This window comes from Nostoc commune NIES-4072, assembly GCF_003113895.1.
GTDB lineage: Bacteria > Cyanobacteriota > Cyanobacteriia > Cyanobacteriales > Nostocaceae > Nostoc > Nostoc commune.
In genome coordinates this window covers 6,118,586-6,176,256 of sequence record NZ_BDUD01000001.1, presented here as the reverse complement: position 1 = coordinate 6,176,256, position 57,671 = coordinate 6,118,586, and the positions used below count along the sequence as shown (strand labels likewise).

At 41.9% G+C, this 57,671-nt stretch carries 46 protein-coding genes and 2 pseudogenes (2 of these 48 running past the window's edge); 29 read left to right on the top strand and 19 right to left on the bottom strand.

Going from position 1 to position 57,671, the window contains the following annotated elements; all coding sequences use genetic code 11:
- From plsX to fabD, 3 genes are all read left to right on the top strand, one after another.
- On the top strand, positions 1-681 hold the 3' portion of the coding sequence (gene plsX / locus CDC33_RS27460; protein ID WP_109011612.1) for a phosphate acyltransferase PlsX. It extends 342 nt beyond the left edge of the window; only the last 681 of its 1,023 coding nucleotides appear in the window; the start codon falls outside the window, past its left edge; the stop codon is at positions 679-681.
- A gap of 162 nt (positions 682-843) precedes the next feature.
- A complete protein-coding gene (locus tag CDC33_RS27455; RefSeq protein ID WP_109011611.1) occupies positions 844-1,836 on the top strand; it encodes a beta-ketoacyl-ACP synthase 3 in 993 nt (330 codons plus the stop codon).
- A gap of 204 nt (positions 1,837-2,040) precedes the next feature.
- A complete protein-coding gene (fabD, locus tag CDC33_RS27445) occupies positions 2,041-2,922 on the top strand; it encodes an ACP S-malonyltransferase (protein WP_109011609.1) in 882 nt (293 codons plus the stop codon).
- Between the two features lie 178 nt (positions 2,923-3,100).
- Here the strand turns inward: fabD and CDC33_RS27440 are convergent.
- From CDC33_RS27440 to CDC33_RS27430, 3 genes and pseudogenes are all read right to left on the bottom strand, one after another.
- A pseudogene (locus CDC33_RS27440) lies at positions 3,101-3,451 on the bottom strand (sensor histidine kinase); the annotation flags it as partial.
- 199 nt (positions 3,452-3,650) lie between these two features.
- Entirely contained in the window at positions 3,651-9,056 is a 5,406-nt protein-coding gene (locus CDC33_RS27435) for a trifunctional serine/threonine-protein kinase/ATP-binding protein/sensor histidine kinase (protein WP_109011607.1), read from the bottom strand.
- A 105-nt stretch (positions 9,057-9,161) separates the two neighbouring features.
- Positions 9,162-14,570 carry a trifunctional serine/threonine-protein kinase/ATP-binding protein/sensor histidine kinase gene (locus tag CDC33_RS27430; protein ID WP_109011606.1) on the bottom strand — a complete coding sequence of 1,803 codons (5,409 nt, stop codon included), beginning with the start codon at positions 14,568-14,570 and terminating at the stop codon, positions 9,162-9,164.
- Positions 14,571-14,703: 133 nt separating this feature from the next.
- On the opposite strand from CDC33_RS27430, the gene CDC33_RS27425 reads away from it, so the two are divergent.
- The 5 genes from CDC33_RS27425 (at position 14,704) to CDC33_RS27405 (ending at position 20,265) form a co-directional block, all read left to right on the top strand.
- Positions 14,704-15,342 (top strand): lysophospholipid acyltransferase family protein, encoded by a 639-nt coding sequence (locus CDC33_RS27425; protein ID WP_109011605.1) that lies wholly within the window; start codon positions 14,704-14,706, stop codon positions 15,340-15,342.
- Positions 15,343-15,499: 157 nt separating this feature from the next.
- Positions 15,500-16,537, top strand: coding sequence for an AI-2E family transporter (locus CDC33_RS27420; RefSeq protein WP_109011604.1), 1,038 nt, complete (start codon positions 15,500-15,502; stop codon positions 16,535-16,537).
- A gap of 133 nt (positions 16,538-16,670) precedes the next feature.
- The gene (locus CDC33_RS27415; RefSeq protein ID WP_109011603.1) at positions 16,671-16,967 is read left to right on the top strand and encodes a DUF2288 domain-containing protein; all 297 of its coding nucleotides are present in this window, start codon (positions 16,671-16,673) and stop codon (positions 16,965-16,967) included.
- A gap of 194 nt (positions 16,968-17,161) precedes the next feature.
- Entirely contained in the window at positions 17,162-19,600 is a 2,439-nt protein-coding gene (locus CDC33_RS27410; RefSeq protein ID WP_109011602.1) for an endonuclease MutS2, read from the top strand.
- Positions 19,601-19,614: 14 nt separating this feature from the next.
- A complete protein-coding gene (locus CDC33_RS27405) occupies positions 19,615-20,265 on the top strand; it encodes a Uma2 family endonuclease (RefSeq protein ID WP_109011601.1) in 651 nt (216 codons plus the stop codon).
- Positions 20,266-20,436: 171 nt separating this feature from the next.
- Here the strand turns inward: CDC33_RS27405 and CDC33_RS27400 are convergent, their stop codons facing one another.
- A complete protein-coding gene (locus CDC33_RS27400; protein ID WP_109011600.1) occupies positions 20,437-21,366 on the bottom strand; it encodes a molybdate ABC transporter substrate-binding protein in 930 nt (309 codons plus the stop codon).
- Positions 21,367-22,098: 732 nt separating this feature from the next.
- Between CDC33_RS27400 and CDC33_RS27395 the strand changes: the two genes are divergently transcribed.
- The 3 genes from CDC33_RS27395 to CDC33_RS27385 all read left to right on the top strand — a co-directional run bounded on the left by CDC33_RS27395 (position 22,099) and on the right by CDC33_RS27385 (position 25,409).
- The gene (locus tag CDC33_RS27395) at positions 22,099-22,704 is read left to right on the top strand and encodes a DUF3038 domain-containing protein (RefSeq protein WP_012406938.1); all 606 of its coding nucleotides are present in this window, start codon (positions 22,099-22,101) and stop codon (positions 22,702-22,704) included.
- Positions 22,705-22,943: 239 nt separating this feature from the next.
- On the top strand, positions 22,944-24,542 hold the full coding sequence (locus CDC33_RS27390; RefSeq protein WP_109012727.1) for a DUF4335 domain-containing protein: 1,599 nt from the start codon (positions 22,944-22,946) through the stop codon (positions 24,540-24,542).
- A 582-nt stretch (positions 24,543-25,124) separates the two neighbouring features.
- On the top strand, positions 25,125-25,409 hold the full coding sequence (locus CDC33_RS27385) for a YiaA/YiaB family inner membrane protein (protein ID WP_109011599.1): 285 nt from the start codon (positions 25,125-25,127) through the stop codon (positions 25,407-25,409).
- Positions 25,410-25,706: 297 nt separating this feature from the next.
- Here CDC33_RS27385 and CDC33_RS27380 read toward each other — a convergent pair whose 3' ends face one another.
- From CDC33_RS27380 to CDC33_RS27360, 5 genes are all read right to left on the bottom strand, one after another.
- Positions 25,707-26,168, bottom strand: coding sequence for a ferredoxin (locus CDC33_RS27380; protein ID WP_109011598.1), 462 nt, complete (start codon positions 26,166-26,168; stop codon positions 25,707-25,709).
- Positions 26,168-26,554 carry a DUF1257 domain-containing protein gene (locus CDC33_RS27375; protein ID WP_109011597.1) on the bottom strand — a complete coding sequence of 129 codons (387 nt, stop codon included), beginning with the start codon at positions 26,552-26,554 and terminating at the stop codon, positions 26,168-26,170. The genes CDC33_RS27380 and CDC33_RS27375 overlap by 1 nt, the downstream gene beginning before the upstream one ends.
- Before the next feature lie 39 nt (positions 26,555-26,593).
- Positions 26,594-26,803 carry a DUF2997 domain-containing protein gene (locus CDC33_RS27370; RefSeq protein ID WP_012406943.1) on the bottom strand — a complete coding sequence of 70 codons (210 nt, stop codon included), beginning with the start codon at positions 26,801-26,803 and terminating at the stop codon, positions 26,594-26,596.
- 500 nt (positions 26,804-27,303) lie between these two features.
- Positions 27,304-27,552 (bottom strand): DUF4926 domain-containing protein, encoded by a 249-nt coding sequence (locus tag CDC33_RS27365; protein WP_109011596.1) that lies wholly within the window; start codon positions 27,550-27,552, stop codon positions 27,304-27,306.
- A 19-nt stretch (positions 27,553-27,571) separates the two neighbouring features.
- Positions 27,572-27,919: a DUF6883 domain-containing protein gene (locus tag CDC33_RS27360; protein ID WP_100900128.1), complete on the bottom strand. Its 348-nt coding sequence runs from the start codon at positions 27,917-27,919 to the stop codon at positions 27,572-27,574.
- Positions 27,920-28,345: 426 nt separating this feature from the next.
- Between CDC33_RS27360 and bioU the strand changes: the two genes are divergently transcribed.
- Positions 28,346-29,368, top strand: coding sequence for a (S)-8-amino-7-oxononanoate synthase BioU (bioU, locus tag CDC33_RS27355; RefSeq protein ID WP_109011595.1), 1,023 nt, complete (start codon positions 28,346-28,348; stop codon positions 29,366-29,368).
- A 128-nt stretch (positions 29,369-29,496) separates the two neighbouring features.
- On the opposite strand, the gene CDC33_RS27350 is transcribed toward bioU, so the two are convergent.
- The 5 genes and pseudogenes from CDC33_RS27350 to CDC33_RS39150 form a co-directional block, all read right to left on the bottom strand.
- Positions 29,497-30,057 carry a hypothetical protein gene (locus CDC33_RS27350; RefSeq protein WP_109011594.1) on the bottom strand — a complete coding sequence of 187 codons (561 nt, stop codon included), beginning with the start codon at positions 30,055-30,057 and terminating at the stop codon, positions 29,497-29,499.
- 131 nt (positions 30,058-30,188) lie between these two features.
- Positions 30,189-31,412 carry a type II secretion system F family protein gene (locus tag CDC33_RS27345; protein ID WP_109011593.1) on the bottom strand — a complete coding sequence of 408 codons (1,224 nt, stop codon included), beginning with the start codon at positions 31,410-31,412 and terminating at the stop codon, positions 30,189-30,191.
- A 104-nt stretch (positions 31,413-31,516) separates the two neighbouring features.
- Positions 31,517-32,647 (bottom strand): annotated as a pseudogene (locus CDC33_RS27340) (type IV pilus twitching motility protein PilT); the annotation flags it as partial.
- 121 nt (positions 32,648-32,768) lie between these two features.
- Positions 32,769-34,772: a GspE/PulE family protein gene (locus tag CDC33_RS27335; RefSeq protein ID WP_109011591.1), complete on the bottom strand. Its 2,004-nt coding sequence runs from the start codon at positions 34,770-34,772 to the stop codon at positions 32,769-32,771.
- Positions 34,773-35,120: 348 nt separating this feature from the next.
- Positions 35,121-35,267: a hypothetical protein gene (locus CDC33_RS39150; RefSeq protein ID WP_181374148.1), complete on the bottom strand. Its 147-nt coding sequence runs from the start codon at positions 35,265-35,267 to the stop codon at positions 35,121-35,123.
- Positions 35,268-35,532: 265 nt separating this feature from the next.
- On the opposite strand from CDC33_RS39150, the gene grpE reads away from it, so the two are divergent.
- The 10 genes from grpE to CDC33_RS27290 all read left to right on the top strand — a co-directional run bounded on the left by grpE (position 35,533) and on the right by CDC33_RS27290 (position 45,573).
- Entirely contained in the window at positions 35,533-36,282 is a 750-nt protein-coding gene (gene grpE / locus CDC33_RS27330) for a nucleotide exchange factor GrpE (protein WP_109011590.1), read from the top strand.
- Between the two features lie 227 nt (positions 36,283-36,509).
- The gene (dnaK, locus tag CDC33_RS27325) at positions 36,510-38,468 is read left to right on the top strand and encodes a molecular chaperone DnaK (protein ID WP_109011589.1); all 1,959 of its coding nucleotides are present in this window, start codon (positions 36,510-36,512) and stop codon (positions 38,466-38,468) included.
- 656 nt (positions 38,469-39,124) lie between these two features.
- Positions 39,125-40,252, top strand: coding sequence for a molecular chaperone DnaJ (gene dnaJ, locus CDC33_RS27320; protein ID WP_109011588.1), 1,128 nt, complete (start codon positions 39,125-39,127; stop codon positions 40,250-40,252).
- A complete protein-coding gene (locus CDC33_RS27315) occupies positions 40,252-40,509 on the top strand; it encodes a sulfurtransferase TusA family protein (RefSeq protein ID WP_100900138.1) in 258 nt (85 codons plus the stop codon). Before dnaJ ends, CDC33_RS27315 begins: the two co-directional genes overlap by 1 nt.
- The gene (gene rsgA / locus CDC33_RS27310; RefSeq protein WP_109011587.1) at positions 40,506-41,630 is read left to right on the top strand and encodes a small ribosomal subunit biogenesis GTPase RsgA; all 1,125 of its coding nucleotides are present in this window, start codon (positions 40,506-40,508) and stop codon (positions 41,628-41,630) included. Before CDC33_RS27315 ends, rsgA begins: the two co-directional genes overlap by 4 nt.
- 91 nt (positions 41,631-41,721) lie before the next feature.
- The gene (locus CDC33_RS27305) at positions 41,722-42,462 is read left to right on the top strand and encodes a Uma2 family endonuclease (RefSeq protein WP_109011586.1); all 741 of its coding nucleotides are present in this window, start codon (positions 41,722-41,724) and stop codon (positions 42,460-42,462) included.
- Between the two features lie 44 nt (positions 42,463-42,506).
- Positions 42,507-43,076, top strand: coding sequence for a Uma2 family endonuclease (locus CDC33_RS27300; protein WP_109011585.1), 570 nt, complete (start codon positions 42,507-42,509; stop codon positions 43,074-43,076).
- Between the two features lie 465 nt (positions 43,077-43,541).
- Positions 43,542-45,131: a glycoside hydrolase family 57 protein gene (locus CDC33_RS27295; protein WP_109011584.1), complete on the top strand. Its 1,590-nt coding sequence runs from the start codon at positions 43,542-43,544 to the stop codon at positions 45,129-45,131.
- Positions 45,132-45,200: 69 nt separating this feature from the next.
- Positions 45,201-45,392: a DUF6888 family protein gene (locus CDC33_RS39145; RefSeq protein WP_439956642.1), complete on the top strand. Its 192-nt coding sequence runs from the start codon at positions 45,201-45,203 to the stop codon at positions 45,390-45,392.
- The gene (locus CDC33_RS27290) at positions 45,376-45,573 is read left to right on the top strand and encodes a DUF6887 family protein (protein ID WP_109011583.1); all 198 of its coding nucleotides are present in this window, start codon (positions 45,376-45,378) and stop codon (positions 45,571-45,573) included. The genes CDC33_RS39145 and CDC33_RS27290 overlap by 17 nt, the downstream gene beginning before the upstream one ends.
- Positions 45,574-45,655: 82 nt before the next feature.
- Here CDC33_RS27290 and CDC33_RS27285 read toward each other — a convergent pair whose 3' ends face one another.
- Positions 45,656-46,363, bottom strand: a complete 708-nt coding sequence (locus CDC33_RS27285) for a Uma2 family endonuclease (protein ID WP_109011582.1) — start codon at positions 46,361-46,363, stop codon at positions 45,656-45,658.
- On the opposite strand from CDC33_RS27285, the gene CDC33_RS27280 reads away from it, so the two are divergent.
- Entirely contained in the window at positions 46,362-47,093 is a 732-nt protein-coding gene (locus CDC33_RS27280; RefSeq protein WP_109011581.1) for a hypothetical protein, read from the top strand. The genes CDC33_RS27285 and CDC33_RS27280 overlap by 2 nt on opposite strands.
- 232 nt (positions 47,094-47,325) lie before the next feature.
- Here the strand turns inward: CDC33_RS27280 and petA are convergent, their stop codons facing one another.
- Genes petA through petC form a run of 3 tightly spaced genes read right to left on the bottom strand, consistent with a single transcriptional unit; the run spans position 47,326 to position 49,083 of the window.
- Positions 47,326-48,327 (bottom strand): cytochrome f, encoded by a 1,002-nt coding sequence (gene petA / locus CDC33_RS27275; RefSeq protein ID WP_109011580.1) that lies wholly within the window; start codon positions 48,325-48,327, stop codon positions 47,326-47,328.
- 30 nt (positions 48,328-48,357) lie between these two features.
- Positions 48,358-48,519, bottom strand: a complete 162-nt coding sequence (locus tag CDC33_RS37955; protein ID WP_146195863.1) for a histidine kinase — start codon at positions 48,517-48,519, stop codon at positions 48,358-48,360.
- A 24-nt stretch (positions 48,520-48,543) separates the two neighbouring features.
- On the bottom strand, positions 48,544-49,083 hold the full coding sequence (petC, locus tag CDC33_RS27270; protein ID WP_109011579.1) for a cytochrome b6-f complex iron-sulfur subunit: 540 nt from the start codon (positions 49,081-49,083) through the stop codon (positions 48,544-48,546).
- A 228-nt stretch (positions 49,084-49,311) separates the two neighbouring features.
- Here petC and CDC33_RS27265 point away from each other — a divergent pair, with 228 nt between their 5' ends.
- Together CDC33_RS27265 and CDC33_RS27260 are read left to right on the top strand one after the other, a co-directional pair.
- A complete protein-coding gene (locus CDC33_RS27265) occupies positions 49,312-49,620 on the top strand; it encodes a DUF3067 family protein (RefSeq protein WP_109011578.1) in 309 nt (102 codons plus the stop codon).
- Between the two features lie 99 nt (positions 49,621-49,719).
- On the top strand, positions 49,720-50,334 hold the full coding sequence (locus CDC33_RS27260) for a hypothetical protein (protein WP_109011577.1): 615 nt from the start codon (positions 49,720-49,722) through the stop codon (positions 50,332-50,334).
- A 28-nt stretch (positions 50,335-50,362) separates the two neighbouring features.
- Here CDC33_RS27260 and tatC read toward each other — a convergent pair whose 3' ends face one another.
- Positions 50,363-51,157: a twin-arginine translocase subunit TatC gene (gene tatC / locus CDC33_RS27255; protein ID WP_109011576.1), complete on the bottom strand. Its 795-nt coding sequence runs from the start codon at positions 51,155-51,157 to the stop codon at positions 50,363-50,365.
- Between the two features lie 406 nt (positions 51,158-51,563).
- Here tatC and CDC33_RS27250 point away from each other — a divergent pair, with 406 nt between their 5' ends.
- From CDC33_RS27250 to CDC33_RS27235, 4 genes are all read left to right on the top strand, one after another.
- Positions 51,564-51,794, top strand: coding sequence for a hypothetical protein (locus tag CDC33_RS27250; protein WP_109011575.1), 231 nt, complete (start codon positions 51,564-51,566; stop codon positions 51,792-51,794).
- A gap of 169 nt (positions 51,795-51,963) precedes the next feature.
- The gene (locus CDC33_RS27245) at positions 51,964-52,821 is read left to right on the top strand and encodes an SDR family NAD(P)-dependent oxidoreductase (protein WP_109011574.1); all 858 of its coding nucleotides are present in this window, start codon (positions 51,964-51,966) and stop codon (positions 52,819-52,821) included.
- Positions 52,822-53,408: 587 nt separating this feature from the next.
- Complete coding sequence (locus CDC33_RS27240; protein WP_109011573.1) at positions 53,409-54,746, top strand: P-loop NTPase fold protein; 1,338 nt, start codon at positions 53,409-53,411, stop codon at positions 54,744-54,746.
- A protein-coding gene (locus CDC33_RS27235) for a WD40 domain-containing protein (RefSeq protein WP_109011572.1) crosses the window boundary here: on the top strand, positions 54,716-57,671 show its 5' portion. Its footprint extends 2,174 nt past the window's final position; 2,956 of the gene's 5,130 nt are visible here — the first part of the coding sequence; the start codon lies at positions 54,716-54,718; the stop codon falls past the right edge of the window. The genes CDC33_RS27240 and CDC33_RS27235 overlap by 31 nt, the downstream gene beginning before the upstream one ends.

Here is a 57,671-nt window from a genome sequence, read left to right as displayed (position 1 = left end):
TTGCTCCGCTTAGGACGATTGCCAGGAATTGACCGCCCAGCCATAGGGACTGTTTTCCCCACGATTATTGCTGGTAAGCCAGTGTTAGTACTTGATGTCGGCGCGAATGTAGATTGCCGTCCGAAGTTTTTAGAGCAGTTTGCCGTCATGGGATCGGCTTACAGTCAATATGTTTTAGGTACAACTGAACCGAAGGTAGGTTTGCTGAATATCGGTGAAGAAGACTCTAAAGGCAATGATGCATCTGTCCGCGCTCACCAACTACTACGCGAAAATTCTCAAATTAATTTTATTGGCAATGCCGAAGGGCGTGATGTGCTTTCCGGTCGCTTTGATGTGATTGTCTGCGATGGCTTTGTGGGCAATGTATTATTAAAATTTGCCGAAGCCGTCGGAGAAGTGATTCTGCAAATTCTGCGGGAAGAATTACCTCAAGGATTACACGGTCAAATCGGTTCAGCACTCTTAAAACCAAACCTGAAGCGGATTAAGCAGCGCATGGATCACGCAGAACACGGTGGCGCTTTACTGCTAGGCGTGGCCGGAGTCTGTTTTATCGGTCACGGTAGCTCACAAGCTCCTTCAATTTTTAATGCAATTCGCATGGCAAAAGAAGCTGTTGACAACCAGGTGCTACAACGCATTCAGTCCCAATATATCCTAGAGCGCGAAAGCGGTTAGTCATTGGTCATAAGTCATAAGTCATAAGTCATTAGTCATTGGTCATTAGTCATTTGCAAAGGACAAAGGACAACTGGCAAAGGACAAATGACCAATGACAACTGATAAAAGACAACTGATAAAAGACAAGAGACAAAAAGCTGATAGCTTGGGAGATTAGGAGTGCAAAATTTAGGCGTAGCAATTACCGGAAGTGGCTCGGCAGTGCCAGCAACTTCCCTACATAACCAGACATTGAGTGAAGTAGTTGAAACATCAGATGAGTGGATAACTACAAGAACTGGAATTCGTCAACGGCGATTAGCCCTGCCATCTGAGTCCTTGAGTGTGCTAGCTACTGCCGCCAGCAGTCAGGCGATCGCAGCTTCGGGAATTAAACCAGAAGACCTAGACCTAATTCTGCTAGCAACTTCCACCCCTGATGATTTATTTGGTAGTGCTTGTCAAGTACAGGCGCAATTGGGAGCCACCAATGCAGTAGCTTTTGACTTGACAGCAGCCTGCTCTGGCTTTGTATTTGGTCTCGTTACAGCAGCCCAATACATTAGAACAGGTGTTTATAAAAACGTACTGTTGATTGGGGCAGATATCCTCTCTCGCTGGGTAGATTGGGAAGATCGGCGCACTTGCGTATTGTTTGGTGATGGTGCAGGGGCAGTAGTATTGCAAGCTGACAAAAGCGATCGCTTATTAGGATTTGCCCTTAAAAGTGATGGTACTCAAAACCATCACCTCAATCTTGCTTATGCAGGCGCTTCCCAAGAACTCCTCACTGGTGTCAATATCACCAAAGGTGCTTACCAACCGATTACTATGAACGGCAAAGAAGTCTACCGCTTTGCTGTGCAAAAAGTGCCAGAAATCATTGATAAAGCCTTATTTCAAGCTAACCTCAGTGTTGATCAAATAGATTGGCTGCTATTGCATCAAGCCAATCAGCGAATTATTGATGCTGTTGCTCAACGGCTGAATGTCCCAGAACATAAAATTATAAGTAATCTTGCCAAGTACGGCAATACCTCTGCTGCTTCCATTCCCTTAGCTTTAAATGAAGCAGTGCGGGAAGGTAAAATTAAACCCAATGACATCATTGCTGCATCCGGCTTTGGTGCCGGTCTTACCTGGGGTGCGGCAATTTTTCAATGGGGAAGATAGGGACTGAGGACTGGGTATTGGGGACTGGTTATGGATAAGAGGACAAGGGGACAAGGGGACAAGGAGAAAGACTTGTTGCAAGTTATCATCACTCAAGTTACTTTGTCCCCCCTGCACTCCCTACTCTCCAGTCCCTACTCTCCAGTCCCCAGTCCCCAGTCCCCAGTCCCCAGCTAATGACCAATGACCAATGACTATTGACCAATGACTAAAACTGCATGGGTGTTTCCCGGACAAGGTTCCCAAACGCTGGGAATGGGAATGGATTTATTAGATATACCATCTGCTAAAGATAAGCTTGCTAAAGCTGAGGAGATTTTGGGCTGGTCTGTAACTGAAATCTGTCAAAACCAAGAAGAAAAGTTATCACAGACACTATACACTCAGCCAAGTCTTTATGTGATAGAAAGTATTCTTGCTGACCTTCTCCGGGAACGAGGACACCAGCCAGATTTAGTTGCTGGTCACAGTTTGGGAGAATATTCTGCCCTTTATGTAGCGGGTGTCTTTGAATGGTCAGCTGGTTTATATCTTGTAAAGCGCCGTGCAGAACTCATGGATAATGCCGTCGGTGGGATGATGGCAGCTTTGATGAATTTTGATTGCGAACAGTTAGAAAAAGTCATTGCTCAAACGCCTGATGTGGTGATAGCAAATGATAATAGTTCGGCTCAGGTAGTAATTTCAGGCACGACTGAGGCTGTTCAAGCGGTAATGACTCAAGTTAAAGCAAAGCGTGCTATTCCCTTAAAAGTTTCTGGAGCATTTCATTCACATTTAATAGCACCAGCAGCTGCGGAATTTCAAGATATTTTAGAATCTGTGGAATTTCAGCCAGCTACTGTACCAGTGTTGTCTAATGTAGAACCAATTGCCTCTATTGATGCTGAGATTTTAAAGCAGCGTCTGAATAAACAAATGACTGGTTCTGTAAGATGGCGAGAAATTTCTCTACAATTACCAGCCAACGGCATTCAGCAAGTAATAGAAATTGGCCCTGGTAAAGTGCTAACTGGTTTAATTAAACGTAGTAGCCCTGACTTAATATTAAAAAATATCCAGAATGCTGCTGATTTGCCTGATTAATTCTTTATTAAACAGAATTCAGGAGTCAGGAGTCAGAATGCGCTAAATCTTAGCTATCCGCTAACAGAATGAATTTTGACTGAAAAAGTAGAATTGAGTAAGCATGGAGTAGCAGAGATAACTATTTAGGCTGAAAATTTCCAGAAAATTCCTATGAATATGCAGACGTAGGTATATACTACATCGGTAAGTGGATCGCAAATTCAGTACCTTCGCCTGGTCTAGAATCTACCTTGATCGCTCCTCCATGTTTTTCTACAACGATTTGACGAGCGATCGCTAACCCCAATCCTGTCCCTTTTCCCACACCTTTTGTAGTAAATAAGTGATCAAAAATCTTTTGTTTCACTGATTCATTCATTCCATTGCCATTATCAGCGATCGCAATTTTTACGCATCCATTTCCCAAAGATGTTTTAATTGTAATTTGGTTACGATTTTTCTTAATTTCCTGAAAAGTTCGCCCAGTATTTGATTCTTCTAAAGCATCAATAGCATTAGCTAGAATATTCATAAATACCTGGTTTAACGAACTTTGGGGGTTTAAGTCCCCAGCAAGATAGGCAGCACGTTTTGTGTCGGGGTCTAAATCCCCGTCACAAAACGTAATTGCGAATTGCGTTAGCGGAGCGGGGCGTTAGCCCATTGCGAATTGCGAATTGGTTTAATACTTATAGATTTAGTGTTCCCAGAATCTATGAAATTGTTTATAAAGCAAGAGGAAAATTTTAGACCGGAATTTCAATAATAAATTCTGTACCCTCACCCAGAACTGAGTTACAACTCAATTTGCCCCCGTGCGTTTCTTCAACGATTTGACGAGCGATCGCCAATCCTAAACCCGTTCCTTTACCAACAGATTTAGTCGTAAATAAATGGTCAAAAATCTTTTGTTTTACCTCCTCACTCATTCCTTTTCCATTATCAATAATGGCAATTTTTACCCTGTCATTTTCGACCGATGTTTGAATTGTAATTCGGTTAGAATTAGCTTTCACTTCGGCAAAACTCCGACCATTATTTGATTCATCTAATGCATCAATAGCATTAGCAAGAATATTCATAAATACCTGATTTAATTGACCGGGAAAGCAATTAGTTGCCGGAATATTACCGTAGTTAGTGACAACTTCAATGGCTGGACGAGTCTCATTAGCCTTGAGGCGATGGCGTAAAATCAAGATGGTGCTATCAATCCCTTCATGCAGGTTAAATAACTGCTTTTGATCGCTATCAGCACGCGAAAAAGTACGAAGACTCTTACTGATAGACTTAATGCGATCGCCCCCATCTTTCATCGCTCTAATTAACTTGGGTAAATCGTCTCGTAAATATTCTAGGTCGATTGTCTCTAATTCTTCTTCAATCTCAGTCCCAGGTTGAGGGAATTTATCGTTGTAGAGGTCAATCAACGCAAATAGGTCATTGATGGAATTTTGGACAGCACCAACGTTGCCAATAATGCAGCCGACGGGATTATTGATTTCGTGGGCAACTCCGGCAACTAAGTTACCTAGCGCCGACATTTTTTCGCTTTGAACTATTTGGATTTGTGCTTGCTGTAAATCGTTTAAGGCATTTTCTAATGCTTCAAACGATCGCTCTAGTTGTTGAGCATATTGCTGCGATCGCTCATAAAGTCGGGCATTTTCCAAAGAAATTGCCGCTTGAGCGCAAAGTAAGTTGAGCAGTTCGACGCGATCGCTCGTGAACGCTCCCTTGGCTAAACTGTTTTCCAGGTATAAAATCCCCATCAACTTGCCTTGATGCAAAATTGGGCTACACAAGATACTTTTAGGCTGTTGACGCACAATATACGGGTCATTGGCTAAAATCGGATCGGCTGTCGCATCCATCAGGACAACAGTTTGATTGCTGTGCTTGACTTTGTAAATTAGTTTGTGGGGAATATCTTGGCTATCTTCAACAGGAGTTCTCTGCAACACAACTGGCTGTGTTCCTTGGGACATCGATCCTTTAATTAACAGGCGATCGTCTCGCAACAGCATTAACACGCATTTATCAGCCCCCGCATTTTCGATGACAATTCTCAGTAACGATGAGAGCAATTTTTCTAGTTCGATTTCACTGGAGATTGTGTGGGAAGCTTTGAGAATCGCTTTTAAATCTAGGGTATATGAGACGTTGGTGCTAGAAGTGGCAGATGTGGAAGTGACAGTCCCCACAGCAAAGATAGTTTCATGAGTGGAAAGAGCCGAACGAGTTTGCTGTAATACTGGAGCGAGTAATTGGGGATAGCGTTTTTCTAAATTAGCGACTTTGGCTTTTGCACCCCAGCGAGCATAGCCGTAGTAAGCTTCAATCATGTACTCTCCAGCAATGCGCTGTTTACCCCAATCTAGGTAAAACTTTGCTGCTAGTTCGTTGGCAAGGGCTTCATCCTGGATATATTCGTTGGCTTTAGCAAGAGAAATTGCCAGATCGTATAGCTCAATTGCTTCGGTTTTTTGTCCTAATACTCGACATTTTTCAGCCGCTACCAAATCAACCTTATGCTGATAGTTCATTGGGGCATAGTGCGCCCAGTGCTGTAAAAGAGTTTGGTTTTCTGCTACTCGCTCTAATGCTGTTGATACTTCGCCCGATCTCTGAGTTAATTGTGCTAGAGCAATCAAAGAATCATAGAAATAAAATGCAGGTTCGCCAACTGTACTTGCACCTCCCATGAAATAGTTTCTGCACTCAAGCACAAGGTTGTTTGCTGCCTCAAATTCCCCAAACAAAAAGCAAAGGGTCAACTTATATAAGTAAAACATACATAAGTTATGCCAATCATTTGCAGACCGCAGCAGAGGCAGAAATTCTGCCTCTTGGAGTGCAGAGCTAGAAAAAATAGTGGGATGTTCTGCAAAACCCAGTAAATTTAAAATCGCTTGCCAATAGATTGCACAGGAATTTGCCGATCCTAACTGTTTCAATTGCACTAAAGCATGATAGTAATTGCGTGTATTTTGCTCCAACTCAGCAAGGGGTTGACCGCAGTAAAAAGCATTCCGACAGAAAGTTTGAGCGCAATATCCAGCATATTCCAGGTTGCCAATCTCTAGCCCCAGTGTGTAGCCCTCCTTCAAAAGGGGTAAAGTTTCTGCAATGTGATAGTTTCGGTGGAGAATATAACCACCTAGCAGCAAAAATACTTCAGGTTTCGGCGCTTTATCATCGAATTTTGAAGCGAGATGCAATGCTAACTGGCCAAACTGTGCAGCTAAATCTATATCTTTCTGGATGTTACAGAGAACCAGGCTGTAGCAAGCATAGTTAGTAGCAGAAACAGAGATATTTCCGTGTTGCAGAGATAATTTGACGACCAAGGTCGTTAATAATGGATACAAAAGAGAGCCACAGCTGTAAGCGGTTGCCATGATACTGCTGGCGATCTGGGTAATGGCTATTTTTTTGGCATCGGTCATGACAGGGAGATTGGCAAAATCTTCAACTTTTTGGTCGCCAATGAATTCGCTAATTTCTTGGATTGATTGCTGAATATCTGCCATTGTGGGTGATTCGGTAATCGTTATCCCCAATTGTTGTAAGAGATTGATGCCGATGCCCAATACTTGAGTAAATTGCATTTGGGAAACCTTGGCTTGAATCCTAATGCGGTAAACATTGACCTTTTCTAGTAAGTCATGGGCCTGTTCGATGACAATATTAATGAACTGTTCCATCGTCTCAAAATCACCGCCCAGCATTGCCACTTCTGCCGCTAATTCATGGAAAGCGAGGGTCATTTCATAGTGTTGTTGCCAAGCTTGTCCCAACAAAGATAATCCCACATCGGTATATTCACGCGCTGCTTGATAGGCGGTTGAACTTTTAGCTTTGCGACAAGCAATTAAATTGAGTCGAGCTAATTCTTCTCGTTGTGTTGGTTGGGTAATTAAAGCAGTTCCGTGATTTAATTGGTTGACGATTTCAAAAATCCGGTCTTCTGTTGCTTGTGCGGAAATCTGTTGCAGCAGTAGTTTTCCGATTTGATAATGAGTCGTCTGTTTTTGGTCGTCGGGAATTAGAGAATAGGCGGCTTGCTGGACGCGATCGTGTAAGAATTTGTATGTAACAATCAGTTGATTTTGTGATGTACGTGCTTGATTTTCTTGCCCCACATAAAACTTATAAACATCACCAATTGGTAAAATCAACCCTTCTTGCAAAGCTTTCCACAAAGCCGCAGCTGTCTCAATTTCCGATTGCTGCGAAACAATCGCCAAAGTTGATAAATCAAAAGAGTTGCCAATACAAGCTGCTAACTGCAAGACATTTTGAGTCGATCGCGGTAATTTTTGCAGTTGCAAACTCATGAAAGTTACAACGTCATCTGTAACTGCTTGAGCCGTCACTTGTGATAGATTGCATTGCCAACAGCCTAACTCAACATCAAAGTTGATTAATCCATCTTGATGTAATGCTTTGAGAAACTGTGTGGCAAAAAACGGATTTCCTTTAGTTTTTTGATAAATCAATACAGAAAGATGCCATGCTAAATCTTCTGAACATTTGAGCGTATCAGCTATTAACTTATTGACTTGCCCTTGACTCAGTGGTGCTAAAGTAATCGTATTAATCGTAGCTTGTGATTTCGCAATTTCATTCAAAGTCAATATCAATGGATGTGTTGGATTGACTTCATTATCACGGTACGCACAAATAATGAAAAGATGACTTGTATCAGTCATTAATAGCTGCATTAACTTGAGCGATGCCAAATCTGCCCATTGCAAGTCATCTAAAAATATTACTAAGGGATGTGATGCACTGGTAAAGACTTGAGTGAATTTTTTAAATAATAAATTAAAGCGATTTTCTGCCGCCGTTCCTGATAACTCTATCGCTGGCGGTTGTTCGCCAACAATTCTTGACAGTTCGGGAATTACTTCAATAATTACCTGCCCATTTTCACCAACAGCCTCTAATATTTTAGTTTTCCATTGCTGAATTTGGATATCACTTTCTGTTAATAATTGCTCCATTAAATCCCGGAATGCTTGCACAAAAGCAGAGAAGGGAATATTGCGCCCAAATTGGTCATATTTCCCTTTGATAAAATAGCCGCGTTGCCGCACAATGGGTTTATGAACTTCATTGACAACTACTGTTTTTCCAATGCCGGAAAACCCAGCAACGAGCATTATTTCGGTTGCGCCAAGGCTTACTCTATCAAATGCTTGCAGTAGGGTTTTAACTTCAGTTTCTCGTCCATAAATTTTATCAGGAATCACGAAGCGATCGCACAAATCCCGTTGGGCAATTGGGAAGTTTTCTATTGTACCCGTTTCCTGCAATTGAATCAAGCAGTTTTCTAAGTCGTATTTTAGCCCTAATGCACTCTGATAGCGGTCTTCAGAGTTTTTTGCCATCAACTTACTGACAATTGCAGAAAGCACAGATGGAATTTCTGAATTAATTTCATGTACTAAGGTTGCTGTTTTCGCAAGATGACAATGTACCAACTCCATCGCATCTTCTGACTGAAATGGTAATTTTCCAGTGAGTAATTGGTAAAAAGTCACACCGACTGAATAAAAATCAGTGCGGTAGTCAATCTGGCGATTCATTCGTCCAGTTTGTTCTGGTGAAATATAAGCCAGCGTTCCTTCCAGCACATTTGGATTGAGGAGAGTTTGAGTTTCTCTTGGTAGCAGAGAGGCAATACTAAAATCAATTAATTTGACTTGTTTGGTTTTGGGGTTAATTAGAATATTGGCGGGTTTGATATCTTTATGGATAATGCGCGAGCGGTAGAGTATATCTAAGGTGTTAGACAATGCGATCGCAATCCGTAAAAACTCTATTAGAGATTCTACGCTTCCCCTGACTCCCCATTCCTTCAACGAAACCCCCCCGAAGTCTTCCATTACTAACGCATAGCCATTTTGATAAGGTTCCAGGCTATAGGTTTCGATGATTAGAGGTGAGTTAAGATTTTTGGCAATGGTGTACTGATTGCGAAATTGTACCAGTTCGCTAAAGCTCGGATAATCAGTTTTCAGCAATTTAATCACTACAGGTAATGAGTCAGCCTCTCGATACCCTCGATAAACTAGGGTTCTTGAACCATTGTAAAGTTCTTCACTGATACGATATCCGGGAATACTAACTATAGTGCTAACCATACTTTTAAATTTTTAAGACCTCAGCATTTAGTATTCCCAGATACAGTAAGGAATTTTATAACACTGCAATTTCACTCATAAATTCTGTTCTACCTCTTTCCACCTTCATCTTCCGACAGGTAGGATAATCTCAAATTCCGTCCCCTGTCCTAATTTAGAAACGAAATTAATTTGTCCGCCATGAGTTGAGATAATGGAGTAGGCTACTGCTAATCCTAATCCCGTTCCTTTACCGACAGCTTTTGTGGTAAAGAAGGGGTCAAATACTCGTTTTTGGATTTCTTCAGAAATTCCAATCCCATTATCGGCAATACGAATACTCACACTCTTAGTTAAAGAATTGCTTAGTGCTGTACGAATTGTAATGGTACTTGTTTTTTGGACTTCATTTAAGGCATCAATGGCATTATTCAAGATATTCATAATTACCTGATTGATTTGTTTGGCGTGACAATTCACTTGCGGAAGTTCAGCATAGTCTTTGATAATTTCAATTTCACTAAGTCGGTGTTGCAGAATTACCAAAGTATTCTCAATACCCTCATGAATATTGACGGCTTTGATATCGGCTTCATCAAGTCTGGCAAAATTTCGCAAAGATAAGACAATATTCTGAATACGTTGACTACCTTGTTGCATAGAATTCAACATATTTGGTACGTCTTTGATCGCATAATCTAAATCTTTTTCATTGAGATAAGCTTGAATTTCGGTAGTAGGTTGTGGATATTGCTGTTGATAAAGATTAATAACCTCTAGCAAATCTTGAAAATGCTCTTTTAGATATATAATGTTACCGGAAATAAAGCTAATTGGGTTATTTATTTCATGGGCAATTCCACCTACCATTTGCCCTAAACTCGACATTTTTTCAGCATGAATCAATTGAGCTTGGGTTTGTTGTAGTTCTTGGAGAGTAGAGGATAATTGCTGATTTTTGTGATGAAGTTCTTGGGTACGCTGGTCTACTTTTTGCTCTAGGGTGTTGTAGAGTAAGGCATTTTCTAGAGAAATTGCCGCTTGACTGGTTAATAATTTTAATGTATCTAAGCGATCGCCTACAAATGCACCTATTGTTAGCTGATTTTCTAAGTACAAAATCCCCAGTAGCTTCCCCTGATTCCGAATTGGCATACACAGCGCACTCTTGGGTTTATGCTGGCGCATATATTCCCCAATCACATTAGGCAAATGGGTTTTAAGGTCATCAATTACAACTGTTTCTAGAGTGTTTTTCACATACTGAATCAGTTTGATTGGAATACCAGAATGATTATCTAAAGGTGCTGCTTGCAACATAGTACCTTCTAGAGTGGCGATCGCTCGCACTTCCCATGAGCCATTCTGAAAGAGAATTAACGCACACCGATCAGCACCAGCATTTTCGAGAATAATCTGAGTTAGCTTCTCGATTAGCTCATCTAAGTGAATTGCGGTAGAGATTGCTTGGGAGGCTTTAAAGACAGAGCCAAAGTCTAGCACCGAATTGCTACTGGCGGAACTTGAGATATGGGTTGAAGAGTGAATATTACTAAATGCAACATTGTTGCTCAGTGTTTCTTGCAAATTAAGTTTGGGATTTTTTTGTTGGAGAATGGCCCGCAGAAGTTCTGGGTAGCGTTGTTCTAAGTCATCTACTTTGCTTTTGGCTCCCCAACTGGTATAGCAGTAGTAAGCTTCTTGCATATAAACCTGGGCAATTTTTTCTTTGCCCCAATCAAGGTAGAATTTGGCAGCAAGTTCATTGCTAAGTGCTGCTTCTTGGATGTAGCCATTTTCTTTAGCAAGAGAAATGGCGCGATCGTAAAATTCAATTGCTGCGGTTTTTTGTGCTAGTATCCGACACTTTTCTGCCTCCACTAACTCGAATCGATGCTGATGATTCATGGGTGCATAATTTGCCCATTGTTGCATGGTGTCCTGATTTTCTGCTACTTGCTGTAAAATCCTCTGTTGTTCTCCGGATGACGACGTAGGAAATAAAGCCAATTGCAACAGCGAATCATAAAGGTTCAGCACTGGAGTGTTCACCATCGCATATCCTGAACCGGAATATTGTTTAGCTTTGAAATCATATTGCACCGCCAAATCTAGTTTTTGAAACAGATAACAAAGCATCAATTTGTTGACAAATAAATGCCATAAACCAGTGCCATCATTAGTTTGTTCATGTAACGTCAGCATTGAACTTTCATTGTATGCTGCACCAACTAATTCCCAAGGAGTGGTTTTTGACTCAATTAAATTTAAGATTACTTGGTGATAAATATTGTTATAATTGAGTGCGGTTTTTTGGTTAATTTTTTCTATTGCTGCTCCATAAATCTCTAATTCATTAGCTAGTTTGGTTAGTTCTTGACCAGCGATGTAAGCTTGGAAGCAATAAATGTAGGCAGCATAACCAGCATACTCTAAATCCCCAGTATCTAGCCCAATGGCATAAGCTTGTAGTAATGGTTTGAGGGTTGTTATTACAGGTTCTTTCCAGTGAGTAACAAAATGATGAACTACTAAAACGACTCTTGCTTCGTATTCCTGATTTTGAAATTTGGACAGCAGTTGCAACGCTAACTTACCCAATTCATGACCTGTTGAGATACTATTTGGTTGACCACAAAGCATGAGTCCATAAACTGAGTAAGTAAAGGCAGAACCGGAAGTATTTCCGTATTTTATAGAAAGAGCAACTTCTTTCAGCACTAGCAAGCGATGGAGTTCAGGTTTTGCCAGATAAGCAGGAGTAGTTACTTTAACTAAGACACGCAAGGCTGCACGTAATTCCAGATTCTGTATTTCTGGCAAATCAACTAATTCAGCAATTGTTTTGTCACTTAAGATAGCTTGAGTCTCTTGCAAAGCGAGAACAAAATCCTCATCTGTCGGTTCTTTAGGAAACTCAATACCTATTGGCTGCAAAAATTGCATAGCTGTATCGATCGCTGCCAATAATTTTCCTTGGACTGTGTAAGCTTCAATTTTTACTTCACATACATTAGCTGTATCAGTGATAGCTTTGGCGTATTGTAAAATTTCCTGGGCAAAATCTTCCATTGCGCCATTTTCACCGCACAGATAACTAGCTTCGGTTGCTTCGTTATACAAGCTTAAAGTTAAATTGTAGTCAGATTCCCAAGGGTTAAATGGTAGCAATTGAATACCTATTTTCAGATAAGCAATTGCTGAACTGTATGCAGTTGAGGCTTTTGCTTGTTTCCCAGCCATGAGATTTAACTGTGCAAGTTCATGGCGTTCTTCAGGTTGATGGAAATGTTCAAGCCCAATATTTAGCTGATTAGCGATCGCAAAAATTTGATTTTCTAGTTCAGCTTCAGGGGTATTTTGCCACAGCAGGCGGCCAATTTTGACATGGGTTATCTGTTTATGATCTTCAGGAATCAGTGAGTAAGCGGCTTGTTGGACGCGATCGTGCAAAAATTTATATGCTACAGCATGAGCGATTTCTTGATTACTGGCTTGATTTTCTTGACCTACATAAAACTTATAAACTTCGCTCTGTGGTAAAATCAAACCTTCCTGTAATGCTTTCCACAATGCGGCGGCGGTTTCGGTTTGGGATTGTTGATAAACAATCGCCAAGGTATGCAAATCAAACTGATTACCAATACAAGCCGCCAGTTTTAAAACCTCCTGAGTTGCTGGTGTTAGTTTCTGCAATTGTTGTGCCATAAACTCCACCACATCTTCTGTCAGCGCCAATTGCTTGATTTGGGCAATATTACATTGCCAATGCCCGCTTTGAAAATTAAATTGAATATAATTATCCTGATGCAATGCCTTGAGAAACTGGGTGGTGAAAAAGGGATTTCCTTTGGTTTTTTGATATACCAGTTGCGTTAATGGCTGTGCTAATTCCAGTTGACAATTAAGGCTATCTGCTAACAACTGATTCACACTTACTTGACATAATGGACTGAGGATAATATTGTTAATTACCGCTCCTGCATTGCCTATTTCATCTAATGTCAACATTAAAGGATGTGCCGAGAAGACCTCATTATCTCGGTATGCCCCAAGCAGCAACAAGTAGCCCCTCTGGGATTGATCCATGAGTAACTGCATCAGCTTCAATGATGCCGAATCTGCCCACTGCAAGTCATCCAAAAAGATTACTAAGGGATGTTCTAGTGTGGTGAAAATTTGAATAAATTTCTCAAACAGCAGATTGAAGCGATTTTGAGCCGCCATTCCAGATAGTTCTACAGCCGGAGGTTGAGAACCAATAATTCGTTCTAGTTCTGGGATGACCTCAATAATAACTTGGGCATTTTCACCCAACGCTGTAATAATTTTATCCTGCCACTGTTGCAAATTGGTATCAGTTTCACTCAATAGTTGCCCTATTAAATCTCGGAAGGCTTGCACAAATGCGCTGAAGGGAATATTGCGATTAAATTGGTCATATTTGCCTTTGATAAAATAACCATATTGCCTAACAATAGGTTTATGAACTTCGTTTATAACCGCAGTTTTTCCAATCCCCGAAAAGCCAGTAACTAGCATCATTTCGGTTGCCCCAAGGCTGACTCTTTCAAATGCTTGCAATAGGGTTTTTACTTCGGTTTCTCTGCCATATAATTTATCAGGAATAATGAAGCGATCGCACACATCCTGTTGTGCAATTGGGAAATTTCCAATTTTACCTGTTTCTTTGAGTTGAAGCAAGCACTTTTCTAAATCATACTTCAATCCTAAGGCGCTATGATAGCGGTATTCGGGATTTTTCGCCATCAGTTTGCTAACAATTTCTGAGAATACAAATGGAATTTCTGAATTAATTTCATGTATTAAAGGCGCTGTTTTTGCGATATGGCAATGCACCAACTCCATCGCATCCTTTGACTGAAATGGTAATTTTCCAGCCAGTAATTCGTAGAAAGTTACGCCCAAAGAATAAAAATCTGTGCGGTAGTCAATTCCTTGATTCATTCGTCCAGTTTGTTCTGGCGAAATATAAGCCAGTGTTCCTTCTAACACATTGGGGCTAATTAAGGTTTGAGTTTCTCGTGGCAGTAAAGATGCAACACTAAAGTCAATTAATTTAACTTGTTTTGTTTCGGGATTAATTAAAATATTGGCAGGTTTAATATCTTTATGAATAATGCGCGAGTGGTAGAGTATATCTAAGATGTTGGATAGTGCGATCGCAATTTCTAAAACCTCTTGTAGAGACGCGATATATCGCGTCTCTACCGAGGTGAAATAATCTTTAAGAGAAATCCCTCCAAAATCTTCCATCACCAACACATAGCCATTTTGGTATTGTTCCAGGCTATAAGTTTGGATAATTAAGGGTGAGTTGAGATTTTTAGCGATAGTGTACTGATTGCGAAACCACAAGAGTTCACTGAAACTCGGATAAGGATTTTTCAGGAGTTTAATCACTACTGGTAATGAATCAATCTCTCGATACCCTCGATAAACCAGCGTTCTGGAACCATTGTAAAGTTCTTCACTGATGCGATATCCGGGAATACTTACTGTAGTGGTATTCATACTGCTAAATCCTAATATTTTCTGGAGTTAGTATTCCCAGATGGGTGAAGCAATTCATCTGCAATGCTTTTTGCGTTTGCTCTGGGCCTTGCGATCGCGTATGCTAAATTCAGTCTGATTTGAATTATCTTCTGTGGACAGAAACCGCGAACCGTTTATCAGTCTGGCACTTTACCACGCCTTTAAATGGTCGGTCGTTAGCCCCATGCTTCACGCTTACTTTCGGGGCCAGATTTATGGTACGGAGAATGTCCCCCAATCAGGGCCGTTATTGGTAGTGAGTAATCACGCTAGTTACTTTGACCCGCCAATTGTCTCCAACTGTGTACGTCGTCCAGTAGCGTACATGGCTAAGGAAGAGTTATTTAAAATCCCAGTTTTGGCGCAAGCGATTAAATTGTATGGTGCTTACCCCGTAAGTCGAGGAAGTGCCGATCGCAATGCCATCCGTTCCGCCCTAGAATATCTCAATAATGGTTGGGCTGTCGGTGTTTTCTTGCAAGGTACTCGCACCCCAGATGGTCGAATTACAGACCCCAAAAGAGGCGCACTGCTGCTAGCGGCGAAAGCAAAAGCTCCAATATTACCCGTAAGTGTCTGGGGTACTGAGAAGATTTTACAAAAAGGCTCGTCCCTACCTCGCGCAGTTCCCATCACCGTGAGAATTGGTAATTTGATTGATGCTCCCAGTTCCAGTAATAAAGAGGAATTGGAGGCGTTGACACAAAAGTGTGCCACAGTAATTAACCAGATGCATGATTTAGGACGATAAGCTAGACAAGTTCAGATATATGCTTTAGGGAGGTAGCGATCGCGCCTTGGCCTCTGTATGTTTAAGGTCAATGTGCTCTAGCAATAAAGTCTAACTTTGTGCTTAAATGCAACTGCTAGGCAAATTTACCATAAGTTTCTCTCTAAACAACATATATATGAGCGGCTTTGAAGCCAAGAATTTTTGGGAACGATTAAATAATCTGGCGTTAGTCCGCTTTTTACTTTTAGTTGCTTCTGGCTGGGCAATTGTACAACTTTTAGCTTACTTTGAAGCGGTCATTGTTATTTTTACATTTGCTGCAATTTTAGCTTTTTTACTCAGCTATCCTGTACAATGGCTGCGGCGTTTTTTGCCCCACGGGGTAGCTGTTAGTGTCGTTTTCTTGTTCAGCATTGTGGTTATTGGCAGTCTGATAATTACTGTCGGCTTAACGGTTTTATCTCAAGGACAACAATTAATTGACAGTATAACTGGCTTTGTAAATTCTTTATTACCTCTATTAGAGCAACTAGAAAAGTTTTTGCGAAACCGTAATTTACAGATAAATTTAAGTTTTATTCAAGAACAATTGCGAAACCAAGCTGTATCTAGTCTTGTTACTAGCTTGGCTGTTTTACAAGGATTCATGACGAATTTCCTTACCTTTATATTGATTGCAGTTGTGGCTTTCTTTATGTTGCTAGATGGAGACAAGTTGTGGAATTTTACCATAAAAATAGTACCAAAACATCGCCGAAGTAGATTTACAAAAATAATCAGACGCTCGTTTCTAGGATTTTTTAGAGGTCAGTTGTTATTAAGCGCATTTCTCACAAGTACGACTTTTTTAGTTTTTTTAGTATTAAAAGTACCTTTTGCTTTGATATTGTCAATAATAGTCGGCATTCTTGATATCATTCCTGGCATAGGAGCAACATTAGGAGTAAGCACAGTTACTTTAGTTGTCTTGTCTCAAGGTGTTTGGTTAGCATTGAAAGTCTTAATAGCTTGTATTGTTCTTCAGCAGATACAAGACAACTTGATTTCACCTCGAATTATGCAAGATGCGCTGAATCTTAATCCTGTAGTAGTATTCTTTGCTTTGCTAGTAGGCGCTAAAGTAGCAGGTTTATTAGGGGTTTTTATATCTATTCCCATCGCTGGAGTCATCGTATCTTTATTTGAAATTGATGAGATGAAATCAGAGGTTTAGAGACGCGATGAATCGTTGGAAGTAGAGACGCGATGAATCGCGTCTGTACAAGAGTTGGAAGTAGAGACGCGATGAATCGCGTCTCTAGTAATTAATGTAGAATAGTTTCTTAGCCAATAAAAATTGAGGAATAATGTCGGATTTAAGAGCGGAATTAACAGAAATTTTGGATGAGGCAGAATGGGAGTGGCTAATTCCTCATGTACAAAGAGATGCAGTAATTTTGGTGGCGCTTGAGCTAAACTTGGTGGATGTTGGAGTAGCGATCGCCAGTGATAACACCCCATCAGTGGAACTATGGATTGATGAGCAATTAATTACCAAACCAACGATAGTACAAATAGGAGAATGGAATAGCGATCGCACTAAACGATTTAATACTCTCATCGTTCAGCCTTATGTTCTAGCACAAGAAATAGTTGCTGCTTAATCAGTTTTTTTGGCGTTTTCCATCGGAGCTAAAGTCAATAAAAATATTGATGTAGCATAAAATACATTAATACAATAAGAAGTAGAGAGCGAATATACCTCTCGACCATTCACTAAAGGAAAATTTTCTCCTTTAAGATTTAGCCATCTAGGAGCTAGAATTGTTACGATAATTTCAGATTAGATGTTGAAACCTTGATCCAATCTGAAACCTTAGAACTATTAGAATGGCATCGCCTCTGCCAGCACCTTGCCACCTTTGCGGCAACCAAGCTGGGGGCGACAGCTGCGCGTCATCTGAAAATACCTGATTCTCAGATCCAAAGCGAACAGTTGTTAGAGCAAACCAAAGAAGTCTACCAGCTGGAAACTCGCTTGACCACGGGACTGTCATTTGAGGGAATTCAAGATATTGGCGATTCCTTAGAACGGGCAGAACGCAGTGGAGTTTTAGCAGGGGATGAACTGTTAGCGATCGCTACCACCCTCGCTGGTACTAGAAATTTGCGCCGTGTCATTGACAATCAGGAAGATTTGCCGATATTGACTGATTTGGTTGCCGATTTGCGAACTTATCCAGAATTAGAGCAAGAAATTCACCGATGTATTGATGAACGGGCCCAGGTAACTGACCGCGCGAGTCAAAAACTGGGAGAAATTCGCACAGACTTGCGGCGAGTACGCAGCCAGATTACTCAAAAGCTGCAAAATATATTACAGGCAAAATCTGGCGCAGTTCAAGAACAGCTAATTACGCAACGGGGCGATCGCTTTGTGATCCCCGTAAAAGCACCCCAAAAAGATGCCATCCCCGGTATTGTCCACGATACTTCTACTAGCGGTGCCACGCTATATGTGGAACCGAATTCAGTAGTGCCTTTGGGCAACCAACTGCGGCAAATAATTAGAAGAGAGCAAGCAGAAGAAGAAGCGGTTCGCCGTGCTTTGACTGAACTTGTAGCCGCAGTCAAACCAGATTTAGAAAGATTATTAGCGATCGCTACCACTTTGGATCTCGCAACCGCTAGATCGCGGTATAGCTACTGGCTAGGAGCGAATCCCCCGCGATTTATTCAGCGTGGAGATAGTGAAATCATTACCTTGCGGAATTTGCGACATCCTTTGTTAGTGTGGCAGCAACAGCACGAACAAGGGCAACCAGTAGTTCCTGTAGATTTGCTGATAAATCCGCTAATCCGGGTAGTGACGATTACCGGGCCAAACACTGGCGGTAAAACTGTAACCTTAAAAACTCTAGGGTTAGCAGCATTGATGGCCAAAGTGGGTTTATTTGTCCCCGCCCGCGAACCAGTAGAAATACCTTGGTTTGATAAAGTGCTAGCAGATATTGGCGATGAACAATCTTTGCAGCAAAGTTTATCCACATTTTCTGGACACATCCGCCGCATTAGTCGGATTTTAGAAGCATTAGGGAATGGAGACTTGGAACTGGGGACTGGGGAAAAGGAAATTCCTAATCCCCAATCCCTAATCCCCAATCCCCAATCACTCGTTTTACTCGATGAAGTCGGCGCAGGAACCGATCCAGTTGAAGGAAGTGCCTTAGCGATCGCCTTGTTGCAATATTTAGCTAACCATGCCCAGCTAACGATCGCCACCACTCACTTCGGGGAATTAAAAGCCCTGAAATACGAAGATGATCGCTTTGAAAATGCCTCTGTAGAATTTGACGAAAGTACTCTCTCGCCTACTTATCGTCTGTTGTGGGGCATCCCAGGACGTTCTAACGCCTTAACTATTGCCCTACGCTTGGGATTAAAGCCAGAAGTTGTACAACAGGCAAAAACCCAAGTTGGAGAGGCTACAGATGAAGTTAACCAAGTAATTGCTGGCTTAGAAGCCCAACGCCGTCGTCAGGAAACCAAAGCAGCCGAAGCCCAAAATTTGTTGCAGCAAGCGGAACGTTTATACAAACAAGTATCCGCAAAAGCTGCAAGTTTGGAGGAAAGGGAAAGTAGTTTGCGGGCTTCACAAGAAATAGCAGTCCAACAAGCGATCGCTCAAGCAAAAGGTGAAATTGCCCAAGTAATTCGCCGTTTGCAGAAAGGTACGCCCACAGCCCAAGAGGCCCAGCAAGCTACCAATGCTTTGAATCAAATTGGCCAACTTTATCAGCCAGCAACGCCAGCAAAACCAAAAGCTGGATTTATGCCCAAAGTAGGCGATCGCGTCCGCATTCCAAAATTGGGACAGATCGCAGATGTAATCACCGCTCCCGATGAAGATGGCGAGTTAAGCGTTCGCTTTGGGCTAATGAAGATGAACGTGAAATTGCAAGATGTAGAATCTCTAGATGGTCAAAAACCCGAACCAATCGTCAAACCCAAACCAGCCCCAGCAGCAGTAACCCCACCACCGCAAAGTGTCCCAGAAATTCGGACTTCGCAAAATACCATCGATTTGCGTGGTAAACGGGTAGCTGATGCCGAATACATTTTAGATAAAGCCATCTCGGAAGCTACAGGCCCAGTTTGGATTATTCACGGGTATGGCACTGGCAAACTGCGACAAGGAGTTCACGCCTTTTTGCAACAGCATCCCAGAGTGAACAACTACGAACCAGCAGAACAAGCAGATGGTGGTACTGGTGTTACCGTTGCTCACATAAAATAAAGAGCAAAAATGCTATGTTACTTGAACTCAATCAACTAATTGTTAAAGCCGGTCATCAGTTGTTGATCAAAGATGTCTCCTGGCCGGCATACAAACGAATTTTAGCAGAACTAGGAGACAATCGGAGTTCACGCATAGGTTACAGTCAAGGGATGCTGGAAATAATGGCTCCATTGCCAGAGCATGAAGTAGCTAAAGTTATTATTGGGGATTTGGTAAAACTTTTATTAGAAGAACTCGATTTGGAATTTTGGAGTTTAGGTTCTACAACTTTTGATAAGGAAACTATGAATGCTGGGGTAGAACCCGATGATTGTTTCTATATCCAAAATGAAGCTAGAGTTAGAGGCAAAGATAGAATAAATTTAGAAATTGACCCGCCTCCAGATTTGGCTATTGAAATTGATATTACCTCCCGGACTCGTTTCAATAATTATCAAGATTTGAGAGTACCAGAACTGTGGCGATGGAATGGAAGAAAACTGGAAATAAACGTGCTGTTCAATGGTAAATATCTAGAATCAAATACCAGTTCTATTTTCCCCAATTTACCAATTCAGCAAGTAATTCCCGAATATTTGATGCTCAGTAAAACCAATGGCAGAAATACAACAATGAAAGGATTTCGTGCGTGGATAAGGCAGAAAATTAGTAGCCCGATTTAGTTCAAATTGTTAGAATTAGCTACTCCAAAAGGTTGTGGATAGTGGTATAGATGAAGATAATGTAATCTACGGTATAATTTGACGAGGCAAAATATCGAAATTTTTCATGTTTTAATTATTTGTTTTATGACAAAAATGTTTATTCAAAACGAGACAAGATTAATAAGTTTTCTAGCTCTGGGATTCTGATTGCATTAATTGCTTTTTGTTCAAAATTAAAGTTAAACCTAAAGCCAGTAAAATTCCACCAGCACCTTGATGCTCAGGAACAGAAGTAGAAGGGGCGCTAAATCCATACTTTGCCAAAATTTCTTGTCCATCTGGTGACAAAATATATTCAGCTAATTTTTCACCATCAGGATCGGCATTTTTCAGTGTAGCCAATCCATAATTAGCTTTCGTTGCTAAATAGTCAGGTAACTCTACTATTTGCAGATTTTCACCACCTTCTACTGCTTGGGCAGTCTTCCCACTGGTGTAATAAGATAAAAATATATCTGCCTGCTTTGTTTCTTCTAGAAAGTAGACTAAATTATTTTTGCCATTAGGAACTATAGGAGCATTAGGATTACCACCTACTAATTGCAAAGCTTTATTCTTCAGAATTTGAGAATTACCAGATTTAACCTGATTGGTTTTATCAAATATTTGCCATGCATAGTCACCAGATGGATCTGCTATGGGGGTGGAGGTTCCCACCTTGATTTCGGGTTTTAGCAAAAAATCCAACAAATTATCTGATGTGATCCCAAGTCCTGATCTCACAACAGCAGTCATGCGGTTGCTAGTGAAGTTTACTACAGGTTTGCTTAAACCTTCTTCAAACAATGTCTGAGGGTTCTCAATATCTGCACTAGCAAAAACATCTGCGGATTTTCCAGTTTCGGAGAATTCTTGTTCTATAAATTCTCGTGTTAACCCAGACGGGCCAAATCGCGTTTCTACTGGAATCCCATATTTATCGTTAAAAGATTCAGCTACTTCTGTGAGGCTATCACGCAAACTACCAGCACCGTATAGCTTAACCGCCAATGCCTGAGTTGGTATAATTACACCGACAGCACAAGCTATCATTGAAAAGGCAAAAAAATGCTTTTTCATATTTGTTATATTGCGTTACTATTCTTACCAGTGAATTATCTGTAACCCATATTGAATAATGGGTTTTGGTAAATGTCTAAGCTATTACCTCTGCCCATTAAGTTTACAAATGAGTTCTAATATGTGCGTGGTTCGCGGTTAGAGCTATAGTACCAACTAAGTTGGAATAAATCAATCGCCCAACATCTTCAAACGCTGACTTTATCAAATTTTTAAGTTTGTCATCAGTTACATAGAGACATCAATCGTCCTGATGTTGGCTAGCCTGCCCTGAAATAACAGGCTACACACAAGCGAAACTGGGGTGGGATTATGCCCAGCAGCAAGCAGCACTTTTAGCAAACAGGCAAAAAATTTGTATAGTAATTATGTATACATGAAGACCAAATAATAAACATCAATAAATTTCAAAATTTAAAGCTGCAAATAAATTAGGAGGTATTCTAGATAATTACTTAGCGATAATTAGCGATTAGCATTTAAAACAATAGTCTATTTATACTCTTGTACGGAACTAGCAGCCAAAGTCGGGTAAACCTTAACTAGAATTCATACTTTTCTACTTTGTCGAAAATAAATTTTAATCTAGAGTAGGACAAAGATACCTGCTGTTTACCACATAAAAAAGCTAGATGAAGCCTCTGGCTTAGAGCTATGGGAAACCAAGCTTGATTCTTAAGAGTCTGGTTTCAAAATGGGTAACAGCAACATCCTTTATCAGCTTGATCACCTATGCTAAAAGTTATGCACTCGGCCGCCAACTCAGCCACTCCAAATTCCCAGTGGGAGGATTTAATCAAGCTTCCAGCCCCAAACACAGTTCAATGGGACAATATCAAAACCCAACTAGACTTAGTGCTGTTGGCGCTAGAAACCTTAACTGGGATTGGTTCAGAGGCTATGCTTTCGGCGGCAACTGATCTGAATTTAGAGTCAAGAGTGCCAGACCGCGTAGCTTTATGGCGACTGCGCCAATCAAATCCCCTACGTAAAGGTCAAGGAGGGCGAAAAAAGCTAGATGTCGAAGAAGCGCGATCGCTTGTTTTGATCATCTGCTACCTAGCCAAACAGCACCAGGAATTGATTCGCCGCGCTGTCGGTCTGTTGGAACAAATGGCAGAAAATAACCGGGAACCTCACCAGGCTGCTTTACTTGGAGATTATATTGATGCTTTTTGCAACACCTACCAAGAGCGGATGGAAGAGGACGAAAAAATCTCAACAGATTTACTAACCAACCTGGCCCTAAAACTGCTTGTAGATTTACTTTTTTACAGCGCTCCTGGTGGGCATCGCCGTCTTTGGCTAGCACTTATAGACCGTTCAACAAAATTTTAAATTTTAGATTTGAAATTCCTCAACCAAAATTCGCTCATGAAAGTTTGCTAGATAAGGATTCTCTTTTGATGATCGTTAGTTCTTGGGCAATGCACTATCAACACTGCTGCCTCTTTGCACATCACAGAAGGAACCTGACAAAGTTCTGAGTGGAAGAATCCGCCTTTTCAACTTTTCTTTGCAAGCAACTGGCTCAATTTTTTGCAAAATCTCAAATAGTCTTCTTCGCAGTTCCTGCTATGCCTCTATCAAATTCTGTCATTCGTTGCTACACACCCCCTACTTGCACGCTAGAAGTATTCGCGCAAAGCTCCTCTCTGTCGCGTTGGATGGGGAAAACTGTCCTCAAGCACCTGAGCTTTGAGCTTCGTTTTGATGATCCCCGACTACCAGAAGAACACAAAGTTCCAATTCGAGGCGATCGCGATCAACTTGAAGCTTTATGTGATGCAGTCACAAGCTACGTACAGCAATTCCTCCAACAGTCTCCAGAAAGCTTTTGCGTAAGTTTCTCCGACACCCAGGAGTCAAGCACAGCATTAGGTGAACCGGAATTAAAGTCCTCTACAAAAACATTAAATTCTTTTAGTACCCAGATTCCTGGGGCAAATATCCGCTTAGAACCAAGCAGCCATTTAACTCACAACTTATTTCTCGGTTCTCTCGCTAACCAATCATCTGGCCCCGTAATTAAACTTAGTCTGCTGCAACTATTCGATTTGGCCAGTGCTTTAGATGAATACTCAACTGATGTCATGGCACTCCCAACTCTCAACAGCAGTTCCACTCTGAGGCTCCCTACTTGGGCCCCTGTTGCCGCAGTATTAGTATTAGGTGTAGGTTTTTTACCAGTTACTTGGCAATATGCTAACAACCTTAGAGAAAAGCAACAGCAGACAGCCAAAACCTCAGATCCAGCAGCAGTAAAGGCTGCTTTAGAAACTTCACCCTCACTAAACTTTCCCACGCCTCAGCCTGGACTCAGCAATCCATCAGATAATTTGCTAGGTTCCACTCCTCCACTTTCTACATCCACTTTACCCCAAGCACCTCTAACAGCTCCTAATTCTAGTTTCTCTACAGCGCCACCTCTAAATGCACTGACAATACCTCAAGGGAAGACTTCAACTCTTTCCAAAGCAAGTAATGGGGCAATCGCACCATCTAGCAAAATCCCAGGCCAAGAAATTGCTATATTACCAAATCTTGCACAAAATCCTACAGGGTCAAGTACCCAACCTGGTACTCTCCCTAAGCTGCGGGATTTGCCACCCAGGCTATCTTCCAAGACAAGCAGCTTACCAACTAATATCTCACCAGTTGTCCCCCCATCTCTTGACACCATACCTAATAGTGGCAATACTCCTACCCAACCCTCTCGACTAACCTCACAACAGCTAGAGGAAAGAATTAATTCTCTACAGCAACCTTCTCCTGGAGAGAAACCTGCTTCACAAGTGTCCTCCTCTAGAACTGCGGATAATAATCCCTTTATCGATCAATTAGGGAACGAACGCCAAAGCCCCAAATCTACAGAAGTGGCTACTGGCACATTATTTGATACACCTCAAGTAGCAGAAGCTAGAGAATACTTAAAAAAACGTTGGCAACCACCCACTGGACTAGGACAAACATTAGAGTACAGTCTGATAGTCAGTGTTGACGGCACAATTGAACGAATTATTCCTCTCAATAAGTCAGCAAGAGACTTTGTTGATAATGCTGGGATGCCAGAAGTTGGGAAACCTTTTGTTTCCGCCAATAAACGCGGACAGAATGTCAAAATTCGAGTTGTTCTCACTCCTGATGGCAAAGTACAGACTTTTCCAGATGAATAAAAGTAAATTAATCAGTTTAACTTGAGATATTCCACTAGTCACAACAACCGCCTAGTAATGAATTACTTTTGCTTGTAGCTAAAGTCATCTAAAGATTACTAGTAAACGGTTTCAGTCCACTTGAGTGGACTTTGGCATTAGCCTCAGACTTCAGTCTGAGGCGGGCTAGTACCGCAGGGCGGAAGTCAAAAGTCAAAAGTCAAAAGAATTATATTCCAAGCCTTGCACCATTTAAAATGGGATGTTTATTTTCTCGCTCCTATACTAGTTGATTTATCGAGAATGGTGTAAGATTTCGGTTTAATGCCACTTATAAAACTGGTACAAGCCTTGTGCCATTTTCTATTTACTTCAGTTGCTCTTGAGCTTGCTTTTTGGAGTCCAGTTACCAAACTGGTCTTACTATTGATACCAGTAAATTTACCACTCAATACAATTACTGTTAACACCAATTCTCCAAAATGAAATTATAGATACAAGTCTGGAAACGCAGATGAAATCTGACTTTTCTTAATTACGTTAGCGTAGCAGGGCGTTAGCCATTACGAATTGGTATAAATCACTCAATCAAAAGTAGGAAATATGCAAACAATTGGTACTCAAAAAGACAGTCCAGCTTGGATTATTCAAACCTGGGCAGCTTTTGTGATTTCTATTTCTATGACCACCTTTGGCATTGTAAACTTACCTGTAAATGGCTGGGTGAAAGGTTTTATGGGTATGGGTATGGCTTTCTCTATTGGCTCAACTTTTACTTTGGCGAAAACTACTAGAGACTTACATGAAACTAGAAAATTAACTGCTAGGTTAGACGAGGCAAAAGTAGAAAAATTGCTTTCACAACACGATCCTTTAAATTTTAAATGAAGGCAGCCATAACAATTTTGGATTTTGGATTGCCAATTTTGGATTAATGGGATTTAAACAGAAACCCCTTCAGCAATATCAAACAATACTAACTTTTCCATTTGATGTGATTTATACCAATTTGAAAGATGATTGCCACAGATGTATAGAGAAAACTCAAGTATAGTAAGCGCTTTCCAATCCAAAATCTAAAATCTAAAATTCAAAATTGTATTACACATCAAAAATTAACTAGTATGACCAAAAGCAAAAGGACTGGTATCCAGTCCTTTCTTATCTTGATTTAACGTTTTTATCTTAATAACGGGATTTTTTAGTTTTTAACTTTTGCTTTTTACGCCGACGTTCGCTAGCAGCAACTGCTTGTTCTACCGGATAACCAACTACAGGAATTACCTGATATTTGCGTTCTTGTTCTAATTTTTTCAGTTCAGTGTAATCAACCCAATGAATGCAATCAACTGGACAAGTGTCAATTGCTTCTTGGATAATTTCCTCAGCATCCCCATCTTGCCGAACCACGCGCGATCGCCCATAATCTGGTTCAATGTAAAAGGTGTTACGTGCAACATGAGCGCAATGCTTGCAACCAATACAGGTGATTTCGTCAACATAAACACCATTTTGGCGCAGCAAACCACCCAATTCCGGTTCTAAACCAGAACGTTCAGGGGCATCCCGTAAAAAACCCCCTAATTCTGGTTCCAAACCCGAACGATTTTCTTCTTGTTCTTCCGGCGACGGCAGAAAATCAGCCATTACGCACTCCAGCGCTGTACTACCAGGCGAATTGAACCATCTTCATTTTTTTGTTGTTCAGAGACTTGAAAACCAACACGAGCGGTTTCTTTCACAACTGTTTGATAAGCATAACGCTGTGTTACCTGGCGTAAAAATCCGTCTACAGACTGGTTTTGCTGCCAATATTGCAAGTCAGCCACCAATTCATATTCTTTGCCATTCCATCTAAAACCGATGTCATAGCCATTTTCCTGCTCAATACTAACTTCCGCAGGATGGGTTTGACCGCGATAGCCACGAACTTCGCGTGGGCCGGGCTTCCAGTCTAGGCCCAATTCAGTCAAAGCATCTTTCAAAGAATCAAGGTTACGGATTTGAGTCTTAATTTGGCTAAAGTGTGACATGGTGGTTGTGAATTAATTACACTAAACTACTGTGAAAACTTACCAATCGCTGTAAGTGGTGTGTGTATTCGCCACATTAGATTGCTGCACCTTGGCGGCGAAATATTCTGAGGTTGGCTCATGATTAAGTACTTGCCCCAGCTGTGCCTCTATTGCTGCTGTAACCTCAGCGCAAGAAGCCCCCACAATGCCAGTGACTTTTTCTTGTACCCGACCGTCTGGATAGATTATGAACTCTAATGTCTCCATGCTCTTGGCCAACCACGATAAGTACGCTTAAATTCTACTGTCTTAACAGAAGGCTACAAATATAGCCGTAGGAACATTTTTACTTAGATACAAACTTACCATTTGTTAAATAATGTTCCATCTCTCAACATATATATCTCAGAATCTTTACAAAAATTATTAATTTTGTAAGTAGTGACATCAGTATTTAGTTAGTCTCTCTTAACCTCATCGATTAGTCAAGGTAACTACTGATCTTGCCAAGTAAACGCCAAAAGTCCTAAATATAAGCATTAGACCTACCATAGCCAGCTAGGTAAGTTACAAAAATATAAAAATTATTGAAAAAGTTTATCATTATTAAGTTTGCCCTATTCCTATAGGGTTTCCCGCAAGATAGGTGCTATCATGAAAGGCTTACATCCTCCGGGTTCACCAGTCATAATGCGATCGCACTCAACACTACAATAAGCGATCGCATGATCTTTTATGTATATTCTGTATATACACCTTTCTATTGCTTACGCTGTAACCATTTCCGGGACTGAATCAGGGGATGCTGGCTCGAAATGTAACACCATTATTTGCTGTGGGCGTAAACCAACAGATTCATAAGTGCGGCCATTGCGATCACTAAATTCAACCTCAAATGCAACACCACCAGCTAATAATTCTACTACTGTACCAACTTGACCACGGTACAGGTTGTATTCAGGTAGATCAACTGTTAGTGCTACGACATCCAGCAACTCAATTCTAGTTTTATTCATTTTGTATCACTTCCAGATATTAGAGAGGATAGCAGGTTGTTAATCTTGGGACATCAGAACCTTCTTCGATAATCCAAGCACTGCGAATGATCGTACTTTTATTCTGCCATTTGAGCGTGAAATCTAGTATGTAACGTTGTCCAAATTCATCACGTCGTCCCAAACTAACTTCTTGAATTCTGACTGCTTCTAAAAGAATCTGGCGCAATTCTTCAGCGTTTTCATCCTTCATGCCCAGACTTGCTGAAAAGAGACGGGCTTTATCTTTTCCTTTATCATGCTCTGGATTAAGACAATAGTCACGCAGTTTACGAATATCAACGACTGCATTTTCTGCATTTGGGATTAGATTGGCTGAATTAGACATAATTTTTATTTTTAGAGTAGGTATAGATTTTAGGAAATATAAACATGGAAAATGCCTGTGTAAATTAAGTTTTACAGCCAAGGGGCTATTTGCGCTTAAAATACACAGGCACTTCAATTTTATTCTATTGCTAGATATTATACATTAAATTGATAGCAAGGGTATATTTATTGAATTTTATTCAACTTTTTTAACTGAGTTAATACCAATTGCTCATCAGTGTTAAAACTGATGCAATCTTGATGCATCCCAAATCACCAACAAAGACTTTCCAGTAAAAAAACCATCAGTCAGCCGAAGAACCCAGGATAATGAATCATAATTAACCTCTATAGCTTTGAGCTATCAGCCATCAGCCGCCAGTTACAAGCCGGAAGCCCAGATGGAGAATGCTAAAAGCTTTTGATTCAACTTAACCAATTGACTATGAATTCCGAAAAAGTCAAAAATTCTCTAAATATTTCGCCAGCGATACGCATAGGAGTACTAGGTTTCGGCGGACTCGGACAAGCCGCCGCCAAGGTACTTGCTGCTAAACAGGAAATGATTTTAGTCGCCGCAGCAGATCAAAAAGGTTACGCTTACGCTGCTGAAGGTTTAAATACTCAACAATGCATTGCAACCTACCAGTCCCAAGGTTCGGTAGGTCATTTAGAGCCGGTTGGTACGTTAACAAATCAAAGTATCCAGGATGTAATTGAAATAGCTCAACCTGTGGATGGGTATTTTCTGGCTTTACCCAACTTGCCAAATGACTTTATTCCCTCTGTTGCCAAGGAGTTTATCAAATCTGGTTGGCGTGGAGTGCTAGTGGATGCGATTAAGCGCACCACTGCTGTAGAACAACTACTGGCGATGAAAGAAGAACTGCAAGCAGCCGGGATTACCTACATGACAGGCTGTGGTGCTACACCCGGATTGTTAACAGCCGCAGCAGCTCTAGCAGCCCAAAGCTACGCCGAAATTCATCAAGTCGAAATCACCTTCGGAGTGGGAATTGCCAACTGGGAAGCTTACCGCGCCACCGTTCGGGAAGACATTGGCCATATCCCTGGTTACACAGTGGAAACTGCCAGGGCAATGACTGACGCAGAAGTAGAAGCACTACTAGATAAAACTAATGGTGTGCTTACCTTGACAAATATGGAACACGCTGATGATGTGATGTTAGAAGTAGCGGGAATAGTGGGGCGCGATCGCGTTACTGTTGGTGGTGTAGTCGATACTCGCAATCCTAAAAAGCCTCTGGGCACCAACGTTAAGGTAACAGGGCGCACCTTTGAAGGTAAAATTTCCACCCATACCTTTACTTTAGGAGATGAAACCAGCATGGCAGCCAATGTCTGCGGCCCTGCTTTTGGCTATCTCAAAGCTGGTAGACAATTGCACCAACGCGGCATTTATGGAATATTCACTGCTGCCGAAATTATGCCGCAGTTTGTTAGGTAATAATTAGAAGTACAGACGCGATTAATCGCGTCTGTACAGGAGTTAAAAATATAAAATAAATAGCAAATTTAGAGTCTTTGAATATGCTCCAAACTTGCTATTTTAAACTCCAAAACTTCTAACTTTTTCTAAGCTGATGGAAGTTCTGGAGAGAAAATATCTGTGGAATTCTCTTCAAGCAGCGAATCAGAAGCTTGTATAATAAATGGAAGTTCCGCCCCTATAAGTCCTCGTTGGATGCGTTCTAAAGTCTCACTAAAAATGACAAATAGAGGATATATAGTATTAGCTCCTTCACTCAAAATATGACTGTGACGGAGAGGCATCAACCACTCATAATCATTGTCTAGCCAAACTTGAGTTTGTCGCCAACGCCCTAACAAATCAGAAAAGTCTTCATCAGCGCGATGAATAAAGATTAAAATTTCTGCTCCAGTTTTGATTTTCCACTCTGGATCGCACATCAAAATTGCCACATCGCAAGGTAAGCAAATCGTTTGTGAGGCTATTGTAGCAGTATTGCGAAGGCGGACAATTGGCAAGGGGATAGTAATGACACTTTCATCTGGACGGCGCAGACTGGGAATCATCTCCAAGTATGGCCGATATTGTTTTAGTAAGGCGATCGCAGCTAGATGATTGCTGTACTCTGCCAAACTCGCTTCATAGTGAGATTTTTGCACAGTCATAATTAAATAGTGAGGAGTTAGGAGTTAGAAGTTAGAAGTTAAGAATAAAATTAATCATTTAGCAGTTAAAAGTTATAAGTCAAAACTTTTAATTCCTAACTCATAACTCCTAACTCTTAACTTTTAATCCTCTATCCCATCTTTTCAAATACCTTAAACATAGGTAAATACATTGCTAGCAAAATGGTTCCAACCATTCCCCCTACAAATACAATCATAACTGGTTCCAAAATACTGGTCATTGCTTTTACTGCCTGCTCGACTTCATCCTCATAGAAATCGGCAACTTTCATCAACATTCCATCTAATTCTCCAGTTTCTTCTCCGATGCTAATCATCTGAATTGCCATAGCTGGAAAAACGCTATCTTTTTGTAAAGCAATACTAATCATACCTCCTTGTTGAATCTCTATACGGGCTGCGTCTATGGCATTGGCAATAACTACGTTTCCTGATGTATCTCGGACAATTTCCAAGCAAGTTAAAATTGGTACACCTGAACGAGTCAAAGAACCAAAAGTTCGGCTAAAGCGGGCAACCGCAGATTTTTGAATTAAGTCACCAAACAATGGCATTTTGAGGGAAAAACGATCAATTGTTAAACGACCGGCAGGAGTTTTACCATATTGTGTAAAGCCAATTTTCGCTCCTATAAGAGCAGCTATAAGTATGAAAACTTTCGGACTTCTTAAAAATAGACTAGCATCCATCAAAAATTGCGTTAGAGGCGGTAATTCAGTTCCGATTTCTGTAAAAATCTTCGCAAAAACGGGAATCAGAAAAATGGTCATACCCAGAAAGATAGCAAGTGCGATAAAACCCACAACACTTGGATAAGACAATGCTGATTTAATTTGGTTTTGTAACCGGGCAACATCTTCTAACAACTTGGCTAAACGATTTAATACTTCGTCTAGAACACCACCAATTTCGCCAGCTTGAATCATACTCACATATAATCCATCAAAGCAGTCAGGATGCTTCCGCATTGACTCTGAAAGATTCATTCCGCTTTGCACATCGTTGCTAATCTCAATTAGGGCTTGTTTGAGTTTAGTATTACTACACTGCTCGGAAAGTACCCCTAGACTTCTAACGATCGCAACTCCCGCATTCATCAAAACGGCAAATTGACGTGAAAAAACGGCTTTATCTTTCACAGAAACCTTAACAAAGGAATTCTGGATTTTTTTTAAATCAAAATTTGGCTGAAATCCTTGAAATTGTTTGAGTTCTTGGACTACAAAACCTTGATCTCTGAGATTAGTACGAGCTTGCACCAAGGATTCGGCAGTAATTTTTTCTGTTCGGGATTTTCCTTGAGAATCCCGAACACGGGCAACGTAGGTTGGCATAAATCAATTCAAAATAGTCGTTATTTATTGGGGATTGGGCATGGGGTATAATGCAATGGGCACAAGGGAAAGACTTACTACAACTCCTCATCTCCTCAGTTCCTTTAATGTGCTTTGGCAGCCACACTGGGTTTCCCACCTGCTGCCTGCGGTGGTACAGAAGTACCAATGAGACGTTGGATTTCATCTGGCTTAGAAGTTTTAGACATTGCCGCTTCAAAAGAAATCGTTCCGGCTTTGTAAAAATCGGCTAAAACCTTCTCCAGAGTTTGCATTCCCAATTTGCCGCCTGTTTGAATAGCTGAGTAAATTTGGGATGTTTTACCTTCTCGAATCAAGTTGGAAATAGCAGGAGTAACAATTAGAATTTCTTGAGCCATCACCCGACCATATTCACCAGGTTTGGGGTTTTTCTTGGATACCAAGGTTTGGCTAAATACCCCCACTAAGGAGTTAGACAATTGCACCCGCACTTGGGTTTGTTTTTCATGGGGAAAAACGTCGATAATCCGGTCAACAGTTTGGGCGGCGGAACTGGTGTGTAGCGTACCAAATACCAAGTGTCCTGTTTCTGCTGCGGAAATCGCCAAAGAAATTGTTTCCAAATCCCGCATTTCCCCCACCAGAATAATATCTGGGTCTTCCCGCAGGGCTGCTTTCAAAGCATTAGCAAAGCTCTTAGTATCTTCTCCTAATTGCCGTTGGTGAACCAAGCTTTTAATTGGTTCATAGACAAATTCAATTGGATCTTCCACCGTTAAAATATGCTCTGCCTTAGTGCGGTTGATTAAGTCAATCATTGCCGCTAGGGTAGTTGTCTTGCCGGAACCTGTAGGGCCTGTCACTAGAATAAGTCCTCTGGGCTTATCGCACATTTCCCGCACTATATCTGGCAGACCTAATTTTTCAAAGTTAGGAATCTTAGAACTTAATGCTCGTAAGCAAGCGGCATAAGCACCACGTTCTTTATAAACATTCACCCGAAAGCGAGCCAAACCCTTAACACCATAAGAACAATCCAATTCCCAGGTTTGCTCTAAGGTTTTACGCTGGGTGTTGTTGAGCATACTAAAAATCAGCCTTTGACATTGATCGGCTGTCAATACATGCTCACCTATGGGGGTGAGTTTGCCACTGATACGAAAGTAAGGAGGCAAACCTGCGGATAAATGCATATCCGAGCCACCCATTTCAATCAACTGCTCCATCAGGTCTTCAATCATCATTTCCATAGTTCTGCTTCCTTTTAATGTTTCTTATTTGTCCTTTGTCAGTTGTTCTTTGTCATTTGTTTAAAGTTAGTAACCATCGACCAATGACTAATGACCAATGACTAATGACTAATGACTATTAGCCTTAAAACCGAGATGTCATACAGTAGGGACAACTGAGCCATTCTGGTTTCAATGTGGCCTCGCAAGTTCGGCAGGTAAGACCAGTCTTGCGTTTGGCTTTTAACTCGGCTTCCAAACCAGTATCAGTAAACGTCACCCGTTCTACTTCTTCTAGAGTGGTAGAACCTTCGCGCACTAAGTCCAAACTGTAAGCCAGTAAGGTTTTCATGCCCTCTTCTATTGCCACTTCCTTGATGCGTTCCGTAGGTGCATCTTCGTTTATGAGAGTTTGCAGGTTTTCAGTGACTCGCATGACTTCATAAACACCACAACGCCCTTTATAGCCGACCCCATTACATTTTGAGCAAAGCTGATTTTTGCCTTTAGCTTCTGCGATCGCATCTAATGTCAAGGTGTTAGCCTTATAAAAAGTAACTCCAACATCTGAGGAAGCTGATAGACCATAACGACCCAATTCTTCGGTTGTGGGAGTGTAGGCAATCCGACATTCAGAACATACACGCCGCACCAAACGTTGAGCTAAAACGCCAATTAGGGAACTAGAAACCATGAAAGGCTCAATCCCCATTTCTCCCAAACGAGCGATCGCACCTGGGGCATCATTGGTATGTAAGGTAGTTAATACTAAGTGACCGGTTAACGCAGCTTCAATTGCTGTTTTTGCCGTTTCCTTATCCCGCGTTTCACCCACCAGCAGCACATCTGGATCTTGCCGCAAGAAAGCCCGCAGAGCGGTAGCAAAATCTAGCCCTTTTTCCCGAATCACCTGTACTTGAGTAATCCCTGGAAGACTGTATTCAATGGGGTCTTCCACAGTACTGATATTAATTCCGGGATCATTCTTTTCTGATAATGCAGAATACAGCGAAGTTGTTTTTCCAGAACCAGTTGGCCCAGTTACCAAAATTAGACCAAAGGGACGGCTGACCATATCCTTGACAATATTCAAAGTCTCTGGATCAGTAATTAACTTATCTAATCCCAATTGGGTAGAAGAGTTATCCAAAATCCGCAGCACCACCTTTTCCCCGTAGCGACTAGGCAAGGTATTCACACGGAAGTCCACCTTACGTCCCTCAAACAACCGCCGGATGCGTCCATCTTGGGGTAGACGGCGTTCAGCAATATCTAGATTGGAGATGATTTTAAATCGGGCTGTCACCGCCGGGATGATTTTTTTCGGCATTAGGGGGAAAGCTTCACGCAGTACGCCATCTTTCCGAAAGCGAATGCGTAAACTTTCTTCTTGCGGTTCGATATGAATGTCAGAAACGCCCTCATGCAAGGCTTTAGCCAAGATTCTGTTAACTAGGTTGATAACTGGGGCATCCTCTGCACCCTTCATCGCTGCTCCTAAATCAGCCTCCATTTCTTCAGGAGCATCCTCAATATCGAGATTTCCGAGATTTTCTAAATCCTGACTAATATCTGTAGCATTTTCTCGTTCTAGGTGCTTTTGCTTAACAGCCATTTCATCCAAATATTGGTTGATTAGCTGTTGGTAATCTTCCTGGGTAATCACCATGCGCTGCAACGCCAAGCCTTGGGGGCGCAATATGCGATTTAGATCATCAGAAGCCTCTAGATTATCTGGAGCCACCATCGCCACTAAAACTGAGGGCGGGGTTTGGTCTTCGTGTTTCGATAGTGGTACTAAACGGTGGCGACGGCAAATATCTACTGGGATGAGGGTTTCGATCAGGTTCGCCATCTCCGTGTTGCCAAATGAATTGACTTCCGGATCGAGGAATTCAACACCGTATAATATTTTAAGTTCAAATAGCTGTTGTTTTTTGTATTGCCTGAGCAACTCAGGTGTTAGTTGTTGCCCAGTGATTGACTCTAATACTTCCGTTAAGGGTCTGCCAGATTTGCGGCTTTCAATTAGTGCCTGCCTCATCTGTTCGGTATTGACATAGCCAGATTGCACTAGCTTGTTGCCAAAGGGTGAAAACTCTGTTCTGGTAGTTAGAGCGGTACTGCGCCGTTGTGGTGACGAGTTCATAAATGAGCAATTGATTTGGGGAAACCTCTGCTTAAAGTATTCCCAGGCTGGGAGACAGAATTCTCATTTCTAAAAAAAGTCCTGAGTCACCGAACTTCTAAGCAAGGAAAGTTACCGTTCTTTCTCTGGCTCATGCTTCTGGATTTAGTAAAATTTTTCTACTTCCTGATTTGCCATTTTTGATACCTAGCACTCCACAAGAAATTTGACCAGTCGCTAAATAAATTAGGACTAACGCAAAACTACACGCAGTAGGGACAATTCATGAATTGCCTCTACTATAAAGTGAGGGTTTTGGTTATTGTTTACGTAAGTTCTGTAAATAACCTGAAACCCTTTTCGTAAGAATTATTCAGTATAGAAGAATTCCTTTCCAGTAGGTTTATTTAAACTGATAAAGTTCCATAAATGAATCAAATTTCTGGGTGTCAAAACTTGTGATCGCTTACGATAGGCGGGTAAGCGATCGCATTCTTGGAATTTTTTTGCGTTCATTCAGTAGCTTGCTCAATTACAGGCTCGCTTAACAATTCTTTAAAACCTAGCCTCATTTGATTCTTAGAGGTACACTATTCGTTCGGGTTCCCGTCTTAGTGGCGTCTGGGCTAAGGTGTTCACCATTTGTCACAATAAGAGGACGGTTACATCATTTTCAGAAACTTGTCGGCAAAAAAATCAGCCTCAGTGGCAAGCCGTGGATGACGACGCTTGCAAGCTGTGGAGATACACTGCCATCAAAAGCATCTGGAATGAGTAGACAATGATGGATGAAAATAAACAGATAAACAATACAAGCCAGCAATTGGGTGAACCAACAGAGGTAAAGCAAGCAATGAAGAGTGACTCCCCAGCCCAAATGAATTTCAATGAATCTGGTAGCGAGGTGACAGAGCAAGTGACAAGCCAAACTAATGTATCGGGGGATACGGCTAATCTCAATCCAGAAAATAGCGTCGCTGCAAGTGAGAAAACTGGAGTGGAAACAGCAGCTTTGGCAGAACTGACTCAACAAATCGACTCTCTCAAAACCCAGTTAGAAGAGCGTAGTACTCAATATATGCGGATTGCCGCCGATTTTGAGAATTACCGGAAACGTACCAGCAAAGAAAAAGAAGAGTTAGAGACACAGATCAAGCGGAACACCATTCTGGAATTGCTGCCAGTGGTCGATAATTTTGAGCGGGCCCGATCGCACCTCAAACCACAATCTGAAGGCGAAATGACCATGCACAAAAGTTACCAAGGCGTTTACAAACAATTGGTAGATAGCCTGAAGCGCTTGGGTGTATCACCAATGCGTCCTGAAGGTCAAGAATTTGATCCGAACCTACACGAAGCAGTAATGCGCGAACCTACGGATGAACATCCTGAAGGAACAGTGTTAGAAGAGTTAGTGCGTGGATATTACTTGGGCGATCGCGTGCTACGCCATGCAATGGTCAAAGTAGCTGCTCCCAAGGAAGATAGCCCTGCTGCATCAGAAGATCAGTCGAGTTCAGCCAACAGTTAAGCTGTAGTCGCTCGCCTCGCTGACCTAAAGTGCCTGGGTTCTAGCAAGGACGAGCATCGCGTACCTAAAACTTAGACAAGGCTTTGGATAACTCTCTGTGTTTCACTTTCTCTTTTGCTACCAGTAATAGGGATTTCACAGACGTTATCCGCTAGCCTTGATTCGGAGCAAAAAAGTTTAGTCAGCGACAGATTACAGCAGTAAACTCGGTAAAAATACTGATAATTATGGGAAAAGTTATTGGGATCGACTTAGGCACTACTAACAGTTGCGTCGCAGTTTTGGAAGGCGGTCAACCACTGGTGATCTCCAATTCTGAAGGTGGACGAACTACTCCAAGTATTGTGGGATTTGGGAAGAGTGGCGATCGCTTGATTGGTCAATTGGCAAAGCGCCAAGCCGTAACCAATGCCGAAAACACAATTTACAGTATTAAACGATTTATCGGGCGGCGTTGGGACGACACTGAAACAGAACGCGATCGCGTCCCTTACAACTGCATCAAAGGTCGAGACGATACCGTTGATGTCCAAATTCGCTCAAAAAACTACACACCACAAGAATTGTCCGCCATGATCCTGCAAAAGCTTAAGCAGGATGCAGAAAGCTTCTTGGGTGAGGAAGTTACTCAGGCAGTGATTACCGTACCAGCATATTTTACAGATGCCCAAAGACAAGCAACTAAAGATGCTGGCACAATTGCAGGATTAGAAGTCCTACGAATCATCAATGAACCAACAGCTGCGGCTTTAGCTTTCGGATTGGACAAGCAAGACCAAGAGCAGCTAATTTTAGTATTTGACTTAGGAGGCGGAACCTTCGACGTATCAATCTTGCAACTTGGGGATGGCGTTTTTGAAGTTAAGGCGACTAGCGGTAACAATCAACTGGGTGGAGACGACTTTGATAATGCGATCGTCCTTTGGATGATGGAACGCTTCCAGCAACAAGAGAAAATCGACCTTTCCCAAGATAAAATGGCACTGCAACGCCTGCGGGAAGCAGCAGAAAAGGCAAAAATTGAACTCTCCAGCATGGTGAATACATCCATCAACTTGCCGTTTATCACGGCTGATGACACGGGGCCAAAGCATCTGGAGATGGAACTTAGCCGTTCTAAATTTGAAGAACTGGCACTTAATTTAATTGAAGCCACCATTGAACCAATGATCCAAGCGCTCAAAGATGCGGATCTTAAACCACAAAATATAGATCGGATTATTTTGGTAGGTGGTTCTACCCGTATTCCCGCAGTCCAAAACGCGCTAATTAAGTTTTTCAATGGCAAAGCTCCCGATCGCTCCATCAACCCTGACGAAGCTGTAGCATTGGGAGCAGCTATCCAAGCAGGGGTGTTGGGTGGCGAAGTCGATAATCTTTTACTATTGGATGTCACTCCTCTGTCTTTGGGAATTGAAACCTTGGGTGAGGTGTTCACCAAAATTATTGAACGCAACACCACAATTCCCACCAGTAAGTCACAAATTTTTTCTACAGCAGTTGATGGGCAAACCTCGGTAGAAATTCATATCCTCCAAGGTGAACGGGCAATGTCACGAGACAACAAGAGTCTCGGCAAGTTTCTACTAGCAGGAATTCCCCCATCGCCCCGTGGTGTGCCACAAATTGAAGTAGCCTTTGAAATCGATGTCAACGGCATCCTAAAGGTTTCTGCTCAAGACAAAGGTACAGGTAGAGAACAAAGTATCAGGATTACCAATACAGGTGGTTTAAGTACCAACGAAGTTGAACGGATGCGCCAAGAGGCCGAACTGTTTTCCGACGAAGATAGAAGACGTAAAGAACTGGTTGAACTTAAAAACCAAGCAGATAATTTGTTGTTCAGTTACGAATCGACCATCAAGGATAATAGCAGCTTTATCGGCGACCAGATGAAAACTTTGGCTAGTGAAAAAGTTTCACAACTCCAAGCTGCAATGATTGACTCTAGTATTTCCACTGTGGAATTTAAGCAGCGCTTAGACGATTTCCAACAAACCTTGTTTGCAATTGGTGCTGATGTTTACAATCGAGCTAACAGCCAAAGTGATGAGATTGAAGAGACTTCAGCTAATCTCTCTACCCCAGAAGTAGACTCACCAATGAATGGCACACTAATACCACAATTTAACTTTGATTTTGACGAAGAAAGTACTGCCCAGGTTGATTATGAAGCGATAGATTAGGAATTGGGCATGGGGCATTGGGCATTGGGCATGATCTATTAGTTCTTCTCCCTCATCTCCCTCATCTCCCCCTGCTCCCCCTCCTCCCTCATCCCCCACTCCCTAAGTTGCAGATTTTTCTTAAGGCACTTTAATATATCTATATATTTAGATTATAAATTTAGCGAAGTTTCACAAGACCCCAGCAGTTTGCTAGATTGTAGAAGCAAATTACTGTGGGCTAGGCAGTGTGCAAGTTCAGATGCACTTCCATTGCATAAGGGTGGTTTTCCACACCTAATGGTGCGGCTAGCCCCTCTGGTTGATGGGCGGGGTTTTCCTCTCCTAAGTAGCACAATTGTAAAAGAGACAGCCGACTCGGCAGTGTGAAGTCTGAGCATAGGCTTCCCCTGCTGCTAACTTCTATCGCTTTTGTCGTCTTCTACGAGGAAAGCATCTGTTGCTCAAGATTTGTCGGTGATTTTTGTAAAAGGTAAAGGGTAAAATCAGTTATTAACAAAAATTAATTTTATCTTCTGCCTGACCTCCGGCAAGCCGCTCTCTAAAAGATACTGTGTTGCCTTATCTATAGGCAAAACACTTTTCCGTAGGGTAGCAAGTGACCGTGACGTTCTACTGCCTTCTGCTTTCTTCCTTCTAACTTTTACCTTTGCTATATGGCCCGCGACTACTATGAAATCCTGGGTGTCTCTCGTGACACCGACAAAGAAGAAATCAAACAAGCCTATCGCCGTTTAGCCCGGAAGTATCACCCAGATGTGAACAAAGAACCGGGGGCGGAGGATCGCTTTAAAGAAATTAACCGCGCTTATGAGGTACTCTCAGAGCCAGAAACCCGCGCTCGTTACGATCGCTTTGGCCCAGAGGGTGTGTCAGGTGCTGGCTCAGGTTTCCAAGATGTTGGCGATATGGGTGGTTTTGCCGATATCTTTGAAAGCATTTTTAGTGGCTTTGCTGGCGGTATGGGTAATCCCACGCAACAAAGACGGCGCAGTGGGCCTGCTAGGGGTGATGACCTGCGGCTAGACCTGAAGTTAGACTTTCGGGAAGCGATATTTGGCGGGGAAAAAGAAATTCGCATTTCCCATCTAGAAAATTGTGAAGTCTGTAGCGGTTCTGGTGCTAAACCTGGAACCCGCCCCCGGACTTGTTCTACTTGTACCGGTTCGGGTCAAGTCCGCCGTGTCACCAGAACACCTTTTGGCAGTTTCACCCAAGTCTCGACTTGTCCCACCTGTAATGGGACAGGGATGGTAATTGAAGATAAGTGTGATGCTTGTGATGGTAAAGGCGCAAATCAAGTCACAAAGAAACTCAAAATTACCATTCCGGCTGGGGTGGATAATGGTACACGATTGCGGATTTCTAGTGAAGGAGATGCTGGCCAACGCAGTGGCCCTCCTGGGGATTTGTACGTTTACTTGTTCGTAAATGAGGACGAGGAATTCCAACGGGATGGCATTAATATTCTCTCGGAAATCAAACTTAGCTACCTGCAAGCGATTTTAGGTTGTCGGTTAGAGGTAGATACGGTAGATGGGCCTGTGGAATTGATCATTCCGGCTGGAACCCAGCCGAATACGGTGATGAAGTTGGAAAATCGCGGCGTACCCCGTTTGGGTAATCCCGTCAGTCGAGGGGATCACATGCTGACAGTATTAATTGATATTCCCACCAAGGTCACCCCTGAGGAGAGGGAATTATTGGAGAAGCTGGCTAAAATTAAAGGAGATCGCACTGGTAAAGGCGGTCTAGAAGGATTCTTGGGAAATTTATTTAAGTAATGAAGCCCTCTTCTCTTTTAACTCCTGATGCTCAACTTGATTTACGCGGCACTCCTTGCCCAATTAATTTTGTGCGGACAAAACTACGTCTGGAAAAAATGCCATTGGGGGGTTTACTAGAAGTGTGGCTAGACCCTGGTGAGCCGATTGAGCAGGTTCCCGATAGTCTGACAATGGCAGGTTATCAGGTGGAACAAATTACAAACTGTACTAGTTATTTTTCTCTGTTAGTACGCCGTCCAGTTGCTAGCCAATGACAGGGGAAAATTTTGCTGCAACTGGACAGTTGTTGGGTACGGTGGTGGCTGTACAGGCTAATTTTTACCGAGTACATCTGGATCAAGAGGATGAAGAGATGAGGGAGATGAGGGAGATGAGGGAGATGAGGGAGCAAGAGCCTCCTCTTCCCCATCCCCCTTATCCCCTCCTTCTTCTCTGTACTCGCCGAACACGACTGAAAAAAATCGGTCAACAGGTGATGGTAGGCGATCGCGTCGTGGTAGAAGAGCCAGATTGGGCTGGAGGACGGGGTGCGATCGCTGATGTTTTACCCCGCCAAAGTGAATTGGATCGTCCAGCGATCGCTAATGTCAACCAAATCCTATTGGTATTTGCCGTTGCCGATCCACCTTTGGAACCTTATCAACTGAGTCGGTTTCTGATTAAGGCTGAGTCTACTGGCTTAGATGTACTTTTATGTTTGAATAAAAGTGATTTAATTTCACCGCAAGAACAGCAACAAGTTAGCGATCGCCTCCTTGGCTGGGGCTATGAACCAATATTTCTCAGCGTCAAAGATGATATAAATACTGACCAAGCAGCTAAATATTTGAGTAATAAAATTACTGTAATTGCTGGGCCTTCTGGGGTGGGTAAATCCAGCCTGATTAATACGCTGATTGATGCCAACCTGCGAGTGGGAGAAGTTTCTGGCAAACTAGCTCGTGGTCGTCATACGACTCGCCATATAGAATTATTTGAGTTACCTAATGGTGGAATGCTTGCAGACACTCCTGGCTTCAATCAGCCAGACATGGATTGTCTACCAGAAGAATTAATTCATTATTTCCCAGAAGCTAGAAAGCGGTTAGCAGTTGCTAGCTGTCGGTTTAGTGATTGTCTGCATCGAGACGAGCCGGAGTGTGTGGTGCGGGGAGACTGGGAACGATATGAACATTATTTAGAATTTTTGGATGATGCGATCGCTCGTCAAACTCAGCTGCACCAACAAGCCGATCCTGAATCTACGATGAAGTTAAAAAGCAAAGGCAAAGGGCAGAGTCAATACGAACCCAAGCTAGAAAGTAAAAAATATCGCCGCATTTCCCGCAAGACTCAGTTACAGGACTTGCAGGAATTATATCGGGATGAGGAATAAGGAGGGCGATGTCTACGACGGGCTACGCCTACTCACTTCTATGTAAAGGTTGGTCACGATAGCATGGATACAAATAGAAAAACTATCTTGTATGTCTCAGCCCCTTGCTACCACCACTAGTGTAAAAGATGTCAATGAAAGTATAATTTTCCCACCAGGCGACATCTATAGTGACGAACCCCCTTTGGAATCTGATTTACACCGCGAACAAATTGATTTACTTATTCGCCTGATCAAATGGTGGTGGGGCGATCGTCAGGATTTTTATGCTACCGGCAACCTGACAATCTACTTCAGTCCTAACCAGAAAAAGTCAGAAGAATTTCGAGGCCCTGATTTCTTTGTAGTTTTAGATACAGAAAAAAAAGACCGGAAAAGCTGGGTTGTGTGGCAAGAAGACGGCAAATATCCCAATGTAATTATTGAGCTATTATCTGATTCCACTGCCTCGGTTGATAAAGGTTTAAAAAAACAAATATACCAGAATACATTTCGCACTCCTGATTACTTTTGGTTTGACCCAAATAACCTAGAATTACAGGGATTTCACATAGTTGATGGGCAATATCAAGACATTGTACCCACTGAGTCAGGTTGGTTGTGGAGTCAGCAATTAGGGCTGTATTTGGCAGTATATTTAGGCAAATTACGCTTTTTTACACCAGATAGGCAGCTGGTGATGTTGCCAGAGGAAGAAGCAAATCAACAGTTAGAGCAAGTAAACCAACAGTTACAGCAAGCAAATCAACAACTAGAACAAGAACGTCAACGGGCTGCAATATTGGCAGAACGCTTGCGAGTCGCAGGTATTGATCCTGAGCAAATATTCTGAGAAATAGAATTTTATCTCTAAACTAGGCATGGAAAAATACTGCTATGAATCAAATAATATCTGATCAAGTCCGTTGGACAACCTCAGACTTAGAATTACTTCAAACTGACGAATGGAAGCGCTATGAGATTATTGACGGAGAACTCTTTGTGACTAGAGCGCCTCACTGGAAACATCAAGGGACTGCGGGTAATATATGCTTGGAGTTACAAATTTGGTCTCGCTCTAGTGGGCTAGGGGAAACCCGTCAAACTCCCGGCATAATTTTTACAGATGCCGATAATGTCATACCCGATGTAGTTTGGATTAGTCGTGAGCGTTTAGCACAATTGCTAGATGAGGACGGGCATTTGAGAGGAGCGCCAGAACTGATTGCCGAAGTGCTTTCTCCTGGGACAACTAACGAACGTCGAGATCGAGAAGCCAAGCTGAAACTATACTCATCCACAGGAGTGCAAGAATATTGGATTGCAAATTGGCAATTACAGCAGCTAGAAGTTTATCGCAGAGAAGCTGCCCAATTAAAACTGATTGCAACCTTGTTGGCTGATGACGAAATCACATCACCACTGTTACCAGGTTTTGGCGTTCGAGTTCAACGTTTTTTTGGATAATTCTGGCGTAGGCGTAGCCCGCCGTAGGCATCGCCGATCAAAAAATACTCGTTGGCAAAAAAGAACAAAATGGGTTCGTTACGAATTGATGAAAGAAGGACTTGTAAAGAGTGATTCCCGGCGCGGAGTTGGGGAAATTAGTGAAGCTGGATATTAGTATCTTGCTGAACATGAAAATAGTAATTAATAGATACATTCCAACTTCGCTGCTTTTACGCCATGCATTTAAAAAGTTGGGAAATATACTTGTCACGACTTTAAGTCATGTACATCTAGTAGGTACTAGAGATTAGGATTGATAATTTGGTTACAGATGAACAGTAAACATGAAGCAGCAGCCTAAGCGTTCCTTTTATGTGAAAAATTGACACTCGTATCTTCACTATCCCCATAAAGTCTTAAAATATTGTTAATTTCAGCCAAACCTCTCGACCTTCAACTTACAAGTATCACCCCAAAATCACTATGGCTATCGGCTACGTCGCGCTTGTACTTCACGCACATCTGCCCTTCGTTCGTCACCCTGAAAGTGACTACGTGCTGGAGGAAGAATGGCTCTATGAAGCCATCACAGAAACCTACATTCCATTATTGAAAGTATTTGAAGGCTTAAAGCGAGACGGTATCGACTTTAAAATCACGATGAGTATGACACCACCTCTAGTGTCGATGCTTCGTGATCCTCTGCTGCAAGAACGCTATGACGCACACTTGACCCAACTAGAAGAACTTATAGAACTAGAAGCAGAACATAATGTCAATAACGGACATCTTCGTTATTTAGCCGAACATTACATTACTGAGTTTAAAGAAGCGCGTCAGCTATGGGAACGCAATCAAGGTGACTTGGTGACAGCTTTTAAGCAGTTCCAAGACACTAACAACCTGGAAATCATCACTTGCGGCGCTACTCACGGCTATTTGCCGTTGATGAAAATGTATCCAGAAGCGGTCTGGGCGCAAATTCAGGTAGCTTGCGAACATTACGAGCAAACTTTCGGACAACCGCCCAGAGGCATTTGGTTGCCGGAATGCGCCTACTATGAAGGTTTAGAGCGAATGCTAGCCGATGCTGGGTTACGCTACTTCCTTACTGATGGGCATGGCATTCTTTACGCCCGTCCGCGTCCGCGCTTTGGCACTTATGCCCCAATTTATACAGAAACTGGTGTTGCTGTCTTTGGTCGAGATCATGAATCTTCCCAACAGGTATGGTCTTCTGAAGTGGGCTATCCTGGGGCGGCGGAATATCGAGAATTTTATAAAGATTTGGGCTGGGAAGCAGAATATGAGTATATCAAGCCTTATATCATGCCCAATGGTCAGCGAAAAAATACGGGTATTAAGTATCACAAAATTACTGGGCGTGGTTTAGGACTTTCAGATAAGGCGCTTTATGATCCTTACTGGGCTAGGGAAAAGGCCGCAGAACACGCTGCTAATTTTATGTATAACCGAGAGCAGCAATCTGAGCATCTCTATAGTATAATGCAACGTCCGCCAATTATCGTCTCGCCTTATGACGCAGAGTTATTTGGACATTGGTGGTATGAAGGCCCCTGGTTCATCGATTACCTATTCCGTAAGTCGTGGTATGACCAAAAAACATATCAAATGACGCATTTAGCAGACTATTTGCGAGACCAGCCGACTCAGCAAGTCTGTCGTCCTTCGCAGTCGAGTTGGGGTTTCAAGGGTTTCCACGAATACTGGTTGAATGAAACGAACGCATGGGTTTATCCGCATTTGCACAAAGCTGCTGAACGAATGATTGAAATATCACGTTTGGAACCAGAGGATGAATTGCAGTGGAGAGCGCTCAATCAAGCAGCGAGAGAATTGTTATTAGCACAATCTTCTGACTGGGCATTTATTATGCGGACGGGAACAATGGTACCCTATGCAGTTAGACGGACGCGATCGCACCTGATGCGGTTTAATAAGCTCTACGAAGATGTTAAAGTCGGCAAAGTTGACAGTGGTTGGTTGGAAAAAGTCGAGTTAATGGATAATATCTTCCCCGAAATCAACTATCGCGTCTACCGTCCGCTATAGTCTCACAAAAAATAATCAACAGCAGTAGGGTGGGCATTGCTCACCCTATATTAGTAGTGAGGAGCGTTTATTTTACCAACAACAGAGCAAGCCTTAGCCTGTGTAAGGGTTTGTCAAATGCTGTCAAATCTTTACAAAGATATCCGCTTATTTCGATTTGACGATAAAAGCGGAGAAGTTTACATTTTATCTGCGGATGAACTGCAAATTATTGTTTATCGCAATGGCGAATGGGAGTTTGTCAATGAACCCGAATTATGAGCAAATGAGTTTTACAGAGTTGAGAGCTTATGTCGTAGAAAACCGCGAAGATATTGAAGCTCTACGTTTTTTAATGAGCAAACGCGACCCTAACTCTCCAAAGTATCCTATGCCTGTGACAGAAGCTGATATGCAAGCGCAGATGGAAATCATCAGGCGCAAGATTAATGGAGAACTTTGAGATTATTTTCTAATGCAGTAAGCATAATTAGGGTGGGTAAATCATACTCACCCGATTATTTTATTAACACTGGCGGATTTAGCTAAAGGCTATCTGGATCAATATTTAATTCTCGAAGTTTAGCAGCTAATCTTTGCGCTTTTTGCTCTGTTTGCTGTCGAACCTCTTCTGCGGCTTGTCGTGCAGCTGCTTCCTCTTCATGAGTTAGGAGTGTTTGACCTGTAGCTGGATTGTAAAAACGGAGTTTTCCTGCTTCCAGGCGTAACTCTAGCCCTAAAACTTCACTGGGTAGCGACACTGTACCATCTGCCAGGGTATTGGCTGCTACTGGGAAATAATTCCCATCGACCAAGTGTAAACCCTGGAGTTGGGGATTGAGATAATCGCCTGTGGGATCATATTGGAAATATTCACGCACTCCCAGAAAGGCATAAATTCCTTTCTTTGCACCTTGGTCTTTGCTGCGGGTGCTTTTTGAGGTAATCTCTAAAACAAAATCTGGGGTTTGATTATTTTCTTCCCAGGTTTTGTAAGAGCGTCTGTCACGGTTTTCCACTCCAAACACCACAAATACATCTGGGGCTACGACTGATTCTGGATAACCTTTTTCGTAGTAAATAAATAGATTACCAGCCACATATACATCTGGATGATTTTGAAAATAAATTTCCAGCACAGTTGTAGCGTATACGAGACACTTGCGCTGTAAATCACCTTCAGCCATTGGCTTACCATCCTCATCTGGGTACTCAATCGGGGTAACGGGGATATACTCTATTGAGACTGTCATGGGCGAATCCCTCAACTCAACTAGGGCTAGATTAAATTTAGCATCTGAATTCTTTAGTCAAATCGAAAGTGAACCAAATTTATTATGTTTCTTTAAGTTTCGTTTTCTCACTGGAGTAAAAATGCACTTTTCTGCCTTAGTTATAATGCCATTAGATACAGAAAATATTGAAAATAAAGTAAGAGAACTTTTAAATTCCTACAACGAAAATATAGAAGTTGAACCTTACAGAGAATACTTTAACTATGAGAAACTGGCAAACGAGATAAAACGCCTTGAAACTTTTCCTTTAGACAAGATTGAAAAGATGGCAGCAGATTGGGAAGTTTGTAGTAATAATTTGGAAGCTTTAGCCAAAATAGAATTGGAATGGTTTGAAGACGAAGTAGATGGTATTGATGAAAAAGGCGAATATAAAGTATTAACTTATAATCCTCAAGGGAAGTGGGATTGGTATCGTTTTATAGAATTTGAACCTGTAGAATCAGGAACACCTATATTCTATCCGTGTCGGGTTGCTGATTTACCTCAAGTAGTACCGTATGCGATTGTAACTCCCAATAGTGAATGGTATGAATTGGGCGAAGATGCAGGGATAAAAGCCTTTGCAAATACGTTAGAGGGAAATCAAATCGTCAGTGACGAAGAAGCTAAGTGGCAACTTAAAGTCCAGGAAATTCTGGCGCACTATTCAGATTATCTTTGTGTTGCTTTAATGTGCCACAGATAATTTTCTTACTACAGCTAACTAATATACGTATGGTTAAACATCAACTTCAGTCCATATAGCCAGTGAAAGATTAGTTATATAATTTCTGGCTAGTGACATTCTAATAAGATTCATTTATCGACATTTTCAATGTCTACTAGCAGTTAATTCCCAAATTTGCATGTTTCGTGTAGATATAGTAAAAAAAGACAGGCAAGATGCCTGTCCTACAAATAATGATTTAGCAAAGAATTTAGAAATTCATTTCAGCAGCTTGAACTTTCTCAACCTGCTTCTTCTTCAGCACAAGCATAACTTGGGCTAACATTACAAGAGCGATGAACGCAATCATCCATTGAACTCTAGAGGCGTCTTGCAATACGATTTCTGCATCTTTTTGACCGAATCCACCGACATTGGGGTTGCTGGTCAAAGCATCACCAGTCTTAACTGTTTGCCCTTCGGAAACAACCAGTTCTGGCCCTAAAGGAATCGTATCAACGACAACATCACCAGATTCAGGTTGAATGTTGACTAGATATTTAACGTTACCGTCTCCATCTTCTTCTTTGGCAATCTTGGTAATTGTGCCAGTAGCGGAAGCATTGTAAACAGTGTTGTTGCTCTTTTCGCCAGTGGGATAAACTTGTCCGCGTCCTCGGTTAGCACCTAAGTGAACTGAATATTTACCGAAGTGGATGTTTTTATCGGTTGCGGGGTTGGGAGAAAGAACAGGGAAGACGATTTCCTGATACTGTTCACCTGGTAAGGGGCCGACGATGACGACGTTTTCTTTGTCTTCGCTGTAGGGTTGGAAGGGAGTGTCGCCAACTTCTTCTTTAAGTTCTTCGGAAAGACGATCTTCAGGAGCAATCTTAAAGCCTTCAGGTAGCATCAGCACAGCACCGACGTTCAAGCCAACCTTAGAACCATCGGCACCAACCTGCTGGGCGCTAAGATCATAAGGGATTTTCACCACAGCTTTGAATACAGTGTCAGGTAGCACCGATTGGGGAACTTCTACTTCTGCCGGCTTGGCTGCTAGGTGACAATTGGCACAAACAATCCGCCCTGTTGGTTCGCGGGGGGTTTCGGGATAGGTTTGCTGTGCCCAAAAGGGATAGGCGGCAGCTGACTGGGGAAGGGCTAAATCGCTGGTGAAGTAAAATGTCACAGTAGCGATCGCTATGAGCAATGTTTTTACGATCGCTCTAGCGCTGCGAGTTAACCTCGCTCTTAAGAAAACATTTCTCATCTCTAATAAGGGCAAAGATTGAATTAGTCATTAGTGATTGGGCATTGGGCATTGGGCATTGGGCATTGGGCATTGGGCATTGGGCATTGGGCATTGGGCATTGGGCATTGGGCATTGGGCATTGATTATTAATTCTTTTCCCTCCCTCACTCCCTCATCCTCCCCTGCTCCCTCATCTCCCTCACTCAGCACTCAGCACTCAGCACTCAGCACTGATTAAGCCCACCAAGCTGGATCACCGGTGCGGAAGTCGGTTTCAGTCCAAGGGGTCAAAACGATTTTGTCGTCTTTTACATTGGTATGGGCTAAAGGTAAAGACAACGGTGCTGGGCCCCGAATAACTTTACCAGTTTCGTCATACTGGGAACCATGACAAGGACACTTAAACTTGTTTTCTGCAATGTTCCAGGGGACTACACAACCTAAGTGGGTGCAGATGGCGTTAATGCCATAATCTTTGATCGCCTCTTTGCTGTCTACCACAATATAGGTAGGATCTCCCTTTAGCCCTTGGACTAGGTTGCGATCGCCTGCATTCCGGTTTTCTAGAAATTTAGAGACACTAACATCGTTACCTAGCTCGTCTTTTGCCGTTGTCCCGCCACCAGCACCACCAGCAGCAGGTGGAATAAAGTAGTTGACAACGGGATACAATGCACCCAGAGCCACTCCAGTGACAGTCCCAAAAGTGAGCAGATTCATGAACTGACGACGCCCCATATCGGGCACGTCTGCTGATTCAGAAAATTGAGCCATAATCTACGCGCTCTTTGTGTATTTTGTTAAGCATTTTGACAAAAGTACTGTACTTGAGGAACTCTTGTCTAAGTCGAAATGCTAGCGCTCACAACGATGCCATACTTCTTTATTCCAAGATATAAAAAGCATCTTTTCTGTTAGCATTACATTTCTTTATATCCTTATCATACTGGAGTCACGGAACTTAACATCATAACTAAATGTAAAATCTGATTGAGAAAAGCTATGACAGGACAGGAATTACGTCAGATGTTGCTTGATAAGTGGGGATATTCCTATGATGTCCAGTTTCGACGGGCACAGGGAAAGATATTTTTGCAAGTCATGTGGAAATACTTGGAGCAAGCTTCTTTTCCCTTGAGTGAGGCGGAGTACCAAGAGCATCTTGACACCATTGCTAATTATCTTCATGCCTTGGGTGGGTCAACGCAGGTACAAACATATATTACCCAAACACGCGATCGCCCCCGACTCGGCAAAGCTGTCAGCATTCCTCTAGATTTGGGTGAACGTTCTTCGGAATGGATATTATGACCTACTATTGCATTAGCATTAATAATTTTTTGAGTAATTAAAGTCTTTTTTATACAAAAATGCCTTCGGAAAGATATTGACAAATTGCAGGAAACTTAAATGAGCCGCCAACCATTGCTAGATCCAAATCGCTCGTATACTTTTAGTAATTACTTTGAGTTAGGATTTGCGGTTGACGATTTAGTTGCTGAATTTGGCTATTCCTTCGAGCGCAAATTTCTTGATTTACCACAATATTCTGGTACATTAGACCGACTTAGTGACCTCAAGCATCGAATTGAGGAAGTTTTACCCTATGTAGATTTGGAGAACGAAGCTACACGCCGGGAAATGCTAATTGCGCCAATTGTTACCGATTTAATTCACTATTCCCGTGCTAAATTACGAATTGAATACACTATTAAAGTTGATAACCGACTTCAAGGTAATTTAGATTATTTCCTCAGAACACAAACTAATTTAATTGTGATTGAAGCCAAGCAAGCAGATATAAATAGGGGATTTACACAACTGGCAACTGAGATGATAGCTCTTGATAGGTGGACTGATTCGACTCAAACAGAAATATTAGGAGCAGTAACAACAGGTAATGTTTGGCAATTTGGCAGATTATACCGACAAACACAACATATTGAGCAAGCAATCAACCTTTATCGTGTTACCGAAGAGTTGGAAATAGTGGTTAGGATCTTACTAACTGCGCTCCTTAACTAAAACTAAGTTGAGATTTTTTGGAATATCGTTATTTACCTGTAAGTTTAACCAGTCCAACACCACCGAAATAAAGCCCTAAGACTGCTCCGGCTAAAAGACTTTGAGTTAAGGGGTCAGTAGAAGGTGTAAGCACTGCTCCTAAAACGACTGCTCCCATAATTACGTAACGCCAACCAGCAACCATTCGTTCAGACGAGACAATGTTCAAATTACCGAGCAACAGTTGGATGATCGGAATTTGAAATGCTAAACCAGTGCTGAATAACAGTAGCAGCACAAATTCAAAATATTTATCAATTGACCAAAGTTGTTCAACAACATCTGCTCCGTAGCTGATGAAAAATTTTAACGCTGCGGGGATAAGCAGTAAATAGGCAAATACTAACCCTGCTCCAAACAGCAGACTAGAACCCAAAACCACAGGCCCCAGTATCCGGCGCTCACGGCGGGTTAGTCCTGGAAGCACAAACTGGATAATCTGGTAAAGAATAAAAGGACTAGTAAGTATGAGGCCAGTGTAGGCTGCAACTTTCACGGAGACAAAGAAATACTCTCCGGGTGCAAGTTGAAGAAATTTTACTCCTTGTGCGGGAACCTCAAGTAGTTGGACAATGGGCTTAACGGCAAAGAAACAGCCAATAATACCCACTGCTACGGCAATCAGAGAATAGAAAATGCGCTGTCGCAACTCTTCGAGGTGGTCGAAAAGGGACATTTCAACTTCACCTGGCAACTCATCGAGAGGATCGGTGTCTGAGTTGTCATATTCTTCTGGGTCGATGTTGGGAACGTTTATAGTATCTACGTCTTGTGAAGGCGTCACGTCGCTTCGCTCCGAATTCAAAATTCAAAATTTAAAATTAACAATCCCCTAAATTTAATTTATTTATGGGCTTGTATCTTTTTTTGTTGGTCATCGGCCATTGCGGTGACTCAGCACTCTTCATTATTTTATCTGGGGAATGCGGCTAGCAAGATATGTTTTTCAATGCTGTGGGTTTTTTGTCCTGTTTTTTCGGATTGCATCTGCATAAATTAGTAGTAAGCCATCTTGTAGGCAATGTTGAACCTAAAAAAAGAGTGGAACCGATAATTTAGAAATTACGTCTCTGCGGCTAGCGCTGAGTAAATTGACACAACATCATAACAATACTCAGTTTGGAAATCCGGTTCATCAAGGTGGTATCTATACATACATAGCGTAATCGGAAATTTTTTGCTGAGGTGTTATGAATCAGACAATTTGCATTGGACTGATGGCATTGCCTGTGTATTTATACAATGCTCAACTAGGCAATACTTGTAGTGGTGACATGTCAATTGTCGAAAACCAGCTTCCCGTAGTAACTGCTCTAGTTGTTTACAGCACAAATTCTCAGTTAGATAAATTCCCGTGGCAAATATCAGCTAGAGATGACCAAACCGAAGATTGTCTTCGTGCTGGTACTTGCAGAGACTAAACTAATGCGTAATTCGTAATTTGGCGTTGCTGATTCCATGTATGAAAATGATTTTGCATAATACCAAAATCCTTGGAGAGACGAAGAAAAGCTACGTCTCTACATCCAGATTCTTCAATTCAGCAACGCCCGTAATTTCAGTAATTTCATCATCATACGGAGAGAGTTAATGGTTGCAGGAAATCAGCGCACAGTAGTGGTTACAGGAGCATCAACAGGAATTGGTCAGGCGTGTGCTTTGCTTTTAGACCAGTTGGGCTTCTCTGTTTTTGCTGGGGTGCGTCAAGATATTGATGCTCAAACACTTAAACAGAAAGGATCACAAAGGCTGATTCCGATTTTTTTAGACGTTACTGACGCTGAATCGATCGCAGCTGCTGTTGATCGGGTAACAAACGCAGTCGGTGGTGCGGGGATTTTAGGTTTAGTGAATAATGCTGGAATTGCTGTCCCAGGCCCCTTAGAATTATTAGCGATCGCAGAATTTCAACACCAGATGCAGGTTAATGTCACTGGACAATTAGCAGTGACACAAGCATTTCTTGGTCTATTACGCCAGAGTCGGGGCCGAATTGTCAATATGGGTTCTATTTCTGGTAGAAGCCCGACGCCGTTTCTGGGCGCTTACAATGCTTCCAAATTTGCGCTTGTTGCACTCAATGATGTAATGCGGATGGAGTTAAGCCCTTGGGGAATCTCGGTTTCAATTATTGAACCTGGTTCCATCGCTACCCCAATCTGGGAAAAGTCGTTAAGTCAATCTGAAATAGCACAGCACGATCTATCCCAAACAGCACAAAGTCTCTACGGTCAGGCGATGAATATTGTCCGTGAGAAAATGCAAATTATCGCAGCTAGGGGAATTTCTGCGGATCTTGTCGCTCAAGCTGTTGTTCATGCGCTCACTGCAAAAAAACCCAAAACACGCTATCTTGTTGGACAAGATGCCAAAATTGGAGCTTTGCTGAAGCATATTTTGCCCGACAAGCTGCACGATCGCATTATTTTATACTCAATGGGTTTGTAGATTACTTCCCGTTTTTCAGAGGTCTTTACCCTGAATGCAAAAGCTGTTGTAGCTAAAATCATGGTTTTCGTTAACAAAAGGATCTGTTTCGTTAGCAAAAAGATCTGTTTCATTAACAAAATCATGATTTAGCAACGAGATTAAGCTCAAAATTGCTGTAACAAAACTCTATATTCAAAAACACTAGAAAATTGTACTTCGCAGTACCTTTTTTTGTATTGGATATTTTTAATATTCATAAGAGTACCTTATTTAAGGTAAGGTCTTTTTGCTATTTATACTTATATGGGACTCATACTTTATTTTTGAACAAAACTCAGTACACCCTTATTCCTTCTTCCCAGTCCCCAGTCCCCAGTCCCCAATCCTTTACCTCTAGTAGTATTTCTGCTTACTTAAAATTAAATATCAGCATTGCAATGTGCTACACATAACTTATATATGAACAATTATCCTGAGTGCTGCTAGTTTAGTTAGTAGTTTAGGTGAGATGTACTTAGTGTACTTATAAGGGTTCAATTCCTTAAAACCAATATATTTAATCAGTAGATTTTGTCATCCCTATTCCTGAGTGAACTCGATTAGTTATGCTCCTAGATTTAGAAAGATTTTATCAGGCTTGCAATCCGAGCAGACCTCTAATTATAGGAAATGCCAGCGATCGCAGGTACTATATCGATTTTGCTGCGGTGCGGGGTGGCAAAATTATCGAGGCTTTGCAGCGCACGATCGCTAGAATATCGCCAGATGTCCCAACCTGTCAACTATTTACAGGACATCTCGGTTGTGGAAAATCAACGGAGTTGTTGCGGCTCAAAGCTGAGTTGGAAGTGCAGCAATTTCATGTAGTTTACTTTGAGTCTACCCATGTCTTAGAAATGGCAGATGTGGATGTGACTGATATTTTGTTGGCGATCGCAGGCCAAGTGAGTCAAAGCCTAGAAGCAATGAAAATTAGACTCAAACCTAGCTATTTTACCAAGTTGTTTGGTGAAATTGTGGATTTTTTGCAAACACCAATTGACCTTGGGGTAGAAGCAGAATTATCTGTAGGAATTGCTAAAATTACCGCTAAAACGAAAGAAAGTCCCCAATTGCGGCGGCGGTTAAGAGATTATCTCGAACCGCGAACAGCAAATATTTTACAATCAATTAATCAAGAATTGCTAGAACGTGCCAACAAAGAACTGAAAACCAGGGGTAAAAAAGGACTGGTAGTTATTGTTGATAACTTAGATAGAGTTGCAATTCGACCTTTACCATCAGGGCGATCGCTACCAGAATATTTATTTATTGAGCGGGGTGAACAGTTACGCAAACTGAATTGTCATGTAGTCTACACTATTCCCTTAGCCCTGACTTTCTCCAACGATAGCGCCGAACTTCAGCATCGTTTAGGTGGAGGAGTCGCCCCAAAAATGTTACCGATGATACCTGTACGTTTGCGCTCTGGGGAGATTTTCACCCAAGGGCTAGCAATGATGCAGCAAATGGTGCTAGCTAGAGCTTTTCCAGACATTTTACCTAGCGATCGGTTACGCTTAATTACAGAGGTGTTTGATAGTCGGGAAACCTTAGATCGATTGTGCCTGATTAGTGGTGGTCATGTACGCGACTTGCTAGGGTTACTGTTTGACTGTCTGCGAGAACAAGATCCACCCTTTGAGCGGGAGTGTGTCGAATTGGTAATTCAAAGACAACGGGATTACCGAGCCAACGCCATCGATCCTCATGAGTGGGAACTAATCTTTCAGGTGGTGCAACAGCAGAGAGTCAGAGGTGATATACAATACCACGCTCTCTTGCGAAGTTTATTTGTATTTGAATACCGCGATCATCAGGGAGCTTGGTTTGCCGTCAACCCAGTTTTAGCAGAGACGGAAAAATTTAAATCATGGTTGAACGACACCCACAAGCAGATATAAGAGCAGCAAACGAGCGTGCTTTACGAAGTTTGGGGAGAGCAATTACCCTTTCTAGCGGTCAATTCTCCCTGGTTTTGGTGTGCTGCAATTATCGAGTTTTGCAAGAGCGAATGCTGCAACGGCTCGAAGAACTCTATTCAGGAGTACACCGAATTCAAAAGGTTGTTTTGTCGCATAATGCTAGAAGCCTTTATACAAGTATTCATTTACAACTGCTAAACCAAGATAATCCGCCCTCGGCGTTGATGATTTTGGGTTTAGAGTCAGTAGATGGACTTGACGATCTACTGAGGTCTATCAATCATATTCGTGATGAATTTCGCAAACGCCACCCATTTCCGATGATTGTGTGGATGAATGAGGAAGTGTTGCAAAAGGTTGTGCGTTTAGCGCCAGATTTTGCTAGTTGGGCGGCGACACCGATTCGGTTTGAGATGACAACTGAATCATTGCTGCAATTTTTGCAACAAGAAACTGACTCTTTATTTGCGACGGTGTTACCAAACGATTCTGCACAACACCAACCTCCTCAAGTTGCCAAGAATTATGTCACTGTGGAGCAAGTCTGGGAACATAGCTATGAACTCCACTTTGCCATTAGAGAGTTGCACAATCGTGGTATTACCTTAGAGCCAGAATTACACGCTAGTTTAGAATTTGTTTTTGGTCTAGATAATTATATTAGCGATCGCATTAATCCAGCTTTAAACCATTTTCAGCAAAGCTTGCAAGTTTGGCAGCAATTGGCGAAGAAGGCGGATGAAGGAGCAGGGGAGGCAGGGGAAGCATTTTCTTCGCCTACACCTCCATCTCGCCCATCTCCATTGCTTTTGCGACAGGGAGTTTTGCTGTTTTATATTGGGCTATGTTATTGCCGTTTAGCAGAGCAAAATCAAACTGAAAACCGCCGTCATTGGTACACAGCTAAATTTTATTTTCAGCAGTGCTTGACTATCTTACAAGTGGCTGGTCGTCCAGATATAGTTGCTGGATTTATTAGTCAACTCGCTGAAGTTTTGCAATATCTGCAAGAGTGGCAAGAATTGCAGACGGTTGCTCAAAAGTCTTTGGAGTTGCATCAAACTTATGGTAGTCAAATCCAATTAGCTTGTGACTATGGTTTTCTGGCACAAGTGGCTGTGCAGCAATCGCGGTGGGTACAGGCGAGTATATTAGCACATGTATCACTACTGAAATTAGGTGAGGCGCAAAAACACAATGACCCTTATAACTGCTTATTTCCGTTACTGTTGGGGCAAATTTACTATTTAGTTTTAGCGAAAGCACAGCGAAATTTAGGTGAGCTAGAAGTAGCCCGTGAATACTTAGACAAAGCGACAAAAGAACTACCCGCAGCCTTAGAAAGCAGCGCCCATCAATACGATGCCCATCGTTATATTCGCTTATTGCGGACACTGCGATCGCTCTACTTTGAAGAAGGGCGATATTTGGAAGCCTATTACATACGACAGAAACGGCGTTCTGTTGAGCAACAGTATGGTTTTCGGGCTTTCATCGGTGCGGGACGCTTGCAACCGCAAAGACAGGCGACAAACCCAGCATTGATGTCACCTTCTGGGAGTAGCAGCGTTGCTTTAGAAATTGCAGCTTCTGGACGTGAGCGTGATATTGATAACTTAATTGGCAGAATTAGCCGCGCTGATCGAAAATTAACGGTGATTCACGGTCAATCAGGGGTAGGTAAGAGTTCTATTGTAACTGCGGGGTTAGTTCCAGCACTGCAAAATCGAGCTATTGGCGATCAAATAGCTGTACCTGTAGTCCTACAAGTTTACACCGATTGGGCACGGGAATTAGGAAAATCTTTAAATGAGGCGATGTCTAATGACGCATCCCTTGCCATCTATGCTGACATCATCCCAGAAGCAGAAGCAGCTATGGAAGCGGAAACTTTGCCCTACTCGGATACACCCATCACCATCTTAGAAATTTTACAACAACTAAAAGAAAATGCTGATAACCATCTGATCACAGTTTTAATTTTTGACCAGTTTGAAGAATTTTTCTTTGGTTATAGCGATCGCAATCAAAAGCAAGAATTTGATAAATTTATTAGCGACTGCCTGAATATACCCTTTGTCAAAGTTATCCTTTCCCTGCGAGAAGATTATTTACATCGTTTATTAGACTTTAAAAATGTTTCCGCATTAGAAGCGATTAATAATAATATTCTTGACAAACATATTCGCTACCAGTTAAATAATTTTTCGCCAGAATATGCTAAAGCAATTATCCGAAAGTTGACAGAGCGATCGCAATTAAATTTAGAGCCTGCTTTAATTGATGCCTTAATCGAAGATTTATCCACAGGATTTGGAGAAGTCCGCCCCATTGAATTGCAAGTTGTAGGAGCGCAAATTCAAGATGAGCGAATTACTACACTAGAAGAATATCAGCCATATAGACCCAACAAACTCATTGAGCGATATCTAAAAGAACTGATTAAAGACTGCGGCCCAGAAAATGAACGAGCTGCGTTACTCGTCTTATACTTATTAACAGATGAAAGTAACAACCGACCTTTTAAAACTCGTGCTGAGTTAGCGGCGCAACTAGCAGAATTAGAAGATGCTAGTAAATTAGAGTTAGTATTAGAGATTTTAGTTAGCTCCGGTTTAGTGGTACTATTCCCTGATGTACCAGAACGCTATCAACTGATTCATGATTATTTAGTAGACTTAATTCGCTACTTGCAACAACAAGAATCGAGTTTACAGGTACAACTTAACCAACTACGTTACAAAGTAGAACAGAGTCAAGCTGAGATTGAGCGACTTAAGAGTGAACTTAGCCAAAATGAGCAGCGATCGCAATTAGTAGATCCTTATCCTCAACAGGGTTTGGATTTATTAACAGAATTGCGGGAATTACACAAGCGCGAAGAATTAAGTCAGTTAGAAATTG

Excerpts from the sequence above, each read along its gene's own strand:
- fabD (WP_109011609.1), top strand. The coding sequence starts at position 2,041 with ATGACTAAAACTGCATGGGTGTTTCCCGGACAAGGTTCCCAAACGCTG.
- CDC33_RS27435 (WP_109011607.1), bottom strand. The coding sequence starts at position 9,056 with ATGGTTAGCACTATAGTTAGTATTCCCGGATATCGTATCAGTGAAGAA.
- CDC33_RS27430 (WP_109011606.1), bottom strand. The coding sequence starts at position 14,570 with ATGAATACCACTACAGTAAGTATTCCCGGATATCGCATCAGTGAAGAA.
- CDC33_RS27420 (WP_109011604.1), top strand. The coding sequence starts at position 15,500 with ATGAGCGGCTTTGAAGCCAAGAATTTTTGGGAACGATTAAATAATCTG.
- CDC33_RS27415 (WP_109011603.1), top strand. The coding sequence starts at position 16,671 with ATGTCGGATTTAAGAGCGGAATTAACAGAAATTTTGGATGAGGCAGAA.
- CDC33_RS27405 (WP_109011601.1), top strand. The coding sequence starts at position 19,615 with ATGTTACTTGAACTCAATCAACTAATTGTTAAAGCCGGTCATCAGTTG.
- CDC33_RS27400 (WP_109011600.1), bottom strand. The coding sequence starts at position 21,366 with ATGAAAAAGCATTTTTTTGCCTTTTCAATGATAGCTTGTGCTGTCGGT.
- CDC33_RS27395 (WP_012406938.1), top strand. The coding sequence starts at position 22,099 with ATGCTAAAAGTTATGCACTCGGCCGCCAACTCAGCCACTCCAAATTCC.
- CDC33_RS27390 (WP_109012727.1), top strand. The coding sequence starts at position 22,944 with ATGCCTCTATCAAATTCTGTCATTCGTTGCTACACACCCCCTACTTGC.
- CDC33_RS27385 (WP_109011599.1), top strand. The coding sequence starts at position 25,125 with ATGCAAACAATTGGTACTCAAAAAGACAGTCCAGCTTGGATTATTCAA.
- CDC33_RS27380 (WP_109011598.1), bottom strand. The coding sequence starts at position 26,168 with ATGGCTGATTTTCTGCCGTCGCCGGAAGAACAAGAAGAAAATCGTTCG.
- CDC33_RS27375 (WP_109011597.1), bottom strand. The coding sequence starts at position 26,554 with ATGTCACACTTTAGCCAAATTAAGACTCAAATCCGTAACCTTGATTCT.
- CDC33_RS27370 (WP_012406943.1), bottom strand. The coding sequence starts at position 26,803 with ATGGAGACATTAGAGTTCATAATCTATCCAGACGGTCGGGTACAAGAA.
- CDC33_RS27365 (WP_109011596.1), bottom strand. The coding sequence starts at position 27,552 with ATGAATAAAACTAGAATTGAGTTGCTGGATGTCGTAGCACTAACAGTT.
- CDC33_RS27360 (WP_100900128.1), bottom strand. The coding sequence starts at position 27,919 with ATGTCTAATTCAGCCAATCTAATCCCAAATGCAGAAAATGCAGTCGTT.
- bioU (WP_109011595.1), top strand. The coding sequence starts at position 28,346 with ATGAATTCCGAAAAAGTCAAAAATTCTCTAAATATTTCGCCAGCGATA.
- CDC33_RS27350 (WP_109011594.1), bottom strand. The coding sequence starts at position 30,057 with ATGACTGTGCAAAAATCTCACTATGAAGCGAGTTTGGCAGAGTACAGC.
- CDC33_RS27345 (WP_109011593.1), bottom strand. The coding sequence starts at position 31,412 with ATGCCAACCTACGTTGCCCGTGTTCGGGATTCTCAAGGAAAATCCCGA.
- CDC33_RS27335 (WP_109011591.1), bottom strand. The coding sequence starts at position 34,772 with ATGAACTCGTCACCACAACGGCGCAGTACCGCTCTAACTACCAGAACA.
- CDC33_RS39150 (WP_181374148.1), bottom strand. The coding sequence starts at position 35,267 with ATGAACGCAAAAAAATTCCAAGAATGCGATCGCTTACCCGCCTATCGT.
- grpE (WP_109011590.1), top strand. The coding sequence starts at position 35,533 with ATGATGGATGAAAATAAACAGATAAACAATACAAGCCAGCAATTGGGT.
- dnaK (WP_109011589.1), top strand. The coding sequence starts at position 36,510 with ATGGGAAAAGTTATTGGGATCGACTTAGGCACTACTAACAGTTGCGTC.
- dnaJ (WP_109011588.1), top strand. The coding sequence starts at position 39,125 with ATGGCCCGCGACTACTATGAAATCCTGGGTGTCTCTCGTGACACCGAC.
- CDC33_RS27315 (WP_100900138.1), top strand. The coding sequence starts at position 40,252 with ATGAAGCCCTCTTCTCTTTTAACTCCTGATGCTCAACTTGATTTACGC.
- rsgA (WP_109011587.1), top strand. The coding sequence starts at position 40,506 with ATGACAGGGGAAAATTTTGCTGCAACTGGACAGTTGTTGGGTACGGTG.
- CDC33_RS27305 (WP_109011586.1), top strand. The coding sequence starts at position 41,722 with ATGTCTCAGCCCCTTGCTACCACCACTAGTGTAAAAGATGTCAATGAA.
- CDC33_RS27300 (WP_109011585.1), top strand. The coding sequence starts at position 42,507 with ATGAATCAAATAATATCTGATCAAGTCCGTTGGACAACCTCAGACTTA.
- CDC33_RS27295 (WP_109011584.1), top strand. The coding sequence starts at position 43,542 with ATGGCTATCGGCTACGTCGCGCTTGTACTTCACGCACATCTGCCCTTC.
- CDC33_RS27290 (WP_109011583.1), top strand. The coding sequence starts at position 45,376 with ATGAACCCGAATTATGAGCAAATGAGTTTTACAGAGTTGAGAGCTTAT.
- CDC33_RS27280 (WP_109011581.1), top strand. The coding sequence starts at position 46,362 with ATGGGCGAATCCCTCAACTCAACTAGGGCTAGATTAAATTTAGCATCT.
- CDC33_RS27285 (WP_109011582.1), bottom strand. The coding sequence starts at position 46,363 with ATGACAGTCTCAATAGAGTATATCCCCGTTACCCCGATTGAGTACCCA.
- petA (WP_109011580.1), bottom strand. The coding sequence starts at position 48,327 with ATGAGAAATGTTTTCTTAAGAGCGAGGTTAACTCGCAGCGCTAGAGCG.
- petC (WP_109011579.1), bottom strand. The coding sequence starts at position 49,083 with ATGGCTCAATTTTCTGAATCAGCAGACGTGCCCGATATGGGGCGTCGT.
- CDC33_RS27265 (WP_109011578.1), top strand. The coding sequence starts at position 49,312 with ATGACAGGACAGGAATTACGTCAGATGTTGCTTGATAAGTGGGGATAT.
- CDC33_RS27260 (WP_109011577.1), top strand. The coding sequence starts at position 49,720 with ATGAGCCGCCAACCATTGCTAGATCCAAATCGCTCGTATACTTTTAGT.
- CDC33_RS27250 (WP_109011575.1), top strand. The coding sequence starts at position 51,564 with ATGAATCAGACAATTTGCATTGGACTGATGGCATTGCCTGTGTATTTA.
- CDC33_RS27245 (WP_109011574.1), top strand. The coding sequence starts at position 51,964 with ATGGTTGCAGGAAATCAGCGCACAGTAGTGGTTACAGGAGCATCAACA.
- CDC33_RS27240 (WP_109011573.1), top strand. The coding sequence starts at position 53,409 with ATGCTCCTAGATTTAGAAAGATTTTATCAGGCTTGCAATCCGAGCAGA.